Annotated in this window: 62 protein-coding genes (2 of these 62 only partly in view); 29 read left to right on the top strand and 33 right to left on the bottom strand. The window is 71.7% G+C overall.

Features of this window, described 5'->3' with window-relative positions; genetic code table 11:
- The 4 genes from ABGB14_RS19685 to ABGB14_RS19670 form a co-directional block, all read right to left on the bottom strand.
- Nucleotides 1-549, bottom strand: partial view of an FkbM family methyltransferase gene (locus tag ABGB14_RS19685; protein ID WP_347645153.1) — the 5' portion only. 426 nt of this gene lie to the left of the window's left edge; 549 of the gene's 975 nt are visible here — the first part of the coding sequence; the start codon lies at nt 547-549; its stop codon lies off the left edge, out of view.
- A gap of 70 nt (nt 550-619) precedes the next feature.
- On the bottom strand, nt 620-1,039 hold the full coding sequence (locus tag ABGB14_RS19680; RefSeq protein ID WP_347645152.1) for an ATP-binding protein: 420 nt from the start codon (nt 1,037-1,039) through the stop codon (nt 620-622).
- On the bottom strand, nt 1,036-1,221 hold the full coding sequence (locus ABGB14_RS19675; RefSeq protein WP_347645151.1) for a DUF5999 family protein: 186 nt from the start codon (nt 1,219-1,221) through the stop codon (nt 1,036-1,038). Before ABGB14_RS19675 ends, ABGB14_RS19680 begins: the two co-directional genes overlap by 4 nt.
- Before the next feature lie 199 nt (nt 1,222-1,420).
- A complete protein-coding gene (locus ABGB14_RS19670; protein WP_347645149.1) occupies nt 1,421-2,605 on the bottom strand; it encodes an OmpA family protein in 1,185 nt (394 codons plus the stop codon).
- A 99-nt stretch (nt 2,606-2,704) separates the two neighbouring features.
- Here ABGB14_RS19670 and ABGB14_RS19665 point away from each other — a divergent pair, with 99 nt between their 5' ends.
- From ABGB14_RS19665 to ABGB14_RS19655, 3 genes are read left to right on the top strand one after another with little or no spacing between them, the layout of a single operon-like run.
- Nucleotides 2,705-3,460 carry a MerR family transcriptional regulator gene (locus tag ABGB14_RS19665; protein ID WP_347645148.1) on the top strand — a complete coding sequence of 252 codons (756 nt, stop codon included), beginning with the start codon at nt 2,705-2,707 and terminating at the stop codon, nt 3,458-3,460.
- A 50-nt stretch (nt 3,461-3,510) separates the two neighbouring features.
- Nucleotides 3,511-3,816 (top strand): metalloregulator ArsR/SmtB family transcription factor, encoded by a 306-nt coding sequence (locus ABGB14_RS19660; protein WP_347645146.1) that lies wholly within the window; start codon nt 3,511-3,513, stop codon nt 3,814-3,816.
- Entirely contained in the window at nt 3,813-4,592 is a 780-nt protein-coding gene (locus tag ABGB14_RS19655) for an SRPBCC domain-containing protein (RefSeq protein WP_347645145.1), read from the top strand. The genes ABGB14_RS19660 and ABGB14_RS19655 overlap by 4 nt, the downstream gene beginning before the upstream one ends.
- Before the next feature lie 46 nt (nt 4,593-4,638).
- On the opposite strand, the gene ABGB14_RS19650 is transcribed toward ABGB14_RS19655, so the two are convergent.
- A complete protein-coding gene (locus tag ABGB14_RS19650; protein WP_347645144.1) occupies nt 4,639-5,682 on the bottom strand; it encodes a DUF4037 domain-containing protein in 1,044 nt (347 codons plus the stop codon).
- A gap of 95 nt (nt 5,683-5,777) precedes the next feature.
- On the bottom strand, nt 5,778-6,677 hold the full coding sequence (locus ABGB14_RS19645; protein ID WP_347645143.1) for a LysR family transcriptional regulator: 900 nt from the start codon (nt 6,675-6,677) through the stop codon (nt 5,778-5,780).
- 80 nt (nt 6,678-6,757) lie between these two features.
- Here ABGB14_RS19645 and ABGB14_RS19640 point away from each other — a divergent pair, with 80 nt between their 5' ends.
- The 5 genes from ABGB14_RS19640 to ABGB14_RS19620 all read left to right on the top strand — a co-directional run bounded on the left by ABGB14_RS19640 (nt 6,758) and on the right by ABGB14_RS19620 (nt 10,505).
- Nucleotides 6,758-8,011: an MFS transporter gene (locus ABGB14_RS19640; RefSeq protein ID WP_347645142.1), complete on the top strand. Its 1,254-nt coding sequence runs from the start codon at nt 6,758-6,760 to the stop codon at nt 8,009-8,011.
- A gap of 2 nt (nt 8,012-8,013) precedes the next feature.
- Nucleotides 8,014-8,889 (top strand): SDR family oxidoreductase, encoded by an 876-nt coding sequence (locus ABGB14_RS19635; protein ID WP_347645140.1) that lies wholly within the window; start codon nt 8,014-8,016, stop codon nt 8,887-8,889.
- A 59-nt stretch (nt 8,890-8,948) separates the two neighbouring features.
- Nucleotides 8,949-9,557, top strand: coding sequence for a TetR/AcrR family transcriptional regulator (locus ABGB14_RS19630; protein WP_347645139.1), 609 nt, complete (start codon nt 8,949-8,951; stop codon nt 9,555-9,557).
- Between the two features lie 69 nt (nt 9,558-9,626).
- Nucleotides 9,627-9,974: a hypothetical protein gene (locus tag ABGB14_RS19625; protein ID WP_347645138.1), complete on the top strand. Its 348-nt coding sequence runs from the start codon at nt 9,627-9,629 to the stop codon at nt 9,972-9,974.
- Nucleotides 9,975-9,998: 24 nt separating this feature from the next.
- Nucleotides 9,999-10,505: a MerR family transcriptional regulator gene (locus ABGB14_RS19620; protein ID WP_347645137.1), complete on the top strand. Its 507-nt coding sequence runs from the start codon at nt 9,999-10,001 to the stop codon at nt 10,503-10,505.
- Nucleotides 10,506-10,595: 90 nt separating this feature from the next.
- On the opposite strand, the gene ABGB14_RS19615 is transcribed toward ABGB14_RS19620, so the two are convergent.
- From ABGB14_RS19615 to ABGB14_RS19590, 6 genes are all read right to left on the bottom strand, one after another.
- Nucleotides 10,596-11,363, bottom strand: a complete 768-nt coding sequence (locus ABGB14_RS19615) for a GNAT family N-acetyltransferase (RefSeq protein ID WP_347645136.1) — start codon at nt 11,361-11,363, stop codon at nt 10,596-10,598.
- Nucleotides 11,360-12,790 carry an adenylosuccinate lyase gene (purB, locus tag ABGB14_RS19610; RefSeq protein WP_347645134.1) on the bottom strand — a complete coding sequence of 477 codons (1,431 nt, stop codon included), beginning with the start codon at nt 12,788-12,790 and terminating at the stop codon, nt 11,360-11,362. The genes ABGB14_RS19615 and purB overlap by 4 nt, the downstream gene beginning before the upstream one ends.
- A gap of 94 nt (nt 12,791-12,884) precedes the next feature.
- Nucleotides 12,885-13,076, bottom strand: a complete 192-nt coding sequence (locus tag ABGB14_RS19605) for a hypothetical protein (protein ID WP_347645133.1) — start codon at nt 13,074-13,076, stop codon at nt 12,885-12,887.
- Nucleotides 13,046-14,698, bottom strand: a complete 1,653-nt coding sequence (locus ABGB14_RS19600; protein WP_347645132.1) for a potassium/proton antiporter — start codon at nt 14,696-14,698, stop codon at nt 13,046-13,048. Before ABGB14_RS19600 ends, ABGB14_RS19605 begins: the two co-directional genes overlap by 31 nt.
- A gap of 33 nt (nt 14,699-14,731) precedes the next feature.
- A complete protein-coding gene (locus ABGB14_RS19595; RefSeq protein ID WP_347645130.1) occupies nt 14,732-15,463 on the bottom strand; it encodes an SPFH domain-containing protein in 732 nt (243 codons plus the stop codon).
- Nucleotides 15,464-15,562: 99 nt separating this feature from the next.
- On the bottom strand, nt 15,563-18,862 hold the full coding sequence (locus ABGB14_RS19590; protein ID WP_347645129.1) for an efflux RND transporter permease subunit: 3,300 nt from the start codon (nt 18,860-18,862) through the stop codon (nt 15,563-15,565).
- A 105-nt stretch (nt 18,863-18,967) separates the two neighbouring features.
- Between ABGB14_RS19590 and ABGB14_RS19585 the strand changes: the two genes are divergently transcribed.
- The gene (locus tag ABGB14_RS19585) at nt 18,968-19,432 is read left to right on the top strand and encodes a MarR family transcriptional regulator (protein WP_347645128.1); all 465 of its coding nucleotides are present in this window, start codon (nt 18,968-18,970) and stop codon (nt 19,430-19,432) included.
- 66 nt (nt 19,433-19,498) lie between these two features.
- Here the strand turns inward: ABGB14_RS19585 and ABGB14_RS19580 are convergent, their stop codons facing one another.
- Complete coding sequence (locus ABGB14_RS19580; RefSeq protein WP_347645126.1) at nt 19,499-21,877, bottom strand: ATP-binding domain-containing protein; 2,379 nt, start codon at nt 21,875-21,877, stop codon at nt 19,499-19,501.
- 141 nt (nt 21,878-22,018) lie between these two features.
- On the opposite strand from ABGB14_RS19580, the gene ABGB14_RS19575 reads away from it, so the two are divergent.
- The gene (locus ABGB14_RS19575) at nt 22,019-22,381 is read left to right on the top strand and encodes a DUF488 family protein (RefSeq protein WP_347645124.1); all 363 of its coding nucleotides are present in this window, start codon (nt 22,019-22,021) and stop codon (nt 22,379-22,381) included.
- Here the strand turns inward: ABGB14_RS19575 and ABGB14_RS19570 are convergent.
- On the bottom strand, nt 22,371-22,763 hold the full coding sequence (locus ABGB14_RS19570; RefSeq protein ID WP_347645123.1) for a hypothetical protein: 393 nt from the start codon (nt 22,761-22,763) through the stop codon (nt 22,371-22,373). The genes ABGB14_RS19575 and ABGB14_RS19570 overlap by 11 nt on opposite strands.
- A 227-nt stretch (nt 22,764-22,990) precedes the next feature.
- Nucleotides 22,991-24,604, bottom strand: a complete 1,614-nt coding sequence (locus ABGB14_RS19565; protein WP_347645121.1) for a hypothetical protein — start codon at nt 24,602-24,604, stop codon at nt 22,991-22,993.
- Between the two features lie 922 nt (nt 24,605-25,526).
- Between ABGB14_RS19565 and ABGB14_RS19560 the strand changes: the two genes are divergently transcribed.
- A complete protein-coding gene (locus ABGB14_RS19560; RefSeq protein ID WP_347645120.1) occupies nt 25,527-26,288 on the top strand; it encodes an SDR family oxidoreductase in 762 nt (253 codons plus the stop codon).
- Between the two features lie 41 nt (nt 26,289-26,329).
- Here the strand turns inward: ABGB14_RS19560 and ABGB14_RS19555 are convergent, their stop codons facing one another.
- The 3 genes from ABGB14_RS19555 to ABGB14_RS19545 all read right to left on the bottom strand — a co-directional run bounded on the left by ABGB14_RS19555 (nt 26,330) and on the right by ABGB14_RS19545 (nt 29,175).
- Nucleotides 26,330-26,800: a pyridoxamine 5'-phosphate oxidase family protein gene (locus ABGB14_RS19555; RefSeq protein WP_347645119.1), complete on the bottom strand. Its 471-nt coding sequence runs from the start codon at nt 26,798-26,800 to the stop codon at nt 26,330-26,332.
- Between the two features lie 115 nt (nt 26,801-26,915).
- Nucleotides 26,916-27,761, bottom strand: coding sequence for a CPBP family intramembrane glutamic endopeptidase (locus tag ABGB14_RS19550; RefSeq protein WP_347645118.1), 846 nt, complete (start codon nt 27,759-27,761; stop codon nt 26,916-26,918).
- A 10-nt stretch (nt 27,762-27,771) separates the two neighbouring features.
- Nucleotides 27,772-29,175: a hypothetical protein gene (locus ABGB14_RS19545; RefSeq protein WP_347645117.1), complete on the bottom strand. Its 1,404-nt coding sequence runs from the start codon at nt 29,173-29,175 to the stop codon at nt 27,772-27,774.
- Between the two features lie 357 nt (nt 29,176-29,532).
- Between ABGB14_RS19545 and ABGB14_RS19540 the strand changes: the two genes are divergently transcribed.
- The 3 genes from ABGB14_RS19540 (at nt 29,533) to ABGB14_RS19530 (ending at nt 31,031) form a co-directional block, all read left to right on the top strand.
- Nucleotides 29,533-29,892: a metalloregulator ArsR/SmtB family transcription factor gene (locus ABGB14_RS19540; protein WP_347645116.1), complete on the top strand. Its 360-nt coding sequence runs from the start codon at nt 29,533-29,535 to the stop codon at nt 29,890-29,892.
- A gap of 137 nt (nt 29,893-30,029) precedes the next feature.
- Nucleotides 30,030-30,578, top strand: coding sequence for a dihydrofolate reductase family protein (locus tag ABGB14_RS19535; protein ID WP_347645114.1), 549 nt, complete (start codon nt 30,030-30,032; stop codon nt 30,576-30,578).
- A gap of 90 nt (nt 30,579-30,668) precedes the next feature.
- Nucleotides 30,669-31,031, top strand: a complete 363-nt coding sequence (locus tag ABGB14_RS19530) for a cupin domain-containing protein (RefSeq protein WP_347645113.1) — start codon at nt 30,669-30,671, stop codon at nt 31,029-31,031.
- A gap of 139 nt (nt 31,032-31,170) precedes the next feature.
- On the opposite strand, the gene ABGB14_RS19525 is transcribed toward ABGB14_RS19530, so the two are convergent.
- Nucleotides 31,171-31,893, bottom strand: coding sequence for a CGNR zinc finger domain-containing protein (locus ABGB14_RS19525; protein ID WP_347645112.1), 723 nt, complete (start codon nt 31,891-31,893; stop codon nt 31,171-31,173).
- 96 nt (nt 31,894-31,989) lie between these two features.
- On the opposite strand from ABGB14_RS19525, the gene ABGB14_RS19520 reads away from it, so the two are divergent.
- Nucleotides 31,990-32,868, top strand: coding sequence for a hypothetical protein (locus tag ABGB14_RS19520; protein ID WP_347645111.1), 879 nt, complete (start codon nt 31,990-31,992; stop codon nt 32,866-32,868).
- Between the two features lie 8 nt (nt 32,869-32,876).
- On the opposite strand, the gene ABGB14_RS19515 is transcribed toward ABGB14_RS19520, so the two are convergent.
- Nucleotides 32,877-33,218, bottom strand: coding sequence for a VOC family protein (locus ABGB14_RS19515; RefSeq protein WP_347645110.1), 342 nt, complete (start codon nt 33,216-33,218; stop codon nt 32,877-32,879).
- A gap of 63 nt (nt 33,219-33,281) precedes the next feature.
- On the opposite strand from ABGB14_RS19515, the gene ABGB14_RS19510 reads away from it, so the two are divergent.
- Entirely contained in the window at nt 33,282-33,617 is a 336-nt protein-coding gene (locus tag ABGB14_RS19510) for a metalloregulator ArsR/SmtB family transcription factor (protein ID WP_347645177.1), read from the top strand.
- On the top strand, nt 33,614-34,036 hold the full coding sequence (locus ABGB14_RS19505) for an SRPBCC domain-containing protein (RefSeq protein WP_347645108.1): 423 nt from the start codon (nt 33,614-33,616) through the stop codon (nt 34,034-34,036). Before ABGB14_RS19510 ends, ABGB14_RS19505 begins: the two co-directional genes overlap by 4 nt.
- On the opposite strand, the gene ABGB14_RS19500 is transcribed toward ABGB14_RS19505, so the two are convergent.
- The 7 genes from ABGB14_RS19500 to ABGB14_RS19470 form a co-directional block, all read right to left on the bottom strand.
- Nucleotides 34,033-34,245, bottom strand: coding sequence for a hypothetical protein (locus ABGB14_RS19500; RefSeq protein ID WP_132599661.1), 213 nt, complete (start codon nt 34,243-34,245; stop codon nt 34,033-34,035). The genes ABGB14_RS19505 and ABGB14_RS19500 overlap by 4 nt on opposite strands.
- 3 nt (nt 34,246-34,248) lie before the next feature.
- Nucleotides 34,249-34,983, bottom strand: a complete 735-nt coding sequence (locus ABGB14_RS19495) for an alpha/beta hydrolase (RefSeq protein ID WP_347645107.1) — start codon at nt 34,981-34,983, stop codon at nt 34,249-34,251.
- Nucleotides 34,980-35,591 (bottom strand): LysE family translocator, encoded by a 612-nt coding sequence (locus ABGB14_RS19490; RefSeq protein ID WP_347645105.1) that lies wholly within the window; start codon nt 35,589-35,591, stop codon nt 34,980-34,982. The genes ABGB14_RS19495 and ABGB14_RS19490 overlap by 4 nt, the downstream gene beginning before the upstream one ends.
- A gap of 41 nt (nt 35,592-35,632) precedes the next feature.
- Complete coding sequence (locus ABGB14_RS19485; RefSeq protein WP_347645104.1) at nt 35,633-36,616, bottom strand: YafY family protein; 984 nt, start codon at nt 36,614-36,616, stop codon at nt 35,633-35,635.
- Nucleotides 36,617-36,802: 186 nt separating this feature from the next.
- Nucleotides 36,803-37,564 carry a TSUP family transporter gene (locus ABGB14_RS19480; RefSeq protein ID WP_347645102.1) on the bottom strand — a complete coding sequence of 254 codons (762 nt, stop codon included), beginning with the start codon at nt 37,562-37,564 and terminating at the stop codon, nt 36,803-36,805.
- 79 nt (nt 37,565-37,643) lie between these two features.
- Entirely contained in the window at nt 37,644-38,261 is a 618-nt protein-coding gene (locus ABGB14_RS19475) for an ATP-dependent Clp protease proteolytic subunit (RefSeq protein ID WP_347619437.1), read from the bottom strand.
- 117 nt (nt 38,262-38,378) lie between these two features.
- On the bottom strand, nt 38,379-38,942 hold the full coding sequence (locus tag ABGB14_RS19470) for an ATP-dependent Clp protease proteolytic subunit (protein WP_347645101.1): 564 nt from the start codon (nt 38,940-38,942) through the stop codon (nt 38,379-38,381).
- Between the two features lie 143 nt (nt 38,943-39,085).
- Here ABGB14_RS19470 and ABGB14_RS19465 point away from each other — a divergent pair, with 143 nt between their 5' ends.
- Together ABGB14_RS19465 and ABGB14_RS19460 are read left to right on the top strand one after the other, a co-directional pair.
- Nucleotides 39,086-40,303, top strand: a complete 1,218-nt coding sequence (locus tag ABGB14_RS19465; protein WP_347645099.1) for a histidine kinase — start codon at nt 39,086-39,088, stop codon at nt 40,301-40,303.
- Nucleotides 40,300-40,965 (top strand): response regulator transcription factor, encoded by a 666-nt coding sequence (locus ABGB14_RS19460; RefSeq protein WP_347645098.1) that lies wholly within the window; start codon nt 40,300-40,302, stop codon nt 40,963-40,965. The genes ABGB14_RS19465 and ABGB14_RS19460 overlap by 4 nt, the downstream gene beginning before the upstream one ends.
- A gap of 26 nt (nt 40,966-40,991) precedes the next feature.
- Here ABGB14_RS19460 and ABGB14_RS19455 read toward each other — a convergent pair whose 3' ends face one another.
- Both ABGB14_RS19455 and ABGB14_RS19450 read right to left on the bottom strand, forming a co-directional pair.
- Complete coding sequence (locus ABGB14_RS19455; RefSeq protein ID WP_347645096.1) at nt 40,992-41,855, bottom strand: DUF2268 domain-containing putative Zn-dependent protease; 864 nt, start codon at nt 41,853-41,855, stop codon at nt 40,992-40,994.
- Nucleotides 41,856-41,916: 61 nt separating this feature from the next.
- Entirely contained in the window at nt 41,917-42,690 is a 774-nt protein-coding gene (locus tag ABGB14_RS19450) for a hypothetical protein (RefSeq protein WP_347645095.1), read from the bottom strand.
- A gap of 56 nt (nt 42,691-42,746) precedes the next feature.
- Here ABGB14_RS19450 and ABGB14_RS19445 point away from each other — a divergent pair, with 56 nt between their 5' ends.
- The 7 genes from ABGB14_RS19445 to ABGB14_RS19415 all read left to right on the top strand — a co-directional run bounded on the left by ABGB14_RS19445 (nt 42,747) and on the right by ABGB14_RS19415 (nt 49,152).
- Nucleotides 42,747-43,748 carry an AAA family ATPase gene (locus ABGB14_RS19445; RefSeq protein ID WP_132599621.1) on the top strand — a complete coding sequence of 334 codons (1,002 nt, stop codon included), beginning with the start codon at nt 42,747-42,749 and terminating at the stop codon, nt 43,746-43,748.
- Between the two features lie 4 nt (nt 43,749-43,752).
- A complete protein-coding gene (locus ABGB14_RS19440) occupies nt 43,753-44,685 on the top strand; it encodes a DUF58 domain-containing protein (RefSeq protein WP_347645094.1) in 933 nt (310 codons plus the stop codon).
- Nucleotides 44,686-44,749: 64 nt separating this feature from the next.
- Nucleotides 44,750-45,697, top strand: a complete 948-nt coding sequence (locus ABGB14_RS19435) for a VWA domain-containing protein (protein WP_347645093.1) — start codon at nt 44,750-44,752, stop codon at nt 45,695-45,697.
- Nucleotides 45,698-45,708: 11 nt separating this feature from the next.
- A complete protein-coding gene (locus tag ABGB14_RS19430; protein WP_347645092.1) occupies nt 45,709-46,299 on the top strand; it encodes a methyltransferase in 591 nt (196 codons plus the stop codon).
- The gene (locus ABGB14_RS19425) at nt 46,296-46,835 is read left to right on the top strand and encodes a TrmH family RNA methyltransferase (RefSeq protein WP_347645091.1); all 540 of its coding nucleotides are present in this window, start codon (nt 46,296-46,298) and stop codon (nt 46,833-46,835) included. The genes ABGB14_RS19430 and ABGB14_RS19425 overlap by 4 nt, the downstream gene beginning before the upstream one ends.
- Before the next feature lie 36 nt (nt 46,836-46,871).
- Entirely contained in the window at nt 46,872-47,672 is an 801-nt protein-coding gene (locus tag ABGB14_RS19420; protein WP_347645089.1) for a glycerophosphodiester phosphodiesterase family protein, read from the top strand.
- A 46-nt stretch (nt 47,673-47,718) separates the two neighbouring features.
- Nucleotides 47,719-49,152, top strand: coding sequence for an MFS transporter (locus ABGB14_RS19415; protein ID WP_347645088.1), 1,434 nt, complete (start codon nt 47,719-47,721; stop codon nt 49,150-49,152).
- Nucleotides 49,153-49,156: 4 nt separating this feature from the next.
- Here the strand turns inward: ABGB14_RS19415 and ABGB14_RS19410 are convergent, their stop codons facing one another.
- Nucleotides 49,157-49,663 (bottom strand): helix-turn-helix domain-containing protein, encoded by a 507-nt coding sequence (locus tag ABGB14_RS19410; RefSeq protein ID WP_347645087.1) that lies wholly within the window; start codon nt 49,661-49,663, stop codon nt 49,157-49,159.
- 33 nt (nt 49,664-49,696) lie between these two features.
- Between ABGB14_RS19410 and ABGB14_RS19405 the strand changes: the two genes are divergently transcribed.
- The 3 genes from ABGB14_RS19405 (at nt 49,697) to ABGB14_RS19395 (ending at nt 51,475) form a co-directional block, all read left to right on the top strand.
- Nucleotides 49,697-50,206, top strand: coding sequence for a nuclear transport factor 2 family protein (locus ABGB14_RS19405; RefSeq protein WP_347645085.1), 510 nt, complete (start codon nt 49,697-49,699; stop codon nt 50,204-50,206).
- Nucleotides 50,207-50,300: 94 nt separating this feature from the next.
- Nucleotides 50,301-50,927, top strand: coding sequence for a hypothetical protein (locus tag ABGB14_RS19400; RefSeq protein ID WP_347645084.1), 627 nt, complete (start codon nt 50,301-50,303; stop codon nt 50,925-50,927).
- Between the two features lie 203 nt (nt 50,928-51,130).
- Nucleotides 51,131-51,475, top strand: a complete 345-nt coding sequence (locus tag ABGB14_RS19395; protein ID WP_125637410.1) for an RNA polymerase-binding protein RbpA — start codon at nt 51,131-51,133, stop codon at nt 51,473-51,475.
- 57 nt (nt 51,476-51,532) lie between these two features.
- Here ABGB14_RS19395 and ABGB14_RS19390 read toward each other — a convergent pair whose 3' ends face one another.
- The 3 genes from ABGB14_RS19390 to lnt all read right to left on the bottom strand — a co-directional run.
- Complete coding sequence (locus tag ABGB14_RS19390; RefSeq protein ID WP_347645083.1) at nt 51,533-52,036, bottom strand: FxsA family protein; 504 nt, start codon at nt 52,034-52,036, stop codon at nt 51,533-51,535.
- Between the two features lie 219 nt (nt 52,037-52,255).
- Nucleotides 52,256-53,005: a polyprenol monophosphomannose synthase gene (locus tag ABGB14_RS19385; protein ID WP_347645082.1), complete on the bottom strand. Its 750-nt coding sequence runs from the start codon at nt 53,003-53,005 to the stop codon at nt 52,256-52,258.
- Nucleotide 53,006: 1 nt separating this feature from the next.
- Nucleotides 53,007-53,701, bottom strand: the end of a protein-coding gene (gene lnt, locus ABGB14_RS19380; protein ID WP_347645081.1) for an apolipoprotein N-acyltransferase. 859 nt of this gene lie beyond the right edge of the window; the window shows 695 of its 1,554 coding nt (coding positions 860-1,554); its start codon lies off the right edge, out of view — the gene reads right to left on this strand; the stop codon is at nt 53,007-53,009.

The following is a 53,701-nucleotide window of genomic DNA, read 5'->3' as shown; positions in this document are numbered from 1 at the left end:
GTGTTTGCCGGACTGCTCGCCTGACAGGTGCACGGTGAGGTCGCCGGGTGTGGCGCCCACGGCGATCGGTTCGATGGTGACGCGGGTGGTGAGGTGGTTGCGGTCGACGTTGCGGCGCAGGTAGCCGATGTTCTCGGGGACGGGTTCGAAGGCGATCAGGGTGCCGTCGGGCGGTAGGCGGGTGGCGCCGGTGCAGGCGTAGACGCCGATGTTGGCGCCGATGTCGAGGATGGTGCGGCTGGCGGCGGCGAGTCGTTCGTACAGGGTGACTTCGAATTCTTCGTAGTAGCCGGCCGAGACCGAGGGCATGATGGTGGCGTCCCAGGCGGGGCCGGTGAGCACGACGCCGCGGTAGTGGGCTTCGGGGTCGTGGCCGGAGGTGGTGACGCCGAGCCGGAAAACGGTGTGGTAGAGGCGGTTGACCAGGGGGAGGCGGCGGACGCTTCGGCCGCGTAGCAGGGTGCGGGTGATTTTGCTGCGGTTGGCGGCTCTGGCCGCTCGCATGACCGTGATGGCGGCTTTCTTGCGGAGGTGTTTGCTGGAGGTCATGGTGTGAGTCTGGTGCAGTCGGCGGCCTGATGGGCGCCGATGCCCGGGATTGGTGCGGCCGGGTGGGCGGTCAGCAGGCCTGCGCCTCGAGGGTCAGGGCGTCGTCGTCGGCCTGTTGCGGGAGCGGCAGGTCGAACCAGACGCGCTTGCCGCGCCGGGTGCGGGTGCTGCCCCAGCCGGAGGCGATGGCCTCCACCAGGTGCAGGCCGCGTGAGCTCTCGTCGTCGTGGCCCGCCGGGCGCAGGTGGGGCAGGTCGGGGCTGGTGTCCTCGACCTCGCAGTGCAGCAGGTCGCCGGTGAGCGACAGGCGCAGCCGGATGGGGCCGCGGGCGTGGCGTACGGCGTTGGTGACGAGTTCGCTGACCAGCAGTTCGGCGGCTTCGCTGCCGTGTGGCAGGCCCCAGGCGAGCAGTTGCGCGCGCACGGCGTGGCGGGCGCGCGGCACGGAAGCGTGTCGTGGCGGCAGGGTCCACGTCGCGGTCGCGTTCATGCCGCCCGCCCGGCGCAGGGGACGACGCTGCGGCCGTCGGGCAGCAGTTCGCCGGTGTCGTCGAAGAAGACGACCCCGTTGCACAGCAGACCCCATCCCTGCTCGGGGTGGTATGCCACGAGGCGCGCGGCCTCGCGGCCGGCGGCGTCCGCGGGGGGACATGGTGGCTGGTGCTGGCACATGACTTCGATCCTCGCTTCCCGCTTCTCAGCGGATTGAGCTCATGTGACCAGTTTGGTTCCTCCACCCACCCAAGAAAGAGGTGAAAAATCCCCATACGAGTACCTATTTCCACGTAGGTAGGTACCCGAATCCCCAGCTCATCCCCACCATGGCATCCCCGGAGACGCCCCGCGACACCGCCACGACGCGGGCAGGCGCTCATGTCCGCGCCGAGATCACCACCCGGCGGTTCTTGGCCCGGCCTGCCGGATTGTCCGAGCCGCCCGCCGTCGTGTTCGGCGCGGCGGGTTTCGACTCCCCGAAGCCCCGCGCCACGAGCCGCGCTTCCGGCAGCCCTCCTTCGGCGGCCAGCCAGTCCGCGACCGCCCGGGCCCGCCGCTCCGACAGCGGCTGGTTGTGCGCGACGTCTCCCTTGGCGTCTGTGTGCCCGTCGACGTGAATGGTCACCCCGTCGCCGGCCTCCTCCGCCAGCCGCCGCGCGACCTTTTCCAGCTCGGCGGCCGCGGACGGTTTGATGTCGGCGCTGTCGAAGTCGAACAGCACGTCGGCTTCGAGGGCGAACGCGATCGAGTCCTTCCCCTCGAACACCTGGCTCCTGCCGACCTCGTACCCCTTCAGCTCCGCTCCCGGGATCTCCGCCCCCGGCACCTCGACCCCGGGCGCCTCCACGGCGGGCACCTCGACCGCGGGGACGCACTCCCGCCGCGCGTTGCAGCCCTCCGGCCGGATGATCGAACGACGGATCACGAACGGGCGGATGACGAAAGGCCGGATGACGAAGGGGCGGATCACGAACGGCACCACGCCGCCGTCCTTGGGCTCGGCCTGGCACACCTCGGGGGTCGACACGCCCTGCGCGCTCTGTGCCGGGGCCGAGACGCCCTCCGCGCGCACCGGGTCGAGCTTGATCCCGCCCGCGTCCACGCCGGGAATCTCGACCGGCGGGATCCGTACGGCGGGGATCGACACCGGCGGGATGGACGCGGCCCCCAGGCAGCCGCCGGGCGCCGGGGCCACCTCGGTGCACTGGGCGGGAATGCGGACGGCGGGGATGTCCACGCCCGGGATGGTGACGGCGGGGACGACCTCTCCCCCGACCTTCGCCTCAGGTACGACCACCGGGTCGGCGTGCACCGCCGGCACCTCCACGGCCGGGATCAGCTCGCCGTTCGGGCAGCTCGACGGTTCTGGGCCCGTGGGGGACGGCGTGGCCGGAGCGCCCGGCGGCGTCGTGGCGGCCGAGGCGGTGCTCCGCGACGCCGACGCCGGCGGCTGGCGCTCCTCCCCGCTGCCGCCGGTGTGGGAGAGGCTGCAGGACGCCAGCGCGAGCGCGACCACCGGGAGGAGGAGCCGGCTGCTCGTACGGATCAACCGATCGGTCATGGCCCCCGACGGTACGGGATGCACCTTCAGGATGTGCATAGCGTCGCGCGTCCCCGGCGGGCTTGACCCTCACCCGGCGTCACCCGGCAAGGTGGGACCATGAGCTTCTCCGTAGGGCAGGTCGCCCGGCTCGCCGGCATCACCGTGCGCACCCTGCACCACTACGACGAGGTCGGCCTGCTCGCCCCCGGCGAGCGCACCCGCGCCGGCTACCGCCGCTACACCGACGCCGACCTGGTCCGCCTGCAGCAGATCCTGCTCTACCGCGAGCTCGGCTTCGGCCTCGACGAGATCGCCGTCATCCTCGACGCGCCCCACGCCGACGAGCTCACCCATCTGCGCCGCCAGCACGAGCTCCTCACCCGTAAGGTCGAACGCCTGCGCGAGGTCATCGCCGCCGTCGAACGCTCCATGCAGGCCCACACCCTGGACCTCGCCCTCACGCCCGAGGAGCGCTTCGAGGTGTTCGGCGACTTCCGGCCCGAGGACCACGAACCGGAAGTCGTACGCCGCTGGGGCGACACCGAGGCGTACGCGGAAAGCCGCCGCCGCGTGGCCTCCTACACCAAGGCCGACTGGCTGGAGCTCAGGGCCGAGGCGGCCGCCATCACCGGCGACCTCGTCGCCGCCTTCAAGGCCGGTCTGCCCGCCGACGGCGAACACGCCATGGACCTCGCCGAACGCCACCGCGGTCACATCAGCCGCTGGTTCTACACCTGCACGACCGAGCTCCACCGGTGTCTGGGTGAGCTGTACGTCGACGACCCTCGCTTCCGCGCCACCTTCGAGGATGTGGTTCCCGGCCTGGCGGGCTATTTCCGCCAGGCCGTCCACGCCAACGCCCGCCGCGCCTGACCGCGTACATGCACTTGCGGGTATATAGCTGGGCGGGTATATTCGCCGCCATGCGCTTCGACGTGCTGGCCGACCCCGCACGACGCCAGATCCTCGACCTGCTCCTGCAACGCCCTCACCTCGTCGGCGAACTCACCCACCACCTCGGCCTCACCCAGCCCGGCACCAGCAAACACCTGCGGGCCCTGCGTGAGGCCGGCCTCGTCGCCGTCCGCAAGGACGCCCAACGCCGCTGGTACGAACTCCGCCCCCAGCCCCTCGCCGAGATCGACGCCTGGCTCACCCCCTACCGCAGGCTCTGGAACCACTCCCTGGACCTGCTCGAAGACCACCTCGACACCATGGACGACTCATGAACGAGACCCTCACCCTGCACCCCGACGGCCGCACCACCCTGCGCCTGCAGCGCCGCCTCCCCCACCCGCCCGGCAAGGTCTGGCGCGCCATCACCCGGCCCGAGCACATGGCCGCCTGGTTCCCCGCCGAGGTCACCATCGACGGCGACCGCATCGCCTACGGTTTCGGCCCCGACGGCCGCATCACCGAGAACGACCCGCCCCACGTCTTCGCCCACACCTGGGGCGAGGACGAGCTGCGCTGGGAGCTCCACCCCGACGGCGACGCCACGCTGCTCACCTTCACCCACACCTTCACCGACCACCACGGCGCCGCCAGCTTCGCCGCCGGATGGCACACCTGCCTCATGGCCATGCTCGCCCACCTCGACGAGCGCCCCGTCAGCCCGCCCGGCGACAGCGCTCCCCTGCACGAGCACTACGTCGCCATCCTCGGCCTGACCTGCGCCACCACCGACGGCGACACCGTACGCGTCGAACGCCAGCTCACCCGGCCCGCCGACCACCTGTGGCGGCGGCTCGACGGCGACCAGGCCACGCCGGGCGGCCCGCCCCCGGCCCCGTTCACCCCGCCCGCCCTCGCCGAAGGCGCGGTCACGCGCGTCGAGAGCGGCAAGCTCCTCGAATACGACGCCCCCGGCGGCCACGTGCGGTGGGAGCTGGCGGCGGGCACCGGCCACGGCGCCCGCCTCATCATCACCCACACCGGCGACCCGTCCGCGCGCGACGCCTGGCGCGTGCACGTCGAGAAGCTCGCCGCGGCCCTGATCGACTGACGGGGGCACTGACGGGGGCACTGAGAGGGGCGCCCGCTTGCGATGGTCACGTGCCGAGGTGCAGGGCCGCGGCCGCCGCGGCCCGCGCCCTGCCCGGCGCCACCAGCAGGTCCGTCGAATCCGACAGCTGATCCACGCACCCGACCACCGGCAATCCCTTGATCACCGGGTCCGTCACCGACGCCATCAGCGCATCGGCGAACCGGTCCCCGTCGATCACCTGGAACGGCCGGTCGTAGAACCCGCGCACCTCCTCATCCAGCCATCCGGCCAGCCGCGTGCGGTTCTGCAGCGCCGCCACCCGCGCGTACGCCGCCGCCAGCGCCGCCTCGCGCTCACGCCATGACCGGGCCGCCAGCGCCGCCCCCAGCGACTCCCCCAGCTCGGTCGAGCCCGGCATCCGCGCCAGCGCGCTGCCGAGCCACTTGGCGTACGGCGGGTAGCGCCGCCGCAGCAGCAGCGCCAGCCGCATCACCTCCCGCGCCAGCCGCGCTCCCACCACGGCCGACCCCAGTTCGTCGCCCACCTCGCCGCACCGGCCAGGAAACGGCTCCTCCTGCGCGATCCGCCGCCACTGGCAGGCCAGGACGTAGCGCCACACATCATCGGGATACCAGCTCAGCGCCGCCCTGGCCGTCTCCAGCCCGCCCAGCTCCCCCAGCCCGTCGTGGAAGACCTCGCCGCACGTCACCTCCGCCAGGCTCTGCCACGGCGCCGACAGCCAGTCCAGCAGCGACACCCCCTGCCTCGGGTCGAATCCCAGCCGCCCGGCCAGCCACTCCCCCGGCTCCGTCACCGTCACCCCGGAGCGCACCTGCCCGTGATAGGCGAACACCGTCGGGAACCCGCCGAACCGGTCCGGCAGGCCCGCCTCCACCGCCGCCCGCACCTCGGCCACCTGCTCGCCCGGCACGAACAGCAGCACCCTCGGCCCCCAGTCGTGGTCGGTGGAGCGGGCGGTGTCGAACTCCAGCACCTCCGAGCCCGGCCCGATCAGCGCGGCGCTGTGCGTGACCCCGGGGATCAGCGGCGCCACCACGTCGCGATAGAAGGCCCGCGACAGCTCAATACCAGGTACAAAATCGGACATCACGCCGTCCACTGTGCACCAGCGCCGCCGTAACCTCACCCCAATTTTCCGCACCCCAGTTCGTGCCGCCGCCCTCAGCACGGCGTGCCGGCGGCTCACGGGCCGGGGCCCGTCTCGGCCGGCAGCGGCGAGACGCCCAGCGCGGACAGAAAGGCCGCGGCCGCGGGAGAGGGCTGGTGCCGGCTCCAGATGAGGTGCTCCGCGCGGGCAGGAGCGTCGCTGAGCCGGACGACGGGCAGGTCGGGGAGCTGGGACACGAAGGCCGCCGGCAGCATCCCGATCCCCAGGCCCTGCCGGATCAGGCGAGCCATGAAGTCGGGGGTCGACACTTCGAAGGCGACCTCGCGCGCCACCCCGGCCGCCGCGAAGGCCTCGTCCGACTGGATCCGGCCTGCGGTGCCCGCGGGGAAGTCGACGAACGGCTCGTCGGCCAGCCTGCGCAGCCTCACCCGCTCCTCGCCGGCCAGCGGGTGGCCGGGCGCGACCACGGCGACGAGGTCGCCGCGTGCCAGCTCGCGGCCGCGGACGTTCTTGGGCCGGACGCCCGGGGGAAGCCCCAGGAAAGCGACGTCCAGCGTGCCCTGGCGCACCCGTTCGACGAACTCCTCGCTGGCGCCGGAACGGAGGCTGATCCGCACCTCCGGGTGGCGCAGGTGGAATCGCCGCAGCGTGACCGGCAGGTCGACCGCCGTGACGGTGGGGATGGCGCCGATGGCGAGCCGGCCGCGGATCTCGCCCGCGGCGGCTGCCACCTCGGCCCTGGCCCGCTCGGCGGCGTCGAGAGCCTGGCGGGCGGCGGGGAGGAACGCCTCGCCCGCCGGGGTCAGCCGGACGCGGCGGCTGGTGCGGTCGAACAGCTTGGCGCCCAGCTCGCGCTCCAGCCGCGCGATCTGATGGCTCAGCGCTGACTGCACGACCAGGCACTGCTCGGCGGCGCGGGTGAAGTTGCTCGTCTCGGCGACGGCGACGACGTAGCGCATCTGCTGAAGCTCCATCCATCCATCGTGAAGCACGATGGATCTAATGACAAACATGCATTGGACTCATGGATAGGTCGTCCTCGACGCTGGGACGCATGACGACGACACCTCACCGTTCCGGCGGCCTGTCGCCCGGGTTGCTCCTGCTCATGTCGGTGGCGACCGGGCTGGCTGTCGCGGGCAACTACTTCGCGCAGCCGCTGCTCGACCTGATCGGCCAGGAGCTGGGCGTCGGGCCCTCGCTGGCGGCGCTGACGGTGACGGCCGCGCAGGCCGGGTACGCGCTGGGGCTGATCCTGCTGGTGCCCCTCGGCGACCTCATGGAGCGGCGGCGGCTCGCCGTGGCGCTCTACGCGGCGACCGCGGTGTTCCTGCTGGTGTCGGCCACCGCGGCCGATGGCACGGTGCTCCTGGTGAGCACGGCCCTGACCGGGCTGGCCTCGGTCGGAGCGCAGGTCGTGGTGCCGTTCGCGGCGACGCTGGCGGCCCCGGCCGAGCGGGGCCGGGTGGTCGGCACCGTGATGACCGGGTTGATGCTCGGCCTGCTGCTGGCGCGCACCGCCTCAGGAACGCTGTCGGAGCTGGGCGGCTGGCGGACGGTCTACTGGGTGAACGCGGTCCTGATGGCGCTGACGGCCGTGTTGCTGCGGATCTTCCTGCCCCGACTCGGCGACCACGGCGGGCGCCTGACCTACCCGGAACTGCTGCGCTCGACGGTGGCGATGTTCCGGTACGAGCCGCTGCTGCGCTGGCGGGCGGGCATCGGCGCCCTGAGCCTGGCGTCCTTCAGCGTGCTGTGGACGGCGCTGACGTTCCTGCTGGCGGGGTCGCCGTACGAGTGGACGGAGTCCGCCATCGGCCTGTTCGGTCTTGTCGGCGTCGCCGGTGCGCTGACCGCCACGGTGGCCGGGCGGCTGGCCGACCGCGGACTCGTCCAGATCGTGACCGGCGCGGGGACGGTTCTGCTGGCGGTGTCCTGGCTGGCGATCGCCGCCGGGGCGCGCTCCGTGATATGGCTGCTCGCCGGCGTGATCGTGCTGGATCTGGCGCACCAGGCGGTGCTCAACAGCAGCCAGAACGTCGTCTACGCGCTCCGGCCGGAGGCCCGCAACCGGATCAACTCCGCGTTCATGACCTCCTTCTTCGTCGGCGGCGCGATGGGCTCCGCGCTGACCTCGGTGGCCTGGGTGCACGGCGGCTGGACCGGCGTGTGCGTCCTGGGCGCCGCCCTCTCGACCGGGACCCTCGTGCTGTGGGCCCTGGAAGGCATCACCACCAGCCGCGCTGCCGGGCGAGCCCTGCGGCCCGCGGCTCACCCGGCGCCGGCCGGCTCTACCGAAGGAGAATGAACGTGTCACGCACCGTGTTGATCACCGGGACGACGGGAACCGTGTCCACCGCACTGATGAACGCGCTGGAAGGAGCCGACGCCGGCCTTCGTACCCTCGTCCGCGACGGGTCCAGGGCCCACGGCCTGCGGGAGCGGGGAGCCGAGGTCTTCGTCGGCGACCTCGACGACGCCCGGTCGCTGCCGCCCGCCTTCGAGGGCGTCCACGACCTGTGGCTGCTCACCCCGAACGGCCCGCGCGCTCCCGAGAACAGCATGAACGCCGTGTGGGCCGCCCGCCAGGCCGGGGTGGAGCGCATCGTCCGGCTGTCGGTGGTCGGCGCGGCGCACGACGCGCCCAACCGCAGCGGCAGGTTGCACGCGCTGTCGGACCGGGAGATCGAACGGTGCGGCATGCGCTGGACCATCCTGCGCCCGCACTGGTTCATGCAGAACCTGCTGAACGAGGCGGGCTCCATCTCCTCCACCGGCACGTTCTCGCTGAACATGGCCGCGGCCCGGCTCGGCATGATCGACGTACGCGACATCGCCGAGTGCGCCGCCCGCGTGCTCCTCGACGGCCCCGACCGCCACCACGGCCAGACCTACACCCTCACCGGCCCGCGCTCGCTGACGTTCGACGAGGTGGCGGACGCGTTGAGCCGCGCTCTGGGCAGGCCCATCGCCTACCTGCCGGTCAGCGACGACGCCAGGCGCAAGACGCTGCTCGGCTACGGCGTTCCGCGGTGGATCGTCGACATGCTGGAGGAGTACGCGCAGGCGTATGCCTCCGGCTGGCAAGACGGCGCCACCGACGCGGTGGCCACCGTTCTCGGCCGCCCTCCCCGCGACATCGCCGACTTCGTCCGCGACCACGCCGCAGCGTTCACCCAGACCTGATCCTGCTGTACGGCCCCGGAGGCCCGGCCGTCAATCGAACCGCCCGGTACCATCTGGGTATGCCGGTTCCCAAAGGCTCGACGCTCGACCCGGAGCGCACGCGCGCCACCATCCTCCACGCGGCAACCGCGGTGCTGTACGAGCGCGGGCTCGACGGCATCGGCGTCGCCGAGCTGTGCGCCCGCATCGGCGTGTCCAAGGAGACGCTGTACCGGCACTTCGGCACCAAGGACGGGCTGGTAGAGGCCGTGCTCAAGGCGCGCAGCGAGCGGGTGACGCACTGGCTGGCCAGCGCGGCCGAGGCTGCCGGGGACGATCCCCGGGACCAGCTCGCCGCACTGTTCGACGCCCTGCAGCAGTGGTACGACGACCCGGTCTTCCGCGGCTGCGCGATGCTGAACGCGGCCGCCCAGCACCATGTCGAGGCCGTTCGCGCCATCACCAGGCGCCATCTCGACCGCTACCTGGAGCTCTTGACCGGCATCGCCGACCGCGCCGGAGCAGCCCAACCACATCTGCTGGGACGGCAGCTGCTCATGCTGGTCGAGGGCGCCACCGTCGTCGCCGCGCATCAGGACGGGACCGGCGCGGGTGAGCACGCCCGCCAAGCCGCGCTCACCCTGCTGTCCGCCGCCGCCCGGACCGGCCCTTGCGGCTCACCTCGATGACTCCTCCGCCTTCCTGAAAGGAGCGTCGGGCTTGCATCCGGTACCCAGGTACAGGCTTACCGTCGAGGTATGACACAGAACGTCCACCGTGACCTGGGATGGGCTCCCTCCGCGTGCACCCTGCCCACCGCCGAGCAGCCGTTGCGGGTGGCCGAGTTCGACGCCTTGCTCGCCGGCGCGGTCCGGGCAGTCGCGCGGCCGGAGCGGACGCGGCTGCGGCTGGAGCTCGCCTTCAACCCGGACGACGCCGCCCGGGCCGCCGAACTGGCCACGCGGGAGAACGGCTGCTGCTCCTTCTTCACCTTCACCCTGACCATCGCCGACGGCAGCCTGGCACTGGAGGTGACGGTCCCGGACGAGCACGCCAAGGTGCTGGACGCGCTGACCGAGCGCGCCGGTGCGACGGCGCCGGCGTGAACGCGACCGGGAGAGGAGCTGGTGATGGAGCGCATCACACGTGAGGAGCTGCTGGAGAACGGGGGCGCGCAACCGGTGGAGGCGCCCATCGGCGCCTATCTGCGCAGCGGGCAGGTCGCCGAGCAGGCCGGGGTCAACCTGCAGACGCTCCGCTACTACGAACGGCGCGGGCTGATCACCGAACCGCCCCGCAGCCCCGGCGGGCACCGTACCTACCCGCCCGAGACCGTCACCCTGCTCACGGTGATCAAAGCCGCGCAGCGGCTCGGCTTCACCCTGGAGGAGGTCGGCGAGCTTCTCGACACCGGCCGGCGCGGCCACCCCACCCCCGACCTGCGCGAGCGCGCCCAAGCCAAGATCGCCGAAGTCGAGGCGAAGATCGCCGGCCTGACCACCATCCGGACCGCGCTGGAGCAGGTGGTCAGCGCGGGCTGCGACAGCCTGACCCACTGCGCCTGCCCCGACTGTCCCCTGCCGTTCGCCGACCTGGCCGACGGCAGCCGCGCCCCTGACGTCCCCGAGGAAAGCTGACGACGTGAACACCCACCACCGCTCAGGACACCTGACACGAGCGGCAGGACCATCAAGGCCACAATCCCGGCAGGCACACCAGCACGGCCCTCAGCCCACCGCCCGGCAGGCCGCCACCCGCCGCCTGCGGTAGCCGAGCCGCTCGTACACCCGGATGGCCGCCGGATTGTCGTCGTCCACCATGAGCGCCGCCCGCCCGTAGACCGCCACCAGCTCCCGCGACACCCACCGGCACACCCGGCCGGCCAGCCCCGTGCCGCGATGACGGGCCCGCGTCGCCACCCCCGCCAGCAAGCCCACCGTGGGCGCCGACCAGGCATCGGCCGCCACAGCAGCCAGTTCCCCTCCGGTCCGCACGCCCGCCCAGCGCCGCACCCCCGCCAGGCCGGGCACCGCGTACGACGAGGGCGCCTCGGCCGCCAGCAGCGACCCGACCTGCGCCATGTCGTCGTCCTCCAGCCACCCGACCCCGCCGTCATCGCCGACCGTGCCGACCGTGCCATCCGCACCCGCCGTACCCGCAAGGTCCGTCTCCAGGCTCATCCACGAGAACCGCCCGGCCACCTCCAGCCCGTCCAGCCTGGCCGTCACCTCCCGCATCAGCGCCGCCTCGCCCAGCGGCCGGTACGACGGGCCCAGCTCCGCCAGCGCATGGCGTACCAGCTCGGCGGCGTGCACGGCGCCACCCCGCACCGCGAGCCGATCCCGCCGCGACACCTGCGGGCAGGCCGCCACCACCGCCTCGCCCAACGCCCACGCCCGCGCGCCGTCGCGCAACCCCTGCGCCGCCCACACCACCAGATCGTCGTCCCCGCAGGCCGCCCGCACCTCGGCCGCGGAGCGGAGCTCGCGGATCACAGAATGGCGCCGGGCCGGTACGCGGCCGCCTCCGGATGCTCCGCGACGACCTCGTCCACCTGCCGCACGACCGCCGTCACCTGGTCGCCGGCCGCCCCCGTGAACGACACCCGGTCGGCCAGCAGCTCCTCCAGCGCCGGGCGGCCGAGCGGGAACCGTTCGTCTCCGGCCAGCCGGTCGAGCAGGTCGTTGGCGGCTCCCCGCGAGCGCATCGCCAGCGCGGCCGCCACGGCATGCTCCTTGATCAGCTCGTGCGCCTGCTCACGCCCCACCCCGGCGCGCACCGCCGCCATCAACATCTTCGTCGTCGCCAGGAACGGCAGGTAACGGTCGAGCTCGGACGCGATCACCGCGGGGAACGCGCCGAACTCGTCCAGCACCGTCAGCATCGTCTCCATCAGCCCGTCGAAGGCGAAGAACGCGTCCGGCAGCGCCACCCGGCGCACCACCGAACAGGACACGTCGCCCTCGTTCCACTGGTCACCCGCCAGCTCCCCCACCATGGACGCGTAACCGCGCAGCACCACCGCCAGGCCGTTCACCCGCTCGCAGGAACGGGTGTTCATCTTGTGCGGCATCGCCGACGAGCCGACCTGCCCCTCCTTGAACCCCTCGGTGACCAGCTCGTGCCCGGCCATCAGCCGGATCGTCCTGGCCAGCGAGGACGGCGACGCCGCCAGCTGCACCAACCCGGTGACCACCTCGTAATCGAGCGAGCGCGGATAGACCTGCCCCACACTGGTGAACCGGTGCGCGAACCCCAGATGGGCGGCGACCCGCTCCTCCAGCCCGGCCAGCTTCCCGCGGTCGCCGCCCAGCAGGTCGAGCATGTCCTGGGCCGTGCCCACCGGACCCTTGACCCCGCGCAGCGGATAGCGGCCGATCAGCTCCTCCAGCCGCCGGTAGGCCACCAGCAGCTCGTCGGCCGCCGTCGCGAAACGCTTGCCCACAGTAGTAGCCTGCGCGGCCACGTTGTGCGAACGGCCGGCGACCACCGTGGCCTGATGCTCCACAGCCAGACGGGCCAGCCGGGCCAGCAGCGCCACCGTCCGGTCGCGCACCAGCAGAAGGCTGTCACGCACCTGCAACTGCTCGACGTTCTCCGTCAGGTCCCGCGACGTCATGCCCTTGTGCACCTGCTCGTGCCCGGCCAGCGCGTTGAACTCCTCGATGCGCGCCTTGACGTCGTGCCGGGTCACCCGCTCGCGCGCCGCGATCGAACCCAGATCGACCTGCTCGACCACCTTGTCATAATCGGCGATGGCCTCCTCGGGCACCGCAACGCCCAGCTCGGCCTGGGCGCGCAGCACCGCCAGCCACAACCGCCGCTCAGCGACGATCTTGTATTCGGCGGACCACAGGCGAGCCAGCTCGGGCGAGGCATAACGAGCGGCCAGGACATCGGGGATACGCGGCTTGGCAGTCACGTTCGACAAGTGTATTCACACGCCGGCCCCCGCCGGGCGCGCAGGGGCCCGCGCGCCCGGCACGAACACCCCGACGGTGTCCGGCCACCCGGCATCACACGCGCTTGCCGGTCAGCTCGGCCAGCCGCCGCTCCACGGTCGTCAGCCGATCAGCCAGCGAACGGCTGTGCAGCAGCTCGGCGACCCAGTCGCCCTCGTCGTCGTCCAGCTCCACCACATGCGACGCCGTATCGGCATCGGCCCGGTCGTAGACCATCAGGGCGCGCCGCCCGTCGTCGAAGACCATAACGCCGATGTGATCTCCTCGCCTCGTGTCGTAGTGGTGGACGATGCCGCTGCCGGGGACGGTCGTGTGAGTGATGTCCACTGAACGGGTTCTCCTTTCGTGACGGCCGCTCGGCCGGGATCGGTGTCGATGTCGCCGCGCTCCCCGTACCAATGGGCCAGCCGGCCCCGCCGCGCGACCGCGCGCAGGCGCCGCTCGACCTGCACACGGGCGGCGCTGGTGGTGACGATGAGCACGTCGTCGCCCTCCCGCAACAACGTGACGGGCTCGGGGACGATGGTGTCGCCGTCGCGAATGATCAGTACGACGTTCGAAGGCGCGGGCAGGCGCAGTTCGAAGATCTCCACCCCGTGCAGGCGGGAACCGGGCGGAATCGTCAGCGTGAGCAGATCGGCGCCCAGCACGTCCAGCGGCGCGGCCTCGATGCTCACCTCCCTGGCCTGGCCGGGCTGAGTGATGCCCAGCACCCTGGCCACCACCGGCAGCACAGGCCCCTGGACCAGGACGAACAGCGCCACCAGCACGAACACGATGTTCAGCAGCTGCTGACTGCCGGGCACGGCCGCGACGATGGGAAAGGTCGCCAGCACGATCGGCACCGCACCCCGCAACCCCGCCCAGGAGATGAACGCCTGCTCCCGCCAGCCCGAACGGAACGGAAGCAGGCAGGCGACCACCGACACGGGCCTGGCCACCAGCAACAGCACCAGGCCGACGACGACGGCCGGCAACACCGCGCCACCCAGCTCGCTCGGGTCGACCAGCAGACCGAGCATGACGAACAAGCCGATCTGGGCCAGCCACCCCACACCCTCCGCGAAGGAACGCGTGGCGGCGCGATGCGGCAGGACCGCGTTGCCCAGCACGATGCCCGCCAGATACGCGGCCATGAAACCGGACGCGCCCGCACCCCCCGCCGCGGCGAAAGCGATCACACCGAGCCCCAGAGTCGCCAGCGGGTACAGCCCCGTGGCGGGCAACGCCACATACCGCAGCGCCGCCGTCCCCACCCAGCCGATCAGCAACCCGATCAACGCCCCCGCCACCAGCTGGTACGCGATCTGCCCCGCCACGGCCACCGGACCCGGCAGGTCGACGGCGGCGGTGCTGAACACCAGCACCAGGATCACGGTGGGAGCGTCGTTGAACCCGGACTCGGCCTCCACCAAACCCGCAGCCCTGCGCGGCAGCGGCAGCGACCGCAACACCGAGAACACCGCGGCCGCGTCCGTGGACGACACGATCGCGCCCAGCAACAACGCCAGCTGCCAGTTCATCCCCAACAGGAAATGAGCGCCCGCCGCCGTGACCACGACGCTCACCGCCACCCCCGCCGTGGCCAGCAACGCCGACGGCAACACCAGCCGCCGCAGATCGCTCCACCGCGTGCTCAGCCCACCCTCGATGAGAATGATCGCCAGAGCCGAGGTGCCGAGCGTCTGCGCCAGCCCGGCATCATCGAAATCGATCCCGAGGACGTCCTCACCGAGCAGCACGCCGAGCGCGAGAAACAGCAGCAGGCCAGGCAGACCCAGCCTGCTCGCCGTACGCGCCGCGGCGATACCCGCCAGCAGGACGACCCCGCCGGCGAGCAGCGCCGCGTACAACTGCTGCAGGCTCATCGCGGCACCTCGAAGGCTCGGTCAGTCCATCCCCTACCCACCCGGACGTGTCTCCCGCAGCCGGTCCGCCCACGCGATGAACTCACCCCGCAGCGGCACCTGGACATCGTCGACGTCCACGAGCGTGACACGCACACCCCACCGGGACGTCGCCTCGCTGATCCGCTCCGCCACCTCCACGCCGCTCCGGCTGATCATCGTCGGCAGGTCCGCCAGATCGGCCTCGGCGATCCGGCGGCGCAACTCCCTCTCGGCGACGACCGTCGCAGCCGCCAGCGGCCCGTCCATCGCCGTCGCGAACCGGACCGGATCGCTCACCTCCGCCACGGCACCGGCCCTGACGCGCACCGCCACACCATCGCGGGTCACCGCCTCGGCGCAGAACAGGTCCAGGCACACCAGCCGCAACGACACCCGCACCGCGCGCTCCACCCCGGGCCACACCACCACCAGCCCAGGCCCGCGCACGCCCACGACCCGCCCCAGCCGGTGCACCACCAACCGCTCGTCCGCGTCGACGACGCGCACCGTCCACATGACGGCCACCACGACGGGCAACAAGCCCAGCAACGCCCACCCCACCGGCTCCATCACGGCGAACTCCCTGACGATGGGGAGGGTGTGACCTGCGAGCATGCCTGTCTCCCGGTCGTCGTCCGCCCGGCCGGCACGCAGGTCATCCCGTACGACCAGGTCCGGGACCGGGCTCCCGTCCACCCAGTCTCGCCCGCCCGCCAGGGCGGCGCCATCGGGCGCAGCACCCATTCCCGAGGGGAGCCACCCTGTAGACGCCGGCGTGCCCGGCCGGATGCCACACCCGGCCGGGCACCTCAACCCCGGCGACCTCCCGCCGCCGGGACCCCCTCAGGCCGGATGACCGGCCAGATCCTGCGCCCCCGCGCCGCCGGCATCCTCCCGCACCCGGGGACCCACCGGCCCCCGCCCCTGCTCGCCGCCCTTGCGCGTCACCACGACGTACAACGTCGGCACCAGAACCAGCGTCAGCAACGTCGAGGAGATCAGACCACCGATCACCACGATCGCCAGCGGCTGCGAGATGAACCCACCCGAACCCGTCACCCCCAGCGCCATCGGCGTCAGCGCGCAGATCGTGGCCACCGCCGTCATCAGAATGGGCCGCAACCTGCGCCGGCCACCCTCGATCACCGCCTCCACCACACCCATGCCCTGATCCCGGTACTGGTTGATCAGGTCGATCAGCACGATCGCATTGGTCACCACGATGCCGATCAACATCAACATGCCGATCAGCGCCGGCACCCCCAGCGCCGTGTCCGTGGCCACCAGCAACCCCACCGCGCCCGTCGCCGCGAACGGGATCGACACGAGCAGGATCAACGGCTGGACGAAACTGCGGAACGTCGCCACCATGATCAGGAAAACGATCGCGATCGCCGCCAGCATCGCCAGCCCCAGATCAGCGAACGCATCGGCCTGATCGGCCGACACACCACCGATCTCGTACGACACCCCCGCGGCCAGCGACAACCCGTCCAGCTTCGTCGTCAACGCCTGCGTCACACTGCCCAGATCCGCCGCGTCCGCCTTGGCCGACACCGTCGCCGACCGCTCACCGTCGATCCTGCTCACCTGCGTCGGCCCGGCCACCTCCCGCACATCCGCCACCGACGACAGCTTCACCATCCCGGCAGGCGTCGGCAGCTTCAAACCCTCGATCGCCTCGACGTCCTCCGGCGCGTCAGCCCCCCGCAGCACCAGATCGCTCGCCCGCCCGTCCAGCATGATCTGCCCCAGCGGCGCGCCACGGAACGCCTGCGCCACCGCCTGACCCACCTGCGCCTCCGACAGACCCCGCTCGGCGGCCTCCGCACGGTCCACCACGACCTCGACCCGCGGCGCACTCAACTCCAGGTCCGACGACACGTCCTTCAACCCGGAAACCTCGCCCATCGCCGCCGCCACCGTGTCGGTCGCCGCACGCAACGCCTCAGCCTCGGAAGCCTGCACGATCACATCGATCGTGTCGGAAGCGAACCCGGCCGCCTGCGCCCCCACCGTGACCTCGCCGACCCCCGACAGGCCCGCCACCTCATCACGCAGCGCCTGCTCGACCCTCACGGTGTCGGCACCCTCCTCAAGGGTCACCGAGTACGAGGCCCGATCCGCGCCACCGCCGACCGCCCCGCCCGACATCGCGTTCCCGCCGCCCACGTTCACCTGGTACGTCTCCACGCCGTCCAGGCCCGCCAGCACCTCCTCGACCTTCTGCGCCGCCTCATCGGTGGTCTTCAGATCGGTGCCCACCGGCATCCGCTGCGACAGCGAGATCGTGTTCTGCCCCGAGGCGTCCAGGAAGTTCGTCTGCAGCCCGCCCGCCAGCCCCATCGTGCCGACGAACACCGCCACCCCGATCAGCACCGTCACCAGCTTGAACCGGGTCGCGAACCGCAGCACAGGAAGGTAGGACCGCTGCAACGGCGAGCGCAACTCCTTCGCCTCGGCCTCCTCACGCTGCTTACGCGCCTGCTCCGGCGTCAGCGCGGGCGCCTTCAAGAACCAGTACGCCAGCACCGGCACCACCGTCAGCGACACCACCAGCGAAGCCAGCAACGCCACCGCCACCGTGATCGCGAATGGGCTGAACAACTCGCCCACCATCCCGCCCACGATCGCGATCGGCGCGAACACCGCCACCGTGGTCAGCGTCGAAGCCGTCACCGCCCCCGACACCTCGCGCACCGCCGTCAAGATCGCCTGAAGCTTCGCCTCGCCGTAACCCAGATGCCGCTTGATGTTCTCCAGCACCACGATCGAATCGTCCACCACGCGGCCCACCGCGATCGTCAACGCCCCCAGCGTCAGCATGTTCAGCGAATAGTCGCCCGCCCACAACGCCAGCAACGCGATCACCACCGACAGCGGGATCGACACCGCCGTCACCACGGTCGACCGCACCGACAACAGGAACACCAGGATCACCAGGACCGCGAACACCAGACCCAGCAGGCCCTCAGTGGTCAGGCTCTCGATCGACTCCTCCACGTACGGCGCCTGGTCGAACACCACCGACACCGCCGTGTCCGACGAGTCACCCAGCGCCCTGGTCAGCTCAGGCAACTTCTCCCGGACATCGTGCGAGATCGTCACCGCGTTGCCGTCGGGTGTCATCGTCACCGCCACGCCCAGGCTCGACCTGCCGTCCGTACGGGTGAGCGTCGTCGCCTCCGCCAGCCCACGCTTGATCTCGGCGACATCACCCAGCTTCACCGGCTTGAGCGGCTTCGGCCTGGCCGGCTGCTGCGCGACCGCCCCCTGACCCGGCCGGCCCTGGGCCTGCCCTTGCTGCGGGCTCTGCTGCTGCCCCTGCTGCTGCCCCTGCTGCTGCCCCTGCTGCTGAGACTGCTGAGACTGCTGCGGCCGAGCCTGCTGAGGAGCCGCCGCCGGCGGCGCAGGCGTCAGATACAGGCTCTCCAGCTCCGACACCGAGTCGACCCGCGAACCCACCTGGACCGTCAGCGCCTTGCCGTCATCGATCAGCGTCCCCGCCGGGATCGGCGTGCCGTTCGCCTTCAGCACCTCGGGAATCTGCGCCGCCGACACCCCCGCCAGCGCCATCTTCCTGGCATCCGGCTCGATCGTCACGACCTCCTCGCGGGTGCCCGTGACCGACACCTCGCGCACGCCCTCAACGCCCTGCAACTCCGGCACCAGGATCCGGCGCAGCTTGTCGGCCATCGACCGCTCGTCGCCGCCGTCACCCACCGCCAGCACCAGCACCGGGATGTCATCGGTGTTGCCCGCCACCACCTGAGGCTCGACGCCCTCCGGCAACGTCACCCGGTTGATGGCCTGCTGCATCTTGTTCACCGACGACTCGACGTCGGTGCCGTACTCGAAGGCCACCTGGATCTGCGCCAGGCCCTCCTTCGAAGTCGAGGTCATCTGCTCCATCCCGGCGAGCCCCTGGAAGGAGTCCTCGATCGGCTTGGTGACCTGATCCTCGACGATCTCCGGCGAGGCGCCGGCGAACGGCGCCACCACGAACGCGCCGGGGAACGACAAGGACGGCAGCAACTGCTGTTTCAACTGAGGGATGGCGAACACGCCGAACGCGCTGAGCACCACCGCGATCAGGATCACAAGGCTGCGGTTGACCAGGCTCAACCGGGCGAAAGCGGTCATGGGGTTCCCTCCAAGAGTTCGCCACAGACTAACACTTCGCCTGACACGAATATTTAGACAAGCCGAGCCTTCCTGATAGCCTTCTCAGGAAGGCGAGAGGTGAGTGTGAGCAGCGAACGCGAAGACCTGATCCACCGGATCTCCGAAACCCAGCGTGGCCTCGGGCGACTGTTCGCCCAGCACCACTCCCCCCTGTTCACCTCCAACCTCACCATGCGGCAGCTCAAGGTCGTCATGCTCCTGGCGATCAACGGCTCCTCCTCCGGCCAGGAGCTCGCCCACGCGCTCGGCGTCGGCCTCGGCACCGTCACCGGCATCGTCGACCGCCTCGTCGCCCAGGGCCTGGCCGACCGGCACGAAGACCCCCAGGACCGGCGCGTACGCCGCGTCCAGCTCACCCCCGAGGGCACCGCCCTCATCGAAGAGATCAACAACGCCGGCCACGAACACTACCGCCGCATTATGGACCACCTCGACCTGGAGACGCTGCGCGCCCTCGACCACGTCACCCGCACCATCCGAGACGTCGCCGCAGACCTCATCCCCGGCAACGACACCTGCCGGCGGTGACGACCGTGGGCATCGTTGCAGGGCTTGTGGGATAGATGATGATCGTTCTAATCCGAGCCGACGCCTTTACAAAGTAGATTTCTGGGCCAGCCGGGACAACACGTCCGGCAGATCACCCTCGTGCACCACCGTCAGCCGCCGCGTCGCCCGCGTCACCGCGACGTACAGGTCCTGCCCGCCCATCGGCGACTGGTCCAGGATGCCCTGCGGATCCACCACCACGACCGCGTCGAACTCCAGCCCCTTGGCCTGCCCCACGGTCAGCGCCACGACCGGCGCCTCCAGATCCCCCTCCGGAAACAACCGCGCCACCTCGGCGTGCCGTGCGTCCGGCGTCACCACGCCCACCCGGCCCGCGCCGATCTCGGCGCCGACCTCCGGGCCGGTTTCCGGGCCGGTTTCCGGGCCGGCCTCCGGGCCGGCCTCCGGGTTCGGCTCGGCGCCGACCTCCGCCAGCTCCGCTGCCACCAGCGGCGGCAGATCCGCGAGCCGGTCCGCCGCCGCGAGGCGCACCGCCCGCGGCTCCGCCCCGCCCGACCGCACCGACTCGGGCGGCTCCTGCTCCGGCGCGAACGCCCGCAGCACGTCAGCCGCCACCCGCATGATCTCCACCGGGGTGCGGTAGTTCACCAGCAGCCGCTCCACCCGCCAGCGGCCCTCCAGATGGGGGTCGAGCACCTCACCCCACGAACGCGCCCCCGCCGCCGACCCCGTCTGCGCCAGATCGCCCACCACGGTCAGCGACTTCGCCGGCACCCGCCGCATGACCATCCGCCAAGCCATCGGCGACAGCTCCTGCGCCTCGTCCACGATCACATGCCCGTAGGCCCACGAACGGTCGGCCGCCGCCCGGTCGGCCGTGGTCAGGCCCGAGCCATCGTCGGCGTGCCGCTCGGCCAGCACGTCGGCCCGCTCGAAGATGCCCTGCTCGGCCACGCCCGTCGACTCCAGCACCTCCCGGGCGTAGCGCTCCTGCTCGGCCCACTCCTGGCCGGCCTCCCTGGCCGCCACCCTCGCGGCCGAGTCGTCCTCGCCCAGCAACTCGGCCGCCTCGTCAAGCAGCGGCACGTCACCCGGCGTCCAGGCGGAGCCGGGCGGGCGTACCAGCTCCTGCCAGGCCAGGCCCGCCGGAGCCACCGACCCCAACGTCTCCGCCGACGACAGCAGATCGTCGATCAGCCGCTGCGGCGTCAGCTCGGGCCACAGGCCGTCCACCGCGCGCCGGATCTCCGGCTCGCCCCACAACCGCCGCGAGGCCAGCTCCAGGTCGATCTCGTCGAGATCGGCCTCCAGATCGAGCGGCCCGACCAGCTCCGGGTCGTCCACCTCCAGTTCCTCGATGTGCAGCGACTCCTCCAACGCCCGGGCCTCCGCCCTGGCCAGCTCCTTCAGCAGCTCGCTCACGTACAGCTTGCGTGCCATGTTGTGCGGCAGCCGCACCGCCCGCGCCCGCTCCCGCAACCGCGCGCACACCTCGTACGGCACCCGCAACCGCAGCCCGTCCAGCTCCACGACCAGCTCGCCGTCCGGCACCGCCTGGCGCAGCTCCAGCGCCCTGGCCACCACCTCGGCCATCCGCGGATCGCCCTTGGCCACCGCAGCGGCCGGGGAGTCGGCCGCGCGCGCCCGCACCCCCGGGAACATCTCCCCCACCGTGGCCATCACCACCTGGGTCTCCCCCAGCGCCGGCAGCACCTGGCTGATGTAGCGCAGGAACATCGGGTTGGGGCCCACCACCAGCACCCCTCGCCGCTCCAGCGTGTCGCGGTGGGTGTAGAGCAGGTACGCCGCCCGGTGTAGCGCCGCCACCGTCTTGCCGGTGCCGGGACCGCCCTGCACCACCAGCGCCCCCTGCAGCGAGGAACGGATCACCCGGTCCTGCTCGGTCTGGATAGTGGCCACCACGTCGCCCATCCGGCCCGTCCGCCCACGGCGCAGCGCCGCCAGCAGCGCCGCCTCTCCGACCAGCGAGCGCCGGTCGCCGTCGCTCATGCCGTCCAGGTCGAACACTTCGTCGTCGATGCCGACCACCGTGCGGTCCTTCAGGTGCAGGTGGCGGCGGCGCACCAGCCCGCCGGGATCGGTGGCCGTGGCCACGTAGAACGGCCGCGCCGCCGGCGCCCGCCAGTCGATCAGCACCGACTCGTGCTCCTCGTCACGCAGGCCGATCCTGCCGATGTACGTGCTCCGCCCGGAGCCGTCGTCGATGCGGCCGAAGCACAGGCCCCGCTCGACCGCGTTCAGCTGAGCCAGCCTCCGTGCCTGCTCCGAGGCCATCGCCTCGCGTTCGACCATCGCCTGGCGGGTGCCCGTCGCCCTGCCGTACGCCGCGCGCAGCGCCTCCTCCGCCCGCTGCCGGGCGGCGTCGAGCCGGCCGTACAGCCACGACACGGCACGCTGTTCGCTGTCAAGGGCTTGCGCGAAACCATCTTGACGATTAGCCATTCGGTGGTACACTCGGGAGGGTTGTGAACGCTCATGCTAGGTAAAGGCAGCATTCGAGCTTAACCCTCCGTCCCCTCGCGCGCAAACCCCTCGCGACCCGTCTCCCCGCCGCCGCGTATTGTCGTGAGTGAGGAGGCGACAATGGCTGAGACGACCACGATTCACGTGCGCCGCGTCTACGACGAGCCCACCGGCGATGACGGCACCCGGGTGCTGGTCGACCGGGTCTGGCCGCGCGGAATGGCCAAAGACCGGGCCCACCTCGACGAATGGTGCAAACAAGTCGCGCCCTCGGCGGAGCTGCGCACCTGGTACGCACACGACCCCGAGCGCTTCGAGGAGTTCGCCCGCCGCTACCGCAGCGAGCTCGAAGACCCCGAACGCGCCCAGGCCCTCGCCCACCTGCGCGAACTCGCCGCCAACCGGCCACTCACCCTGCTCACCTCGACCAGACGACCCGAGATCAGCCAGGCGGCCGTGCTCGCGGACGTGCTCAGCACGTAGGCCCGGCGGCGGGCGGGCCCCGCCACCCTTGCCCGAGACCCCGCGCGCACGGGCATGACGGCATGCCACCCGGACTGCGCGCGAGCACGCAGGCCACGGGCGGGTCGAGCACGAACGTCTCGACCCGCAAAGAGACGAAACCGCCCTCGGTGAGCAGCTCCCGCAGCTCGCGGGCGGCCCGGACCGTGGTGTCCCGGGTGGCACCAGGGCAGCGAGGCTGGCCGACGAGCGCACTACGTCCCGCGGGCCGGAGCAGACGGCGCGGCTCGCGGAGCCGCTCCACCGGGTCGGGCCACATCCCCACGGAGTTGACGGCCAGAACGGCATCGAGCGGATCGCCGAAGCCCGGCAACCGCTCCACCGACGCGTGCGCGAGGTGCACGCGGCGGGCGCGGACGGCCGCGGCGTTGCGACGGGCGGCCTGCCCGCACCATGACCCGCGAGCGGTCGATGCCGAAGACGTGGCCCCGGGTGGCGCGCGCGGCGAGCCCGGCGATGGCGACCCCCGGACCGAAGCCGATCTCCAGCACCCGGTCGGTGGAGCGCGTCATATCGCGGCGAGAACTTCGGCCCGGACACCAGGAAGGGCCGCTATCTCCTTCCCGACCATCAGCCCTCATTGCGTGTGTGGAGGGTCGCCATGTGGAGTCCGGTCGCGTCCCACCATGCGATCACGAGGTGGCCGGCGTGGTCGCGGGTGAGCGTGGGACGGGCGAACACGTCGCCGGCGGCGATGGGACGGGTCGTGCAGCTGGTGCCGAGACACGAGATCAGCACAATGCTGGTCCCTTGCCGTCCGGCGACGAGGACTCGGCCGGATCGATCAAGGGAGACCGCGGGGGCCGGTCGGGTGCCCGGCGCGGTGGGATGGAGGCGGGCGATGGGGAGTCGCGCCGAGTCGGTTCGCGCGCAGTCCGGGGATTGACAGCTCACGAGCGTGGGAGGGCCGTTTCTGCCTTCGTACAGCACCACGGGGCGCCCGTCGGGCCGTGTGATCACCTCGACCCCCTGGGCCCCCTCCCGGGAGACCTGATTGATCACGATGGGTTTCCGGCATTCGGTCAAGTCGCACGAATGGATGCTGAGCGTGCCTTTGTGCCGATGTGCCACCGCCGCGATGATTCGCCCGTTGGCTGACGCGGCGACGTCGACGATCGGCTCCACGTCGACGTCCTGCGTGGTGGCCTTGGTCGTGTCCGTGCATCGCGGATCCCGGCAGGTCACCAGGGTCAACCCGTCCGTGTGGCCGGGCCGATTCTTCTGATAGGCGATCACCGCCCGCCCATCGGAGCCCACGTCGGTGGCCAGGACCGGGAACGTCCGGCCGGGAACCTCCAGATCATCGCCGGGAACGCAACGGGCTCGCTGATCGCAAAGCCACGATGTGAGGTTCGGTTCTTGGATCCGCGCCACGAAGTAGCCGTCGCCGGGCCCGACGGAGACGGCGCCGAACACCTCGCCTCCCGGGCTTTCCAAGGTGGCCCAGCGATGCTCGCGGCAGCGGCGATCATCGCAGATCAGCTGTGTTTCGCCCGATACCAGCGAGGGACGGCCATCCCGGCCAACGGCGAAGGCGTCGATGCCGTCGCGGTCGTAGTCCATCCAGGTCAGCCGGGTGTGGTTGACCCCCGAGCGTGGGTCGATGGTGTGCTCCCAATGGTCGCCGGTGGTGATCACCTGCCAGGAAAGCGGGTTGAACACCGCCATCCCGGCCAGCAGCAGCCCTGGAAGCAGGAGTCCGCCGAGGGCGATGGGCGGTCGCGGTCGCCACGCCTGTCCGGGGCCGGGCAGTCCATCGCGGAGGGCGGGCAACTCTCCCTCCGGCACCGCCTTGAGGAACAGTACGGCGAGCACCGCCCCTTGAACCGGGACGGTCAGCAGGAGGAGCGGAAGGCCGATGGCCGTGGCCGGCACGACAACGGCCGCCCGGTCGCTCATCCAGTACGCGCCCACGACCGCCAGCACCGGAAGGATCACGCCGGCGACCAGCGTTGCCGAGATCGCCAGGCGCTTGCCGGAGGCCACGCTGAGGGCCCTGGCCAGGGCACCGACCAGCCCTTGTCGTTCCAGCACCACAGCGGGTATCGTCAGCGCGCCCTGCATCGCGACCAGACCCAGAAGGAGCACCACGAACACCCGGCCCGGGCCTGGCCTGGTCACGAGGGAGGACGAGATGAGCACAGCCGCGCCGGCCACGACACCGAGGATGACGAACCCGAGCAACGCGGGCCAGCGGGCCAGGCACGCCCGCAACGCTCCCGCCGGCGAGACCGGCCGGTCGAGGAGGCGACCGGCTGCAATGAGCGTGGTGGCGGAGACGACCAGCACGATCGCGAACGCACCCACCGCCAGGCCCACGGCGGCTGAGAAGACAAGCGCCGGTCCCGGCTGCCCGGTGTATCCCGGCCGGCCGTTGACGAGCGCCACCTGTTCACCGACGACCAGCGGCAACGCTGATCCGATCAGGAGGACCAGCGGGGCCAGGGTCGACACCACGACTGTGACCATCGCGATCCATGACCGTCGTACCAGGGTCATCGTCCCGCGGAGAGTTCCTGTGCGCCGGATGTCAGCACGCCACGGCCCATCGCCCATATCAGTCATTTGCCGACCATATGGTCCGTCGATTTAGAACGGCTTATCGTGCGCGACTATGCCCCTTCAGGAGGGCGGCACGTCGTGACGGGCAGGGGCATCGGCGCTCCCGAGCGGCGGGCGGTCGGCGACGTCGGCGGTTCGATCCGCTCCTCACGCAGATGCTTGCGCAATTCCTCCCGGACCCGCTCAGAACCCGCGGTGGTACTCGCCGGCGGGATCGCGGCGCTCCTCGCCGGAGCTTCGCTCGAAGAAGCCCACGCCAGGTCGCACGCGCCTGACCAGGCCGCCGGCACAAGCGATCTCACCGCCGGCGCTCGGGTTCTGTGACCGCGAGCCGGCCGCTCGATCGTCCCTCAGCCCGCGCACCGCAGGGCATCACCTCTCCAGGGCATCCCGGAAGCCGGGTATCAGCAGACGCGCCCCCGTCGCACGGCAACCGGCCACGCAACCCACGAAGGGCGGGTTTCCTTCGTCGGAGCAGCCCCTGATCACGGTCGTCGACCCGTGCCTCGGTCCCCGCTGAGGCGGGATGCTAGTTTGACGCTCCATGTCGGACTATCTGCGCGACCTGTTCTCCCTGCACGGCCGGCGCGCCCTGGTCACCGGCGGCAGTTCCGGGATCGGCTACGTCATCGCCGAGGCCATCGGCCGTGCCGGAGCCGAGGTCGTGGTGGTGGCCCGCAGGCAGGGCGCCTTGGACGAGGCCGTCACCCGGCTGCGCGAGCACGGCGTCACCGCCTCCTCGATCAGCGCCGACCTCGGCGACCGTGGCGACGTCGAGCGGGTCCGCGCCACCGCGGGCCCCATCGACATCCTGGTCAACGACGCCGGCAACAACATCCGCAAACCCATGGCCGACCTCACGGTCGACGACTACGAACGCACCCTGGCCGTGCACCTCACCGCGCCGTACCTGCTCGGCCAGCACTTCGGCCCTCAGATGGCGGGCCGCGGCTGGGGACGCATCATCAACATCGGCTCCCAGCAGTCGATCAGCGCCTTCGGCGACAGCGGGGTCTACGGCGCGGCCAAAGCCGCCCTCGCCGGGCTGACCCGCTCCCAGGCCGAGGCGTGGTCGGCCCGCGGCGTGTGCGTCAACACGATCATCCCCGGATTCGTGTTGACGCCGCTGACCGAGCCCGCCCAGGCCGTGCCGGGCCGGATCGAGGCACTCGCCGCTCGCCACATGACGGCCCGCAACGGCGTGCCCGAGGACTTCGCCGGGGCCGCGGTGTTTCTGGCCGGTGACGCCTCCGCATTTGTCACCGGCCAGATGCTCTTCGTCGACGGCGGGTTTTCGGTGCACTGAGGCAGATCGGTGCACCGAGCCCCGCGCCTTTACTTTGTAGATTACTTACGGCGGATCCGGCGCACCCCCGACCCCTCATGCCAGGCGTCCATGACCAGCTCGTCGCCCTCGACCCTCGTCCACACCACTTCCGTCAGCTCGATCCGGAACAGGTGGGAATCAGCCGCCGGAATCTCGAACGCCTCCAGCACCTGCGCGTCGGTGACCTCCACCGCGCGCCCGGCGAGCTTCACGTCGCCCTCCCACGCCGACGGATCGTCCATGTCGGGCTCCGCCGAGGCGACGTGAAGCGCCATGCGCGGATCGCGCCGCAGGTCCAGAGCCTTGACGGCGCGAGGCATCGAGCCCGTCCACAACTCGCCGTCCCGCCAGCTCGTCTCGATGCCGCTGACCCGCGGCGAGCCGTCCTTGCGCAGCGTCGCCAGGACCCGGTGCCGGCTGCCCTCCAGCAGCCGCCGCGCCACCCCCGCCAGCTCGGGTGCCTCCCGCTCGAACTCCTGCCATGAAGCCATGGACGCCATCATGGACGACCGCACCGACAGAATCGGCCCGGCGACCACGGTGCCGGGGCCGACGGCAACGACCCGTCCCCCTCCCCCGCTGCGGCCCGACCACGCGGTCAGCGGCTCAGACCAGCGCGGCGGCCAGCAGGAAGATCGCGGATCCATGGGCGAGAGCGGCCGCGATGACACCCGACCGCAGCCGCAAGAAGGCGCAGATCAGCCCTTCGTACAGGGTGAAGACCAGCAGCGGCCAGCCGACGTCGGTCACCGTCGAGGCCAGGAAGGCGTGGCAGGCGGCGAACAGCAGGGCCGACAGCGACGCCGCACGGATGCGGCCGGCGTGCCGCTCCAGCCGGCCCTGCAGAAACCCCCGGAAGAGCACCTCCTCGGCGAGGTTGCCCGCCAGGCTGAAGAGCAGCAGCACCGGCAGCAGCGAGACCGCGACCGCGCCTCCCCGCGCCGACAGCGGGGTCGGCAGGGACAGCAGCAGCACCGGAGCGGCCGCCAGCACGCCGCCGCCGATCCCCCGGACGAGCGTGACCGGGGTGAAGCGGCCCCAGCGCACCAGCGAGCGCAGCCCGCTGTCCAGGCCCAGCACGGCAGCGGTCAACGCCGCCGTGCCGAGGCCGAACAACAGCAGGATGCCCGCCTGGTCGGTGAAGCGCAGCCACGGAACGCCACCCACGGCGCCCAGCCGCCAGAACCCGAGCGGGGTCATCGCATCCCTGATCAGCACGAAGCCGAAGATGAGGATCAGGATGCGCAAGAGCGGATCCCGCCCGGCGCCCGCCAGCGTGAAGCACGCGCCGAGCAGCACCATGCCGGGCAGGATCCGCAGGCCATAGGCCAGGAGATCGGGCAGCACGAGAACGTCTCCGTTCCTGAAGAGGGGGAAGGCAGGGAAGTGCGGAGCGACCGGCCCGTCTGCGAGCTCCCGGCGAACGGCGAGGGCGACCGCGGTGCCGGTCACGTGGCCGTGGTCATGGACGTTCGCGCCCGGCAGGGTGCGCGCCGGCGGCGGGGAAGGGGACGACGGCGCGCACCTTGCCACCCGCGCCGTGCTGGATCGGCTCGGTGCCGCGTTCGAGGCGCACGTGGCCGAGGTGGTGACGGGACAGCAGATCGCGCATGCGGGCCTCGATCTGACGCCAGAGGGTTTCAGGGTCGGCGCCGGGTGCGGGGTGCAGCCGGACGCGCAGCGTGGCCGGCGCTGTCTGGACGATCTGGAACAGCTCCAGGCCGGGCACCGCTTCCAGCAGCGTCGCCAGCGGGAGCGGGGCGAGGGTGACCGGCGCCTGTTCTCCCGCGGGGCCGGGGCGGGGGAAGGTGAGCAGGTCGGCGGCGCGGCCCTGGACGCGGACGGCCGGGCCCGGGTGGCCGCACGGGCACGGATCGGGCCGGAGCAGGACGCTGTCGCCGAGGTCGTAGCGCAGGATCGGTTGCACGTGGTTGGCCAGGTTGGTCAGCAGAACGGTGTGCGAGGGCTCGCCTGCCGCCACCGGCCGGTACCGCTCGTCGACGGGTTCGAGAATCGCCCAGTCGGCGTTGAGGTGCATCCAGTTCTCGGAGCAGCCGTAGGACAGGAACGGGCACTCGTTGCAGGCATAGCTGGTGCGCACCTTCGCCCCCAGCGCGGCCGCGATGCGCGCGTACTCGCCTGTGGGCAGGCCTTCGGCGGTGAGCATGACGAGGGCGGGGTCGATGTGCAGCCGTCCGGCTTCGGCCTCGCCGGCCAGCAGCGCGCCGATGCTGGCGTAGGGGGCCAGCACCGCCGGGCGGAAGGCGTTGAGCCCGGCCACCAGGTCCTCCAGCGGTTGGTGCACGCTGAAGGCGGCGATGCGGGAGCGCCCGCGGAGCCGGGCGGCGGCCACGGTGGAGGCGAAATGCCCGCCCTCGGGTATCACCAGCGCCGTCCGGGCGCCGCCGCGTGCGATGCGGGCGACGTCCCGCACGCTCAGCCAGCCGGTGAGCATCCGGGCCAGCATCGCGGAGGTCACCGCCGTCGCGCGGGCGTCTTGCAGGAAGATGCCGTGCGTGCCGGTGGTGCCGGAGGTGGTGGTCAGGGTGTAGCGGCCGGCGAACGGCTGCCCGACGCGCGCCGGGTCGCCGGCGAAGGCCCGTGCCCGCGCCAGGGTGAGGGCCCGGTCGGTAACCCAGTCCTCGAAGGCGGCCATCAACTCGGGCTTGCTGGTGGGCGGCAGCAGGGCCAGGCCGGCCACCCCGGCCGGCAGGTCCCGGTACAGGCGCCGGTAGTAGGGGGAGCGGGTACGCGCCCAGGCCACGAGCTCGGTCAGGCGGGCCCGCTGCCGGGCGGCCATCGCCTGCTCGCCGCCCGTCCTGGCCCGGCGGGCGTCCGCCAGCAGCCGCAAGGCCGAGGCGTTCATGCGCCCGCCACCCGGGCGCCGGACACGGATGCAGGGTGAGCAGCGCACAGGTCGGCAGCTGGACACGGCAGCTTGGTGGGAATCACGTGGAGAGGTCCTTCCTGGGCGGTGGACGACCCGGCCGGGCCACCCACGGGAGACTCGGCCAGGCATGAATGCGTGGCCGAAGGTCTCGCCCACCGGTCGGTGACCGGTCCCCGCCGCCGGAGAACGCGAGGTTCTCAGCATGTCGACGTGCGGGCGTTGCGGACTACTCCCCTTCGGAGTGCCTCCCATCCTCCACATGTTTCGGGAATCGCGCAAGTGTCGAAATGTTGGGTGAGCGGCGAGCCGCCTGCGCGAGACAATGGAGAGACGATGTCGACCTCCCCCGATCCGGGTTCACCCGGCGCCGAGCACCCACCGCCGACCCCCGCGCAGCTGAGGGCGGCGGCCGAGACGTTCGCCCTGCTGGCCAGCCCGGTGCGACTCCACCTGATGTGGCTGATCACCCACGGTTCCTACGACGTCAGCACGCTGGCCACGCACGCGGGCATCAGCATCGCCACGGCCTCCCAGCACCTCGCCAAGCTCCGCCTGGCCGGCCTGATCACCGCGCGCCGGGACGGCCGCCGGACGCTGTACGCGGTGGAGGACCCCCATGTGATCACGCTGATTCGCCAGATCTTCGATCACATCGCCCCCGACGGGAGCCTGGCACCCGACCCTCCCCGGTAGCCGCGATCCCGCGGTCCGCGAGGGCGGCTCACCCCGAACGGATGGCTCTCCGGACGTGGCGCGCCGGCAGTTTGGCATACCTCGCCCCCTCTCAGTACATTAGTAAATGAACCTGCATTTACTAACGGGAGACCTCCATGAATACCCGCCGCCCGTTCACCTGCTCGGTCTTCATCGGCATCAGCCTCGACGGGTTCATCGCCCGCGAGGACGGCGACCTTCACTGGCTCACCAGCCGGGGCGAGGCCGCCGGCGGCGACCTGGGCTACGACGCGTTCATCAAGGACATCGACACCGTCGTCATGGGCCGCGGCACGTACGAACCCGGCCTGACCTACGATCCGTGGCCGCATGAGGACAGGCACGTGGCCGTGCTCAGCAGCACCCTGCCCGAGGACGCCGACCCTCGCGTCACCGTCCACCGCGACCTCGACGCGCTCCTGCGGCACCTGACAGAGCGCGGCGCCAAGGGCGTCTACGTCGACGGCGGCCAGGTGATCCGCGCTTTCCTCCGTGCCGGGCTGATCGACGAGATGACCCTGACGACGGTCCCGGTGCTGCTGGGTACGGGGCTGCCCCTGTTCGGCCCGGTCGGCGGGGACGTCCCGCTCGTCCACGTGTCGACGCAGGTGTTCGGCGCGGGCGTCGTCCAGTCCACCTACCGGGTCCACCGGGCGTCCGGCTGAAGCCGCGCATGATGGCGTTCGCCCAGCTCAAGCGGCTTGTGACGGCCCGTCGGCGGTGTAAGACTGGACCTGACGGGAGGGGGGAACGTCATGATCGAAGTCAAGAGCATCGACAAGCCCGACGAACGCCGCGACTTCCCGATGGGCCACCTGGAGGTGTGCAACCTCACCGGGCTCACCTTCGGCGTCGCCACGTTCGAGCCGGGCTGGCGCTGGTCGGCCTCCGTCAAGCCGATCGCGGGGACGGACCTGTGCGAGGTCCACCACAACGGGTTCGTCGCCGAGGGACGCCTGCGCATCCGCATGAACGACGGCACCGAGGCCGAGGTGGGCCCGGGCGAGGTCTTCGTCTGCCCGCCGGGACACGACGCCTGGGTCGTCGGCGACCAGCCGGCCGTCGTCTACGACTTCGCGGGCGGCGCCGCCGACTACGCCAGGACCAGGAGCGGCTGACCGCACCGCTCACCGCCGCATTCCGGCCCGCCCTCCCGGGCGCGCCCACTCGGGGATCCACCTCGCCTCTCACGGAGGACGGGCCGGCCACGCGGCACACGGATCCAGGGAGGAACGCCTTTCTGCGGGCGGACGCGGGCTACGCGCGGCGTCGGGCTCGGTAGGCGCTGGCCTTGGCGCGATTCTGGCAGGAGACGCCGCAGAACCGGCGCGAGGCGTTCCTGGTGACGTCGAAGAACACCAGGTCGCAACCGCTCGCGTCGCAGGAGCGCAACCGTATGCCCTGCCCGACGCCGATCACCATGGCCAGCGCTGTCGCGGCGTCGGCGGCCCAGGCGTCCACCCGGTCCGCCTCCGGCCGGTGAAAGGCCAGCATCGGCGGATCACCGTACAGGTTGGGCACGGCGGCGTGACGCACCAGGCACTGGTTGAGCATGGCGACCGCCTCCGAGGCGCCGGTGAAAGCGGGACGCAGTTCGGCGGCCACACCCGTGAGCCGGTCGGCCTCCTCGTCCGTCAAGGCCAGGCCGGTGCCCGCCGCGCCGCCGTCCGGCACGGAGCCGGCCGCTCCGGCACGCGCTTGGCCGCCGCCGTCGCCCGCGCCGGGCCCGCCCGCCCCGGCGCCGTCCCGCTGCGAGATGGTGTACGGCTGTGCAGCGGCGTCCGGGCCGGGGCGGGGCGGCGGGGAGGGGGTCCATGCGCTCCGGGCGAAGGCGGCTTCGAGGGCGGCGCGCCGCCCGGCGCGAGTCCCCGCGACCGGCCCCGCGAACGGCCCCGCAGCCGGCTCTGCGGGCCGGCCGGCCGGGCGGCCGCGGGCCTGGGTGACGGCCAGTTCGTTCACCAGCAGGACGGCCAGGTCCACCCACCGTCCGACATAACTGTCTATTTGCGATTGACCAGTGATGCGCCATGCCTCTATCGTCACCGTCATACCTTATCTAGACAGTGAGGACATTTCATGAGCACCTGGTCCAGGCTTGCCCGCCGCATGTGGCACCAGCTCGAGCCGGTCCACGCCGCGGTGTACTTCTCGCCCCAAGCGTTCGAGGCGGCCGCGACCCTCGGATACGACGTCGAATCGCGCTGGCCGAGCTACTTCGCCTACCGCACGGCCCCGCTCGGGCGGGCCGGAGCGGAGCTGGCCACGGCGGCGTACTACAGCTTCAGCCCGCGGACGGTGGCCGAGCACGTGCCGGCCGTATGGGAGGTGGCCACGCCCGGGCAGGTCCTGGCGGCCCGGCTGGCGGCGGTCGACAGGACGTACCGCGACCTGATGGGCGGCAAGGTGGACGGACCCGAGGCGGCGGAGGCGGCGGAGCTGGCCAGGCGGGCGGCCGAGAGCGTGACGGTGGCGGGGCGCCCGCTCGCCGCGGCCAACCTGGATCTGCCCTGGCCCGAGGAGCCGCATCTGGTGGTGTGGCGGGCCGCCACCGTGCTGCGCGAGCACCGGGGTGACGGGCATCTGGCGGCGCTGCAGGCCGCGGAGCTGGACCCGTGCGAGTCGCTGGTGTCGTTCGCGGCGATCGGCGCAGCCCCCGTGGCGAACTTCGCCGGACGCGGATGGAGCGAGCGGGAGTGGGCCGCCGCGCGGGAACGGCTGGCCGGGCGCGGGCTGGTCGGCCCCGACGGCGGGGCCACCGGGCAGGGCAGGGCGCTGCGCGAACGGGTCGAGCTGATGACGGACGAGCTGGCGGCCCCGCCGTGGCGGCTGCTCGGGGAGGAGCGCGCCGAGCGGCTGGCCCAGCTCGTTTCGCCGTTCCTCGGCGCGGTGTTCGAGGCGGGGCTGCTGCCCAAGACGAGCACGCTGGGCATCACCACCGTCGCGACCCCGGGCTGACCCTCGGATCAGCCGAACCCCGGGGCGGGCTGCCACAGGCTGATCTGGGTGCCCTGGTCGTCGGTGCAGGAACAACCGCGCCCCGACCGGCCGGCGAACACCTCCCCGGTGCTGCCGCCCAGCTTGCGCACCTGCTCGACCGCCGCGTCGATGTCATCCACGTGGTAGTAGAGGTCCGGCTGCGCGCTGGGCTCGCCGGCGACGAAGCCCATCGGCACGGCGGTGTTGGTGACGTGCAGGTACGTGTCGCGCTCGCGCCTGAACTCCCAGCCCAGCAGCGGCCCGTAGAAGGCGGCTGCCCTGTCGATGTCCCGGACGGACAGGGTGTAGTAACCGAGATCGGCGGCCATGGGCGTACCTCCGCAATAATTGTCGCTATCGTTAAGGAGAGAGCCTAACAAAAGGCGGCAACCATTAACAACAAAGTTAACGATCTGGACGGCACGCTCGCGGCGCTCGCCGACCCCACCCGGCGCAAGGTCATCGACCTGCTCCGCGACGGGCCACGCCCGGCCGGCGAGCTCGCGCAGGCCGTGCAGATGAGCGCGCCCGCCCTCAGCAGGCACCTGCGCGTGCTGCGGGCGGGCGGTCTCGTGCAGGCCGAAGCCGGCGGTGACGACGCCCGGCTGCGCCTCTACACCCTGCGCCAGGAGCCGTTCACGGCGCTGCAGGCATGGCTCGACCAGGTGCAGGCGTTCTGGGCCGAACAGCTCGGCTCGTTCAAGGACCACGTGGAGCGCGGCGGATGAGCTCCGTGCGGGCCAGCGTCACCGTCCCCGTCGAGCCCGCGGACGCGTTCCGCGCCTTCACCGACGAGATCGACAGCTGGTGGGTGCGCGGCCGCCACAGCTGGGTCGATCCCGCCCGCGCGGTCGGCATCCGCTTCGAGGACGGCTACCTGCGCGAGCTGTGGTCCGACGGCGGTCACGTCGACACCGGCAGGGTCCTCGCCTGGGATCCGCCGCACCGCCTGGCGTGGGCCGACCTGATCAACAAGACCGGGCGGATGGAGATCGAGGTCTCCTTCACCCCCGTCACGGGCGGCACCGAGGTCCTGCTGGAACACCGCGGCCTGGACACGCTGCCGCCCGACGTCGCCGGTCGCATCCGGCGCGGCTACTCCTGGCAGATCGCGCTGCGCTGGTTCGCCGGCCGGTGGGAGACCTAGCGGCGGCCGTACTTCTTGTGCACGGCCTGCTTGCTCACGCCGACCGCCTCGGCGATCTGCGCCCAGGCCAGCCCCGCCACCCTGGCCCGCCGCACCTGGACCGCCTCCAGACGTTCGATCTCCCGGCGCAGCGCGGTCGTGGCGTGCAGGGCCCGCAGCGGATCGTCGTCCTGCGCCTGCCTCATGAGGGTCGCCAGGTCGTTCGTCATGCACTAAAGGTAATCCAGCAGCAGCGCGCTGATCTCCTCAGGACGTTCGAGGGCCGGCAGGTGCCCGGCCCACTCCAGCTCCACCAGCCGCGCCCGGGGCAGCTCGGCGGCCAGGTGCCGGGCGGAGGCCGTGAAGTACGGCAGGTCGTGCGCGCCGGCCACCACCAGCGCCGGCACGTCGATCGCCCGCGCCGACAGCTCCCCCTCGACCTGCTCGGGCTCCGGGTCGGCGGCCAGCTGCACCTCGAAGGCGTGCCGCTGCATCGCCACCAGCCGATCCCACGCCTCCGGGGAGGCCTCGGGACCGAGGAGGGTGCGCGCGTTCAGCTCGGCCGCGCCCTGCGCGTCTCCCTCCTCCAGCAGGCGCTCCTCCTCGTCCCAGTACGCCCGCAGGTCCGCCGTGGGAGGCAGGTCGGCCATCGGGTTCAGCAGCACCAGCCGGTCGGCCAGCCCGGCCGCGGCCAGCTCCAGCGCCACCCGGCCCGCGCCCGACGAGGAGACCAGCGCCGCACGGCTGATCTCCAGCGCGGCCAGCAGACGGGCCACGTCACCGCTGTCGCTGTACGGCCCGTCGGCACGGTAAGGGCTGCGCCCGTACCCGCGGAAATCCACCTTGATCACCCGGAACCGCTCGGACAGCGCCTCCCACTGCGCGTCCCACATGCCGGAGTCGGCCGCCGTCGAGTGCAGCAGCACCACGGGCTCGCCCGTCCCCCGCTCGTCGTGCCAGATCGTCATCGCGTCTCCACCGCCAGCCGTACACCCAGCCCGATCAGCACCACGCCGGAGACCTGCTCCAGCCTCCGCCGCACCGCGGGCCGGCCCAGCCACGCCTTCGCCCGCGCGACGGTCCAGATGACCAGCGTGTACCAGAGCAGGTCGACCAGCACCCACACGAGCGCGAGCGTGACCAGCGTGACCGGCACGTTCTGGCCGGCCGGCACGAACTGCGGCAGGAACGACATCGCGAACACCGCCGCCTTGGGATTGGCCAGGCACGTCCCGAGCCCGGCGAGGTAGGGCCCGCGCAGTCCCGGCACCACCTCGCCTTCGGCGGGCGGTGACCCCTTGCGGGCCTGCCACAGCGCCTGAGCGCCCATGACGACCAGCACCACCGCGCCCACGACCCGCATGGCGTCGTAGGCCAGCTGCGAGGCCACCACGAGCGCCGACAGGCCGGAGGCCGCGCCCAGCCCCCACAGCAGGATGCCGGTCTCGTTGCCGAGCGTGGCCGCCAGGCCCGAGCCGCGGCCGGCACGCAGCGTCTGGCGCATGATGACGGCGGTGCTCACCCCTGGCGCCATGGCGACCAGGACGCACGCGCCTGCGAAAGCGAGAAGATACATGCCGGAATGCTGACAGACTCGAGGCCCGGTCATCGCCTCATTTATTCGTACACCTTGCCGAGCTCGGCGACCGCCTCACGCATCAGGGCCCGCAGCTCCGGCGGCTCCAGCACCTCGACGTCGGCGCCCATGCGCAGCAGCAGCCAGCGGGCGTGCGTGAAGGACTCGACCGGCACGGTGAGCGTGAGCCACCCCTCGGGGTCGGGCTCCCCCGCCGCGGCCAGCGCCGCGCCGACGACGTCGCCGCCCATCGTGTACGCCAGCAGCTCGCCCCTGCCGGGCGCCAGCCGGATGACGGCCTCGGCGGTGTACATGCGCTCGCGGAACTCCTGGGCGTACGCGCGCCAGAACCCGCCCAGCTCGAACCCCTCCGGGCGGCTGAACCGCCCCGGCAACGTCTCGACGGCCAGGATGCGCGCCACCCGGTACGTACGGGGATCGCCCCCGGGCCGGCCGTCCGCCGGCGCGGCGACCATGTACCAGGAACCGCCCTTGAGCACCAGCCCGTACGGATGGATCACCCGCTCGACCTCGCGCGGCCCCCAGCGGCGGTAGGTCATGCGCAGCGGCCGCTGCTCCCACACCGCCTCCGCCACCTCGCTCAGATGCGGCACGTCGTCGCTCGTGCGGTACCAGCCGGGCACGTCCAGCAGGAAACGCTCGCGCATCCGGGAGGCGTGCGAGCGCGGCTCGGGCGGGAGCGCGGCCAGCAGTTTCAGCTCGGCGTTGGCGGCCACCTCCGCCAGCCCCAGCTCGGCGGCCGGGCCGGGCAGCCCCGCCAGGAACAGGGAGGAGGCCTCCTCGGAGGTCAGCCCGTTGAGCCGGGTGCGGTAGCCGTCGAGCAGCTGGTAGCCGCCCGCGGGGCCGCGGTCGGCGTAGACCGGCACGCCGGCGGCCGACAGCGCCTCGACGTCGCGGTAGACCGTGCGTACCGACACCTCCAGCTCGGCCGCCAGCTCGGGCGCGGTCATGCGGCCGCGTGACTGCAGGAGCAGGAGCAGCGAGAGCAGGCGGCTGGCACGCACGTCCACAGTGTATTCGCGCCCATCACTCATGCTCGGCGGGCACCAGGTGGCGGGCGTGATCGGGTTCGCCTGCTCCGGGACGGGGCCGCCGTGCTGCCGCAGGTGTTCTCGGCCGCCGGGCGGCGTGACCCCGCGCCGGGGCGGGCGGCGTCGATCGGCTGCCCGGGGTTCGTGCCGGGATGGATGTCAGCCGAACTGCTGCCAGCCCAGCCTGACCACCATGGCCGCCACCACGCACAGCAGGATGACGCGTACGAAGCCGGTGCCCCGCCTGAGCGCCATGCGCGCGCCGAACTGGGCGCCGGCCACGTTGCACACCGCCATGCCCAGCCCCAGGGCCCACTGCACGTGCCCCTGCGCCCCGAACACCAGCAGCGCTCCCAGGTTCGTCCCGATGTTGATGATCTTCGCGGACGCGGAGGCCGAGACGAAGTCCAGGCCGAGGATGGCGGTGAAGGCGATGATGAGGAACGTTCCCGTGCCGGGGCCCAGGATGCCGTCGTAGAAGGCGATGCCCACCCCCGCCGTCGCCACCGCCGCGACCACCCGGCCCCGGGTGCGCAGGTGCGGCTCCGGCACGGCTCCCATGGCCGGTCGCAGCGTCACGAACGCCGCCACCGCCAGCAGCACCACCATGACGGCAGGCCGCAGCACCTCGGCCGAGATCGACGCCGCCGCCCACGCCCCCAGCCCGGCGCTGAGCACCGCCAGCGCGGCGCCCGGCAGCGCCACCTGCCGGTCGACCTTGGTGGAGCGGGCGTAGGCCACGGCCGCCGACGCGGTGCCGAAGACGGAGGAGAACTTGTTGGTGGCCATCGCCTCGACCGTCGGCATGCCGGTCACCATGATCGCGGGCAGTTGCAGCAGACCGCCGCCGCCCACGACGGCGTCGACCCACCCCGCTCCCGCGGCGGCGCACAGCAACACCAGGACCTGCTCCAGCGGCACGCCACTCCCCCGATTTCCCCCAAGAAACCCCAAGAGTGTACAAGTCGCACCTCAGCCGATGGTGAGGGGATCCGGGCGGTCAGCGGGCCCCGGCCGGCGTGCGCTTCCTGGAGGCGTAGATGTCGTCCACCAGCCCGTAGGAGCGAGCCTGCTCGGCCGTGAAGATGCGGTCGCGCTCGATGTCCTTCCTGATCTCGAGCGTGCCCCGCCCGGTGTGCCGCGACAGGATCTCCTCCTGCTGGTCGCGCATGCGCAGGATCTCTCTGGCGTGGATCTCCAGGTCGCTGCCCTGCCCGCGCCCGCCCTCCGTGGCCGGCTGGTGCAGCAGGACGCGCGCGTGCGGCAGCGCCGCCCGCTTGCCCGGCGAACCGGCCGCCAGCAGCACCGCCGCCGCCGAGGACGCCTCGCCGATGCAGACCGTGTGGATCTCCGGCCGGACGAACTGCATCGTGTCGTAGATGGCCGCCATCGCCGTGAACGACCCGCCGGGCGAGTTGATGTAGATGTTGATGTCCTGGTCGGGGTCGAGCGACTCCAGCGTGAGCAACTGCGCCATCACGTCGTTGGCCACGGTGTCGTCGATGGGCGCGCCCATGAAGATGACGCGGTCCTCGAACAGCTTGGTGTAGGGGGTCATCTCCTTCATGCCGTAGGAGGTGCGTTCGGTGAACGAGGGCAGCACGTAACGGCCGTTCATCGGACTTTCCTTTCGCCGGAGCCCTCGGGCCCGAGCCTTGGGGAGGAAGCGGACCGCCGCGTGGCGGTGCGTGGATCGACGGTTCGCCGTCCGGGCGAGACGTCGCGTGGACTCACCTCAGTTCATCCCCTCTGCGATGTGGTCGACGAAGCCGTAGTCGAGCGCCTCCCGGGCGGTGAACCAGTGGTCGCGGTCGGAGTCGGCCTGGATGCGCTCCAGCGGCTGGCCGGTGTGGTGGGCGATGATCTCCGCCATCCTGCGCTTGGTGAAGAGCATGTTCTCGGCCTGGATCGCGATGTCGCTGGCCGAGCCGCCGATGCCGCCGAGCGGCTGGTGCATGACGATGCGGGCGTTGGGCAGGGCGTAGCGCTTGCCCTTGGCCCCCGCCGACAGCAGCACCTGGCCCATCGACGCGGCGAACCCCATCGCCACCGTCGCCACGTCGCACGGCACGAACTGCATCATGTCGTAGAGCGCCAGCCCCGCATGCACGGAACCGCCAGGAGAATTGATGTAAAGGGTGATGTCGCGCGCGGGATCCTCGGCCGCCAGCAAAAGCAGCTCGCCGCACAGCCGGTTGCAGATCTCGTCGTCGACCTCCTGGCCGAGAACGACGATGCGCTCCTTCAACAGGCGCTGGCTGAGCTGGTCAGGCCACTGCGCGCGCTGGGTCTCCGTCATGAACGTCACCTTCCCGTGCGGGTATTTCCGCGAAAAACGCTAGTGCGAGAACGCGCCGATTAAGGATTCTTTTCGCTGGCGGCGCATTTCTCTGAGGGCGCATTATTCTGTGAGCGAATAAACATCGACATATAATCGCCGGTGTGAGAAAGAACCTTCCGCGCCGGTGGGCGTGCCTCATCCTGGGCGGCGCGCTGCTGATGCCGTACATGATGGTCGGCGTCCTGGTCGCGGCGATCTGGCAGGGCGAGAACGCCAACGTCCTGCTGCCCACCCAGATCGGCGTGTTCGTGGCGGTGCTGCCCGTGGTGGCGGCGACCGGGCTGTTCCTGCCGGTGCGGGCGCTGGAGGTGAACGCGGCGCAGGGCCTGCTCGGGGCGCACGTCGAGACCCCGCCGCGGCAGGCGGGCCGCTCCTGGCAGGAGCGCCGCCGCACCGCCGCCTGGTTCACGCTGCATCTGGCGGTCGGCGGCGTGGTCAGCGGCTGCACGCTGGCGATCGTGCCGTTCACGGCGTTCACGCTCCTGCTGCCCGTCGTCGGCAACCCGACGCCGGTGTTCGGCGCCGTCGTCACGCCGGGGTGGAACGCGGTGTCGTGGGCGCTGGGCGGGCTCGCGACGCTGGCGGCGCTGGTCGCCGTGGCCGCGGGGGCGGGCGCGCTGCTGGCCAGGCTGGCGCCCGTCCTGCTCGGCCCCACCCCGGCCGAGCGCCTGGCCGCCGCCGAGGAGCAGGCCCGTACGCTGGCCGAGCGCAACCGGCTGGCCCGCGAGCTGCACGACTCGGTCGGCCACGCGCTGAGCGTCGTCACCCTGCAGGCCGCAGCCGCGGGCCGGGTCCTCGACCGCGACCCCCGCACGGCCAGGACCGCGCTCGCCGCCATCGAGCAGTCCGCCCGCGCCGCCCTCGACGACCTCGACCACGTCCTGGGCGTGCTGCGCGACGGCGACCACAGCGGCGCCCGCGACGGCCGCGGTGTGCCCGACAGGCGCCCGCAGGCCACGCTCGCCGATCTCGGCGACCTCGTCGCCGCCTCGGGCGCGCAGGTGCGGCAGGACGTCGGCGACCTGTCCGGCGTGCCCGCCGTCGTCTCCCGGGAGGGTTACCGCATCCTGCAGGAGGCGCTCACCAACGCCATCAAGCACGGCCGGGGCCCGGTGCTCCTGTCGGCCGGCGTCCGGGACGGCGAGCTGCGGCTCGAGGTCACCAACGCCGCCGGAGGCGACGGCCCCCGCCCGTCGGGGGGCAGGGGCGTGGCGGGCATGCGCGAGCGCGCGCGCCTGCTCGACGGCGACCTCCACGCCGGCCCCACACAGACCGGATGGACGGTCTCCGCGCGCCTACCGCTACGGTCGAGTCCATGACTCTCACTGTCGTCATCGCCGACGACGAGGACCTCATCAGGGCCGGCCTGCGCATCATCATCGACGCCGAGCCCGGCCTGAGCGTGGTCGGCGAGGCCGCCGACGGCGCCGCGGTCCTGCCCGTCGTCCGCCGCGAGCGCCCCGACCTCGTGCTGATGGACGTGCGCATGCCCGCCCTCGACGGCATCCAGGCCACCGAGCGCCTCATGGCGCTGGACGACCCGCCCAAGGTGCTGGTCGTGACGACCTTCGAGAACGACGACTACGTCTACGACGCGCTACGCGCGGGGGCCAGCGGCTTCCTGCTCAAACGCGCCAGGCCAGACGAGCTGGTGCAGGCCGTCAAGCTGGTCGCGGCCGGCGAGTCGCTGCTGTTCCCCGCCGCGATCCGCACCCTCGCCGGGCGCCGCCAGGAGGCCGCCTTCTCGCCCGCCAAGGTGCCGGGCATCGACCGGCTGACCGGGCGCGAGGGCGACGTCTTGCGCCTGATGACCAGGGGCCTGTCCAACCACGAGATCGCCGCCCAGCTGGTCGTCAGCCAGGAGACCGTCAAGACGCACGTCGGCAACGTGCTGGCCAAGCTGGGGGCCCGTGACCGCACTCAGGCGGTGATCGCCGCCTACGAGTCCGGCTTCGTCTCCCCGTCTGAGACCACCCGCTGAGACCACCCGCTGAGACCACCCGCTGGCTACCCGCGCAGGCCCGCGCGCCTCATCAGCTCGGCGGCCGGCAGCACGGTCGCCTCGGCCGCCGTCAGCCCGGTGGCCTCCAGAATCTGGTCGACGAGCCGCAGCCCCACCGCATATCCCGCCATGTCAGGAATGTCGCGCGGCTCCTGCCCGAAGTTGCGCGTCGCGCTGTCGCCCAGCACGTACGCCGGCGTGTTCTGCATCCCGGCGAGGTCGAAGGCCGCCATGATCTTCTCGTACGCCAGGTCGTACCTCTCCCCGGTCACCATCGACGACCACGGCCCCATCGCCTGCGCCCCCGACAGCTCCCGCACGAACGCCTCGGCCAGCCCTTCCGCCAGCACGTGCTCGCCGACGGTCACGGTGACCGGGTTCCACTCGACGCTGGTGTAGCGCACGCCGTGGTGGAACTCGTGCACCGCGAGGTGCCCGATCTTCCCGATCACCTCGTCGGACGGCCAGGCCAGCAGGTAGATCATGCCCGGCGCGCCACCCATGCCGTAGTAGCCGCCGGCCGTCGTCATGAGGTGCTCGTTGTCGGGGTTGCCCATGACGAACCACACCTCCAGCGTCTCGCCCTGCTTGGCCCCGGACAGCCGTTCCGAGGCGCGGGTCAGCTCACGCCGCACCTGGCCCAGCACGTCGGCCTCGATCATGCGCTCGACGGCGGGCAGGTAGCGCGGATCGTCGGCGTCGACCCGGAAGCCGCCGCCGTTGTGGTGGATGTCGACGATGTCGCCCGGCATCGGGATCGCGTCGCGCAGCGGCGCCAGCACCTCCCGCAGCGCGTCCGGCCGCCGGTCGAGCGGCCCGCGCAACATCCCGGCCATCGGCGTCAACGTGTCATGAATGATGAACTCCATGGCGCAGGACCCTAAAGTCTCACGTTACGTGAGGGTCAAACGCGTTACCGGCCCCGACGCGTCAGAGCTCCGGCTCTTCGCCGCTCTCGTCGCCCGGCGACTCTCCCGGGGTGCCCGGCCCGGTCCTGCTGGGCTCGGGTGACTGCGACGGCGAGGGCTGCGGTTCTGGAGTCTCCGGCGTCGGCGGCGGCGTCGGCACGAACACCGTCGGCGGCAGCTGCCTGGGCTGCGGCTCGCTGTCCTGCCGGCCGAGCACCAGCAGCAGGAGGATGGCCGTCACCAGGAGCAGCAGCAGCACCAGGGCCAGTGCGGCCATCAGCACCCGCTTGCGCGTCTCGGTCAGCGGCCTGCGCCGCCGGGTCAGCCGGGGCAGCGCCGGCGCGCGGTCGGTCAGCCAGTACGGTACGAAGTCCGGCCCGTGAGCCTCCCCGATGAGCGTCCCGCCCACCATCACCGGCTCCAGGAACCGTTCCGCCCCCGGCCGGCCAGGCGCGTACGGCACCGCCACCCACGGCGCCCGCCCGCCGTCCATGTCGAGCACCTCGGGGGCGCCCTCCAGCACCGCGGCCCGCGGCCGGCCCGCCCGCCCGAGCCATCCGCGCATCCCGGACGGCCGGCTCTCGCCCGCGTCCTTGATGGCCGTCACGAACCGGTCGCGCGCGGCGGCGTCGAGCGCGGCGCCTCTGGTGAGCACCGCCAGCGACACGGCGCGCCCGTCGGGCGCCTGGCCCAGGTACACGAAGCCGGCCGGCGCCGTCTGCAGGCGCGCCCGCACCAGGTAGGGCCCCAGCCGGGGTGGATCGCCGTACTGCAGGGGACTTGCCACGTTTGCCATGAAAGCACAGACGTGGCGTCGTGCGAGTTTGCGGCACGTTTGGTGGAATGGGGCTCATGAGCGTCGCCGAAGAGTTGCCGGGCGGAAACGACGCGGCACTGCTGCGTCAGAGTCTCGACGAGGTCCGGCGTGTCATCGTCGGACAGGACCACATGGTCGAAAGACTCATCGTGGCCCTGCTGGCCCGCGGGCACTGCCTGCTGGAAGGAGTCCCCGGCGTCGCCAAGACCCTCGCCGCGTCCACGCTGGCCACCGTCGTGGGCGGCACGTTCGCCCGCATCCAGTTCACCCCCGACCTCGTGCCGAGCGACATCATCGGCACCCGCGTCTTCCACCCCTCCAACGAGAAGTTCGACGTCGAGCTCGGTCCCGTGTTCGTCAACTTCCTCCTGGCCGACGAGATCAACCGCGCCCCCGCCAAGGTCCAGTCCGCGCTGCTGGAGGTCATGGCCGAGCGCCAGGTCACCCTGGCCGGCGTCACCCACCCGCTGCCCAAGCCGTTCATCGTGCTGGCCACCCAGAACCCCATCGAGTCCGAGGGCGTCTATCCCCTGCCCGAGGTGCAGCGCGACCGCTTCCTCTTCCGGGTGCGGGTGCCCCACCCCACCGCCCACGAGGAGCTGGAGATCCTGCACCGGATGAGCGTCACCCCGCCCGTCCCCGACCGGGTGCTCGACCCCGCCAAGCTGCTGACGCTGCAGAAGGCCGCCGAGGACGTCTCGGTCCACCAGCTCGTCGCCGACTACGTGGTACGCCTGGTCATGTCCACCCGCTCCCCCGGCGAGTACGGCCTCGACGAGCTGGCCGACACCATCGAGATCGGCGTCAGCCCCCGCGCCACGCTGGGCCTGGTCTCCGCCGGGCGGGCGCTGGCCCTGCTGCGGGGCCGCGACTACCTGCTGCCCGACGACGTGCGCGACGTGGCCGTGGACGTCATGTCGCACCGGCTGATGCTCACCTTCGACGCCCTGGCGGACGGCGTCGACCCCGAGCAGGTCGTCCGGCAGATCCTGCACGCCGTGCCCCCGCCCGTCGTCGTCTGGAACCAGAACCGGTGACCCGGTGAACACCGCCGAGCAGGCGCTGCGCCGGCTGGAGCTGACCGTCACCCGGCGGCTCGACGGGCTGCTGCACGGCGCGCACCAGGGGCTGCTGCCCGGCACCGGCAGCGAGGCCGGCGACAGCCGCGTCTACGTGCCCGGCGAGGACGACGTGCGCCGCATGGACTGGGCCGTCACCGCCCGCACCACCATCCCCCACGTACGCGACCTGATCGCCGATCGCGAGCTGGAGACGTGGGCGCTGGCCGACCTGTCGCCCAGCATGGACTTCGGCACCGCCGACACCGACAAGCGCGACCTGGTGGTGGCGGCGATCGGCGCGATCGGGTTCCTGTCCAGCAGGATGGGCGACCGGTTCGGCGCGCTGGTGATCCACGACGAGTACATTCACCGCATGCCCGCCCGCACCGGCCGGCCCGCCCTGTACGGGCTGCTCCACTCCCTCATGGACGCCCCCCGCGGCCGGATCGTGCCGGACCCGCCCGACCTGGCCGAGGGCATCGAGGTGCTGTCGGCCAGCCGCAGGCGGCGCGGCATGCGGCTGATCGTCTCCGACTTCCTCGACGCCCGCCCCGACCTCGACCCCGACGCCGAACGCCCGTGGGAGCGCCCCATCAGGCGTCTGGCGGCCCGCCACCAGGTGCTGGCCGTCGAGGTGATCGACCCGCGCGAGCTGGAGCTGCCCGACGTGGGCCGGGTCGCGTTCGCCGACCCCGAGACCGGGAACGTACGCGAAGTGCATCTTTCACCCAAAATTCGGCAAGCGTATGCCGAAGCGGCAGCCCAGCAACGCGAGGGCACCCGCCGGGCGCTGCGCCGTGCCGGCATCGCCCACCTCGTGCTGCGCACCGACCGCGACTGGGTGTTCGACGTGGCACAGTTCGTCCTGCGCCAGCGCCGCATGAGCCACCTGGCCCACCGGAGACCGGTGTGAGCGAGCGAAACGAGGAGACCATCACCGACGCTATCGTGGTCACAAGGCCCGGGAAGGAGGCCTGGTGAGCTTTCTCGCCCCTGCCTGGCTGTGGTTGTTCGTGCTGGTGCTGCTGCTGGTCGCCGGCTATGTCGTGGCGCAGTTCGCCCGCCGCCGCTACACCGTGCGCTTCACCAACCTGGCGCTGCTCAACCTCGTCGCCCCCGCCGGGCCAGGCTGGCGCCGGCACGTGGCGCCCGCGCTGTTCCTGGTCATGATGTCGCTCCTGGTCGTCGGGGCGGCGAAACCCGCCGGCGAGGTACGCGTGCCGCGCGACCGCGCCACCATCATGATCGCCCTCGACGTGTCGCTGTCGATGGACGCCGACGACGTCGACCCCGACAGGATCAGCGCCGCCAAGGCGGCCGCGCAGTCGTTCGCCAAGGAGCTGCCCGACCGCTTCAACGTCGGCGTGGTCTCCTTCGCCCGATCCGCCAACGTGGTCATCTCCCCCACCACCGACCACCAGGCCGTGATCACCGCCATCGGCAACCTCACCACCCGGCCGGGCACCGCGATCGGCGAGGCCGTCTTCAACTCCCTCGAGTCGGTGCGCTCGTTCGACCAGCAGGCCGCCACCGACCCGCCGCCGTCCGCCGTCGTGCTGCTGTCCGACGGCGACAACACCTCCGGCCGGTCCGTCAACGAGGCCATCGAGGCGGCCCAGCAGGCCGGCGTGCCGGTCTCCACGATCGCGTACGGCACCCAGGAGGGCACCGTCAACATCGACGGCAGGCCGGTGAACGTGCCGGTCAACAAGCAGACCCTGCAGTCGTTGTCCGACGGCACCAGCGGCCGCGCCTACACCGCCGAGTCCGGCTCCGAGCTGCGCGAGGTCTACGAGCAGATCGGCACCTCGCTCGGCTACAAGCTGGTCAACCAGGAGATCACCCAGTGGTTCATCGTGGCCGCCATCATGGCCGGGCTGCTGGTGGCGGGAGCGGCTGTGCTGTTCGGCACCAGGATCCCGTAACGTTCTGCCCCGTGGCCCACTACTTCTCCGACCAGCCGAAGAGCGCGAGCAGGCCGGGCTCGGTCGACCTGGTCCTGCCCGACCTGCACCTGCGGCTGGAGACCGACAGCGGCGTGTTCTCGCCCGAGCGGGTCGACCTCGGCACGCGCGTGCTGCTGGAGAGCGTCCCGCCGCCGCCGCAGGAGGGCGACCTGCTCGATCTGGGCTGCGGCTACGGCCCCGTCGCGCTGACCATGGCGTCGCGGGCGCCGCGGGCGACGGTGTGGGCCGTCGACGTGAACCGGCGGAGCCTGGAGCTGACCGCGCGCAATGCCGAGGCCGCCCGCCTTTACAAAGTAAGATCAGTGCATGCGGACGACGTGCCGGACGACGTGAGGTTCCGCGCCATCTGGTCCAATCCCGCGATCCGCATCGGCAAGCAGGCCCTGCACGACATGCTCACCAGGTGGCTGACCCGGCTGACGCCCGACGGTGTGGCCTACCTGGTCGTCCAGAAACACCTCGGCTCCGATTCCCTGCAGCGCTGGCTCGGCGAGCAGGGCTGGCAGGCCTCCCGCGAGGCCAGCCGAGCCGCCTACCGCATCCTGAAGGTGACCCGATGAGAAGGCAGTTGCGCCCCACCGACGTCAAGCGGCTCAACCGCACCTGGCGCAGGAACACCCACAACCGCCTCGGCCTGATCGTCGAGTCGGTCACCGGCCCGTTCAACATCGGCTCGATCTTCCGCAGCGCCGCCGCCTTCGGCGTCGACGAGATCTGGCTCGCCGGCAACGCGACCCCGCCGACCAATCCCAAGGCGGGCAAGACCGCGCTGGGCACCGAGCGGCTCGTCACCTGGCACGAGGCGATGCCGGCCACCGAGGCGGTCAAGGCCGCGCGCGAAGAGGGCTACACGGTGCTGGCCGTCGAACTGACCGCCGACGCCGTGCCCCTGCACCGGGCGGAGCTCGGCCGCGACGTGTGCCTGGTGGTCGGCAGCGAGGACCACGGCTGCTCCCCCGCCCTGCTCGACGCCGCCGACGGCGCCTGCTACATCCCCCAGGTCGGCCGGGTGGGCTCGTTCAACGTCGCGGTGGCCACGGCCATCGCCCTGGCCGAGGTTCGCCGCCAGGAATGGGAGAATCTCCCCGAATCGTAATCCGCGCCGTTCTCCCAGAAGGGCATACTTCAGGACGTGCTCAGCCGCCGTTTCGCCTTTCTCGACCACCCGGGCCCGCTGGCCTTCGCCCACCGCGGCGGAGCGGCGGAGAACGCGGAGAACTCCGCCGCCGCGTTCGAGCGGGCGGTCGGCCTCGGATACACCCATCTGGAGACCGACGCCCACGCCACCGCCGACGGCGTGCTGCTCGCCTTCCACGACCACACGCTCGACCGCGTGACCGACCGGCGGGGCCGCATCTCCGAGCTCCCCTACCGGGAGGTCAAGCGGGCCCGCATCGACGGCGTGCACGAGATCCCGCTGCTGGAAGACCTCCTGGGCACCTGGCCGGAGATCCGTTTCAACATCGACGTCAAGGAGCCGGCCGCCATCGCCCCGCTCGCCGCGGCGATCCGGCGCACCAACGCCTACGACCGGATCTGCCTGACCTCCTTCTCCGACGAGCGCCTGGCCCTGGCCAGGGCGGCGCTGGGCAGGGAGGTGTGCTCGGCGCTCGGCCCTCGTGGCGTCGCCGCGCTGCGTGCCGCCGCCGCGACCTCCGGCTACGGGCGGCTGCTCGCCCGCCTGTCCCGCGCCGGGGTGCCGTGCGCGCAGGTGCCGGCGGGCTTCCGCGGGCTGCGCGTCACGACCCGGGCGCTGGTCCGCACGGCGCACGCCATCGGCATGCAGGTGCACGTGTGGACCGTCAACGACACCGCCCGGATGGAGCACCTGCTCGACCTCGGCGTCGACGGCATCATGACCGACAACGTCACCGGCCTGCGCGACGTCCTCCAGCGTCGCGGCCAGTGGCACCCCGGCCGGCTGGCCGCCTGAGAGCGACGCACCCCCCGCCCTGCCCTCATAGGAGCGACACGACACCATGCCCGCACCCCCACCCCCCGGGGCCCTCGACGACTCCCCCGCAGCCCGCCGGCGCGAGCAGCGCGGCTGGTACCTCTACGACTGGGCCAACTCCGCCTTCTACACCACGATCATCTCGGTCTTCCTCGGCCCTTACCTCATCCCGGTCGCCAAGACCGCCGCCTGCGCCCAGGACTTCCCCGGCATGGCCTCCGGCCAGTGCGTGGCCGCCTTCGACGACCTGGTGATCGCCAACCCCGGGCTGGGATACGTCGACGTGCTCGGCGCCGACATCAGGCCGGCCGCGTTCTTCGGGCTGATCATGACGGTCGCGGTGCTGCTGCAGATCGTGTTCCTGCCCATCGTGGGCGCGCTGGCCGACCACACCGGCCGCAAGCGGGAGATGCTCGGCGGCTTCGCCTACGTCGGCGCGCTGGCCACCATGGGCCTGTACTTCGTCGAGGGCGACCGCTACATGCTCGGCGGCGTGCTGTTCGTCGTGGCCAACCTGGCCTACGGCTCCTCGGTCGTGGTCTACGACTCGTTCCTGCCGCAGATCTCCACCCCGGCCGAACGCGACACGGTCTCCTCGCGCGGCTGGGCCGTCGGCTATCTCGGCGGCGGCCTGCTGCTGGCCCTCAACCTGGTGCTCTACCTGCAGCACGAGAGCCTGGGGCTGGCCGAGGGCATGGCGGTGCGCATCAGCATGATGTCGGCCGGGCTGTGGTGGGCCATCTTCACCGTCGTCCCGCTGCTGCGGCTGCGCAACCGGCCGGTTCCCGCGCACGAGACCACGGCGCTGCGCTCGGCCGGAGGCAGCTTCCGCCAGCTCGGCCGCACGCTGGCCGAGCTGCGCCGCTACCCGCTGACGCTGCTGTTCCTGGTGGCCTACCTCGTCTACAACGACGGCGTGCAGACGGTCATCGGCAACAGCGCGGCCTTCGCCTCCGAGGCTCTCAAGCTGGACAAGACCGTGCAGATCAGCGCGATCCTGATGGTGCAGTTCGTGGCGTTCTTCGGCGCGCTGCTGCTCGGGCGGCTGGCGGGCGTCTTCGGCACCAAGCGCACGGTGCTGGCCAGCCTGGTGGTGTGGACCGCGATCGTGGTGGTGGCCATGTTCGTCGGCGAGAGGCAGGCCCTGCAGTTCTACCTGATGGCGTTCGCGATCGCGATCGTGCTCGGCGGCACCCAGGCGCTGTCGCGCTCGCTGTTCTCGCAGGTGATCCCGAAGGGGCGCGAGGCCGAATACTTCAGCCTGCTGCAGATCAGCGACAAGGGCTCGGCGTTCATCGGCTCGCTGACGGTGACGGTGGCGCTGCAGCTCACCAACAGTTACCGCATCGCCATCGTCTCCATGATCATCTTTTTCGTGCTCGGTTTCGTGCTCCTGGCCCTGACCAACCTGCCCAAGGCCATCCGCGCCGCGGGCAACGAGGTGCCCGAGCGCATCTGAGCGCTCAGCCGGCGCCCCCTCCGGCGCCGCCGGAGATCCGAGTGCCGACGAGCATCGTGCCCGGCCCCTGGGACGCTCCAGGGCCGGGCACGGCCGTCACCGTGCCGGCCGTGACCTCCCCGCCGCAGTGCGGGCAGGTGACCACGGGCGTGAAACGTTCGCCGCAGGAGTGCACCAGCAGCGCCGGCGGGCCACCCGGCGGAGTGGACCAGCGATCTCCCCAGGCCATCAGGGTCGTCAGGGCGGGCACGATGTCACGGCCCGCCTCCGTGAGGACGTACTCGTGGCGCACCGGCCGCTCCTGGTAGGGACGCTTCTCCACCACCCCCGCCGCCACCAGGCGCGCCAGCCGGCCGGCCAGGAGGTTGCGGGAGATGCCCAGATCCTCCGCCAGATCGTCGAACCTGCGCAGCCCGAGAAACAGGTCACGCAGGATCAGCGGCGTCCATGGCTCGCCGACCACTCCGACGGCCTGGGCGATGGAGCAGTGCATCTCACCGAACCTGTTCATGGACCCAGGATAGTTGGTTGATAAAGTGAACCCATGTCAGTTCATATTCAGGACTCACCCGCCGCCGCCTATCGCCGGGCCGGCGAGGCACACGACCTCGACGCGCTCATGACCACGCTCGCCGCCGACGTGACCCTGCACTCCCCGCTCAGCGCCGGCGCCACCTTCGAGGGCAAGGAGCAGGTGGGGGAGCTGTTCTCCGTCGTGCTGAGCGTCCTGTCCGGCATGCGCTACCACAGCGACATCGGCGACGACCGGACCCGCGCACTGACCGCCACCGCCCGCCTGGGAAGCCTGGAGGTCCACGAGGCCGCCATCGTCGAGGTGGACGGCGACGGGCTGGTCAGCGACATCACCCTGTTCGTCCGGCCGCTGCCCGCCTTGACCGCGCTGATGGGCGCGCTGGGCCCCGGCATGGCCCGCGCGTCCGGCCGGCCGGGTCTGGCGCTGCTCGTCGGCGCCGCCGTCAGGCCGCTGGCGGCGATGACCCGGCTGGGTGACAGGACGCTGGTGCCGCTGGTGACCCGGCGAGACAGAAGGTAGGCGATCTTATTCGAGAGCAGTGCTCTTGACATGGGCCGCATCAATAGAGAGCATTGCTCTCATGAAAGAGCGGCGCACATTTCAAGGAGCACCGATGTCTCCCAAGCCGGTCGCCGCGGCGTTCGCCGCGGCAGGGATCCTCTTCTTCCTCTATCCCGCGATCCGCCCCTCGGGCGACGACGCCGCGGCCATGGCCTCCTCCGCCTGGGTCGCCGGGCACTCCGCCGCGATGGCCGGGTTCGTCCTGCTCGGCCTGGCGGTGCTCGGGCTGCACCGGGTGCTGGGCGACCGGCTGTCGCTGCGGGCCGCGGCGGTGACCTGGGCGGGCGCGGGCCTGACACTCCCCTACTACGGCGCGGAGACGTTCGGGCTCAACGTGATCGCCCAGCGCTCCCTGCGCGACCAGGCGCCCGCGCTGACGGAGCTGGCGGCGGAGTTCAGGTTCGGGGCCGTCCCCGTCAGCATGTTCGCGGCCGGGCTCGTCCTGCTCGCCGCCGGCACCGTGATGGCCGCGGTGTCCGTCCGGCGGTCAGGAACGCTGCCCAGGTGGAGCGGGACGGTGTGGGCACTGGGTTTCGTGCTGTTCATCCCGCAGTTCTTCGGGCCGTACCCGCTGCGCATCGCGCATGGCGCCCTCATCATGGCCGGCGCGCTGTGGCTCGCGGCGGCGATCGTGAGCGGGCGCCGCGGGAAAGCGGTCACGGGCCGATCAACCGCCTGAAACGCGGTGCGTACGCGCTGAGCTGGCCCGGAACCCCCGAACCCCCCGGTCAGGAGAGCCGCGGACGGGACCCGCAGGAAGAACCGAGGCCCCAAGCGCGATTGGATCACCCCTCGGGTGGGAATCCCATCACGGTACCAAGCGTTAGACACCGTGGGAGACAGACCCCCCACGCATGGGGGCCCTGTAGGAGGCATTTAAACATGGGCGAGCGCGCGCTTCGTGGCACCCGGCTCGGGGCAACCAGCTACGAGAACGACCGTAACACGGATCTGGCCCCACGCCAGGAGGTGTCCTACACCTGTCCTAAGGGGCATCGCTTCGAGGTTCCGCTTGCCGCCGAGGCTGAGATCCCCGCGACGTGGGAGTGCCGCATGTGCGGTGTGACCGCCGTTCGCGTGGACGGCGAGCAGCCGGAATCGAAGAAGACCAAACCGCCGCGGACACACTGGGACATGCTCCTGGAGCGGCGATCCATCGAAGATCTCGAGGAGGTGCTCAACGAGCGGCTCGCCGTGTTGCGAGCCCAGCGTCGTAAGAGCGCCTGATCTCCTCTCACGGTGAAACCCCCGGGCGGCGCCCGGGGGTTTTCTCGCGCGGGAACGTCAGGATTCGCGGTCTTCCCTGATCACCTCGCCGTGCACCACCCGGGCGCCCTTCGGCGCGCCCTCATCGGGAGAGGCGGCGCCGGGGAAGTCACCACCCGGCGGGAACATGCCGGCGTAGGGGGAGGCGGCGGCCATGCGCTTCACCCTGCGTTCGAAGAACGACGAGCCCAGGCGGCGCATCAGCGGCCGGGTCACCGGCAGGACGCACGCCAGCCCGAGAACGTCGGAGACGAAGCCCGGCACCAGCAGCAGCCCGCCGCCCACCAGGATCAGGCCGCTGTCGGCCAGCTCGCGCTCGGGCATGCGCCCGGTCTGCATCGACTCCTGAAGGACACGCCAGGCCCTGCGTCCCTCGCGGCGCATCAGCCAGGCCCCCAGCAGGCTGCCGCCGATGAGCAGGGCCACGGTCGCCGGCCCGCCGATCGCGGCCCCGACCTGGAACATCAGCCAGATCTCCAGGACGGGGAAGAGCAGGAAGGGCAGGAAGAGCAGGAGCCGCATCGTTTCCTCGTTTCCACACGCGCGTACAGCAGGAACAACGCGCGGCGCGGCCGAACCGTTCCGCCCGGCGGCGGATCGCAGACGGTCGGCGCGTTCCAGACGGCCCACGCCGCGCACACGGTGGTCCTGCCGGGGTCGTCGGGCTCGATCCGCCGCGAGGCGCCACCCGGACCAGGCGCGGCCATGCGCCGCCGCGTCCCGAGCTCGCGGATCCTCGCCCTAGCCGTGGCCTCGCCTGCCGCGCAGGCGTTTGGGCAGGCCCGTGACACCCCACAGCCCGATCCGCCACAACGCCTCGGACATGACCTTGCCGCTCATCTTGCTCTTGCCGACCGTACGCTCCACGAACGTGATCGGCACCTCGACCACCCGCAGCCCGTGCCGTGACGTACGCAGCGTCAGGTCGACCTGGAAGCAGTAGCCCTGCGACTCCACCCCCGCCAGCCCCACCTTGTCCAGCGTGGCCGAGCGGTAGGCGCGGAACCCGGCGGTCGCGTCGCGCACGGGCAGGCCGAGCATGACCCGCGTGTAGATGTTGGCGCCCTTGGACAACATCTCGCGCCGGTGCGGCCAGTTGACCACCTTGCCGCCGGGCACGTAGCGGGAGCCGATCGCCAGGTCCGCCCCGTCGGCCAGCGCCTCCAGCAGCTTGGGCAACTCCTCCGGCTGGTGGGAGCCGTCGGCGTCCATCTCGACCAGCACGTCGTAGCCTTCGTCCAGGCCCCACCGGAACCCGGCGATGTACGCGGCGCCGAGGCCCTGCTTGCCGGGCCGGTGCAGGACGTGCACGTGGTCGTCGCCGGCGGCCAGCCCGTCGGCGATCTCGCCGGTGCCGTCAGGGCTGTTGTCGTCGGCCACGAGCACGTGGGCCACCGGCACCGCGGCCCGCAGCCGCTCGACGATCTTGGGAAGGTTGTCGCGCTCGTTGTATGTCGGCACGACGACGAGCACCCGGCCGAGAGTCTCCATGTCAGTCGTTCCTCATCCGGTCTTCTCGCCGCCTGCCACGCCACGCGACGACTCCGGCCGCCGCCGCTCCCATCATCATCAATGCCCACTCAGGAAACGCCCCCACCCTGGTTGCAAGCGTTTTCTCAGTGCGTACGGGCACCGTGACCACGTTCATGTCCGCGACCAGCTCGCGGGTCTGCCAGGAGACCTTACCGTCAGGCGTGACGAACGCGGAGATCCCCGTGGTGGCCGCGGTCACGACGGCCCTGTTGTGCTCCACCGCCCGCAGCTTCGACATCGCCAGCTGCTGCGGCGGCAGGTTGGACAGGGCGTAGCTGGCGTTGTTGGTCTGCACCACGAGAGGGGTGCCCCCGGCACGCACGGTCTCGCGCACGGTGCCGTCGTAGGCCACCTCGTAACAGTTGACCGCGCCGATCGTCACGGGCCCCATCCGCAGGTCGCCAGGCTTGTCGCCCGGCACCGACTGGCGGCCCACCAGGCCGGCCCGCTCCCACAGGGCCAGCACGATCTCCTTGAGCGGCGTGAACTCCCCGAACGGCACCAGGTGCTGCTTGTCGTAATAGTCGCCCGCGCCGGTCACCGGGTCCCACACGAGGCTGCGGGTGGCGCGGTGCTCGTCGCCGATCGCCACGACCGCGCCGACGAGCGTGGGAACCCCGACGTCCCGAACGGAGTCGTGGATGGTCTCCCGGG

This window comes from Nonomuraea sp. B10E15 (assembly GCF_039871615.1).
In the GTDB taxonomy this organism is placed as follows: domain Bacteria; phylum Actinomycetota; class Actinomycetes; order Streptosporangiales; family Streptosporangiaceae; genus Nonomuraea.
The sequence above is the reverse complement of the archived record's forward strand: the minus strand, read 5'-3'. Positions and strand labels throughout refer to the sequence as shown.

What these genes read in the sequence shown, in the direction of transcription:
- ABGB14_RS19680 (WP_347645152.1), bottom strand. Translation starts at nt 1,039, where the DNA reads ATGAACGCGACCGCGACGTGGACCCTGCCGCCACGACACGCTTCCGTG.
- ABGB14_RS19675 (WP_347645151.1), bottom strand. Translation starts at nt 1,221, where the DNA reads ATGTGCCAGCACCAGCCACCATGTCCCCCCGCGGACGCCGCCGGCCGC.
- ABGB14_RS19670 (WP_347645149.1), bottom strand. Translation starts at nt 2,605, where the DNA reads ATGACCGATCGGTTGATCCGTACGAGCAGCCGGCTCCTCCTCCCGGTG.
- ABGB14_RS19665 (WP_347645148.1), top strand. Translation starts at nt 2,705, where the DNA reads ATGAGCTTCTCCGTAGGGCAGGTCGCCCGGCTCGCCGGCATCACCGTG.
- ABGB14_RS19660 (WP_347645146.1), top strand. Translation starts at nt 3,511, where the DNA reads ATGCGCTTCGACGTGCTGGCCGACCCCGCACGACGCCAGATCCTCGAC.
- ABGB14_RS19655 (WP_347645145.1), top strand. Translation starts at nt 3,813, where the DNA reads ATGAACGAGACCCTCACCCTGCACCCCGACGGCCGCACCACCCTGCGC.
- ABGB14_RS19650 (WP_347645144.1), bottom strand. Translation starts at nt 5,682, where the DNA reads ATGTCCGATTTTGTACCTGGTATTGAGCTGTCGCGGGCCTTCTATCGC.
- ABGB14_RS19645 (WP_347645143.1), bottom strand. Translation starts at nt 6,677, where the DNA reads ATGGAGCTTCAGCAGATGCGCTACGTCGTCGCCGTCGCCGAGACGAGC.
- ABGB14_RS19640 (WP_347645142.1), top strand. Translation starts at nt 6,758, where the DNA reads ATGACGACGACACCTCACCGTTCCGGCGGCCTGTCGCCCGGGTTGCTC.
- ABGB14_RS19630 (WP_347645139.1), top strand. Translation starts at nt 8,949, where the DNA reads ATGCCGGTTCCCAAAGGCTCGACGCTCGACCCGGAGCGCACGCGCGCC.
- ABGB14_RS19625 (WP_347645138.1), top strand. Translation starts at nt 9,627, where the DNA reads ATGACACAGAACGTCCACCGTGACCTGGGATGGGCTCCCTCCGCGTGC.
- ABGB14_RS19620 (WP_347645137.1), top strand. Translation starts at nt 9,999, where the DNA reads ATGGAGCGCATCACACGTGAGGAGCTGCTGGAGAACGGGGGCGCGCAA.
- ABGB14_RS19605 (WP_347645133.1), bottom strand. Translation starts at nt 13,076, where the DNA reads ATGGTCTTCGACGACGGGCGGCGCGCCCTGATGGTCTACGACCGGGCC.
- ABGB14_RS19600 (WP_347645132.1), bottom strand. Translation starts at nt 14,698, where the DNA reads ATGAGCCTGCAGCAGTTGTACGCGGCGCTGCTCGCCGGCGGGGTCGTC.
- ABGB14_RS19595 (WP_347645130.1), bottom strand. Translation starts at nt 15,463, where the DNA reads ATGGGTGCTGCGCCCGATGGCGCCGCCCTGGCGGGCGGGCGAGACTGG.
- ABGB14_RS19590 (WP_347645129.1), bottom strand. Translation starts at nt 18,862, where the DNA reads ATGACCGCTTTCGCCCGGTTGAGCCTGGTCAACCGCAGCCTTGTGATC.
- ABGB14_RS19580 (WP_347645126.1), bottom strand. Translation starts at nt 21,877, where the DNA reads ATGGCTAATCGTCAAGATGGTTTCGCGCAAGCCCTTGACAGCGAACAG.
- ABGB14_RS19575 (WP_347645124.1), top strand. Translation starts at nt 22,019, where the DNA reads ATGGCTGAGACGACCACGATTCACGTGCGCCGCGTCTACGACGAGCCC.
- ABGB14_RS19560 (WP_347645120.1), top strand. Translation starts at nt 25,527, where the DNA reads ATGTCGGACTATCTGCGCGACCTGTTCTCCCTGCACGGCCGGCGCGCC.
- ABGB14_RS19555 (WP_347645119.1), bottom strand. Translation starts at nt 26,800, where the DNA reads ATGGCTTCATGGCAGGAGTTCGAGCGGGAGGCACCCGAGCTGGCGGGG.
- ABGB14_RS19545 (WP_347645117.1), bottom strand. Translation starts at nt 29,175, where the DNA reads ATGAACGCCTCGGCCTTGCGGCTGCTGGCGGACGCCCGCCGGGCCAGG.
- ABGB14_RS19540 (WP_347645116.1), top strand. Translation starts at nt 29,533, where the DNA reads ATGTCGACCTCCCCCGATCCGGGTTCACCCGGCGCCGAGCACCCACCG.
- ABGB14_RS19535 (WP_347645114.1), top strand. Translation starts at nt 30,030, where the DNA reads ATGAATACCCGCCGCCCGTTCACCTGCTCGGTCTTCATCGGCATCAGC.
- ABGB14_RS19530 (WP_347645113.1), top strand. Translation starts at nt 30,669, where the DNA reads ATGATCGAAGTCAAGAGCATCGACAAGCCCGACGAACGCCGCGACTTC.
- ABGB14_RS19520 (WP_347645111.1), top strand. Translation starts at nt 31,990, where the DNA reads ATGAGCACCTGGTCCAGGCTTGCCCGCCGCATGTGGCACCAGCTCGAG.
- ABGB14_RS19515 (WP_347645110.1), bottom strand. Translation starts at nt 33,218, where the DNA reads ATGGCCGCCGATCTCGGTTACTACACCCTGTCCGTCCGGGACATCGAC.
- ABGB14_RS19505 (WP_347645108.1), top strand. Translation starts at nt 33,614, where the DNA reads ATGAGCTCCGTGCGGGCCAGCGTCACCGTCCCCGTCGAGCCCGCGGAC.
- ABGB14_RS19500 (WP_132599661.1), bottom strand. Translation starts at nt 34,245, where the DNA reads ATGACGAACGACCTGGCGACCCTCATGAGGCAGGCGCAGGACGACGAT.
- ABGB14_RS19495 (WP_347645107.1), bottom strand. Translation starts at nt 34,983, where the DNA reads ATGACGATCTGGCACGACGAGCGGGGGACGGGCGAGCCCGTGGTGCTG.
- ABGB14_RS19490 (WP_347645105.1), bottom strand. Translation starts at nt 35,591, where the DNA reads ATGTATCTTCTCGCTTTCGCAGGCGCGTGCGTCCTGGTCGCCATGGCG.
- ABGB14_RS19475 (WP_347619437.1), bottom strand. Translation starts at nt 38,261, where the DNA reads ATGAACGGCCGTTACGTGCTGCCCTCGTTCACCGAACGCACCTCCTAC.
- ABGB14_RS19470 (WP_347645101.1), bottom strand. Translation starts at nt 38,942, where the DNA reads ATGACGGAGACCCAGCGCGCGCAGTGGCCTGACCAGCTCAGCCAGCGC.
- ABGB14_RS19460 (WP_347645098.1), top strand. Translation starts at nt 40,300, where the DNA reads ATGACTCTCACTGTCGTCATCGCCGACGACGAGGACCTCATCAGGGCC.
- ABGB14_RS19455 (WP_347645096.1), bottom strand. Translation starts at nt 41,855, where the DNA reads ATGGAGTTCATCATTCATGACACGTTGACGCCGATGGCCGGGATGTTG.
- ABGB14_RS19450 (WP_347645095.1), bottom strand. Translation starts at nt 42,690, where the DNA reads ATGGCAAACGTGGCAAGTCCCCTGCAGTACGGCGATCCACCCCGGCTG.
- ABGB14_RS19445 (WP_132599621.1), top strand. Translation starts at nt 42,747, where the DNA reads ATGAGCGTCGCCGAAGAGTTGCCGGGCGGAAACGACGCGGCACTGCTG.
- ABGB14_RS19425 (WP_347645091.1), top strand. Translation starts at nt 46,296, where the DNA reads ATGAGAAGGCAGTTGCGCCCCACCGACGTCAAGCGGCTCAACCGCACC.
- ABGB14_RS19415 (WP_347645088.1), top strand. Translation starts at nt 47,719, where the DNA reads ATGCCCGCACCCCCACCCCCCGGGGCCCTCGACGACTCCCCCGCAGCC.
- ABGB14_RS19410 (WP_347645087.1), bottom strand. Translation starts at nt 49,663, where the DNA reads ATGAACAGGTTCGGTGAGATGCACTGCTCCATCGCCCAGGCCGTCGGA.
- ABGB14_RS19405 (WP_347645085.1), top strand. Translation starts at nt 49,697, where the DNA reads ATGTCAGTTCATATTCAGGACTCACCCGCCGCCGCCTATCGCCGGGCC.
- ABGB14_RS19400 (WP_347645084.1), top strand. Translation starts at nt 50,301, where the DNA reads ATGTCTCCCAAGCCGGTCGCCGCGGCGTTCGCCGCGGCAGGGATCCTC.
- ABGB14_RS19395 (WP_125637410.1), top strand. Translation starts at nt 51,131, where the DNA reads ATGGGCGAGCGCGCGCTTCGTGGCACCCGGCTCGGGGCAACCAGCTAC.
- ABGB14_RS19390 (WP_347645083.1), bottom strand. Translation starts at nt 52,036, where the DNA reads ATGCGGCTCCTGCTCTTCCTGCCCTTCCTGCTCTTCCCCGTCCTGGAG.
- ABGB14_RS19385 (WP_347645082.1), bottom strand. Translation starts at nt 53,005, where the DNA reads ATGGAGACTCTCGGCCGGGTGCTCGTCGTCGTGCCGACATACAACGAG.